At 34.4% G+C, this 57,671-nt stretch carries 57 protein-coding genes and 1 riboswitch (1 of these 58 running past the window's edge); of the genes, 47 read left to right on the top strand and 10 right to left on the bottom strand.

All coding sequences use genetic code 11. The annotated features are described in order from the left end of the window. Both DWY01_RS05780 and DWY01_RS05775 read left to right on the top strand, forming a co-directional pair. Window positions 1–344 carry the 3' portion of a macro domain-containing protein gene (locus DWY01_RS05780; RefSeq protein WP_117994710.1) on the top strand. The gene continues 184 nt to the left of window position 1, outside the view, so only the last 344 of its 528 coding nucleotides appear in the window; its start codon lies off the left edge, out of view; its stop codon occupies window positions 342–344. After that, window positions 341–868: a class I SAM-dependent methyltransferase gene (locus DWY01_RS05775; RefSeq protein ID WP_117994707.1), complete on the top strand. Its 528-nt coding sequence runs from the start codon at window positions 341–343 to the stop codon at window positions 866–868. The genes DWY01_RS05780 and DWY01_RS05775 overlap by 4 nt, the downstream gene beginning before the upstream one ends. 26 nt (window positions 869–894) lie before the next feature. On the opposite strand, the gene DWY01_RS05770 is transcribed toward DWY01_RS05775, so the two are convergent. The 3 genes from DWY01_RS05770 to def all read right to left on the bottom strand — a co-directional run bounded on the left by DWY01_RS05770 (window position 895) and on the right by def (window position 4,210). Further along, window positions 895–1,734, bottom strand: a complete 840-nt coding sequence (locus DWY01_RS05770; protein WP_117994704.1) for a metallophosphoesterase — start codon at window positions 1,732–1,734, stop codon at window positions 895–897. 37 nt (window positions 1,735–1,771) lie between these two features. Beyond that, window positions 1,772–3,583 (bottom strand): ribonuclease J, encoded by a 1,812-nt coding sequence (locus tag DWY01_RS05765; RefSeq protein ID WP_117994701.1) that lies wholly within the window; start codon window positions 3,581–3,583, stop codon window positions 1,772–1,774. A gap of 75 nt (window positions 3,584–3,658) precedes the next feature. Continuing rightward, window positions 3,659–4,210: a peptide deformylase gene (def, locus tag DWY01_RS05760; protein WP_117994697.1), complete on the bottom strand. Its 552-nt coding sequence runs from the start codon at window positions 4,208–4,210 to the stop codon at window positions 3,659–3,661. Between the two features lie 97 nt (window positions 4,211–4,307). Here def and DWY01_RS05755 point away from each other — a divergent pair, with 97 nt between their 5' ends. The 8 genes from DWY01_RS05755 (at window position 4,308) to mscL (ending at window position 13,204) form a co-directional block, all read left to right on the top strand. Beyond that, window positions 4,308–5,516, top strand: coding sequence for an FtsW/RodA/SpoVE family cell cycle protein (locus DWY01_RS05755; protein ID WP_117994693.1), 1,209 nt, complete (start codon window positions 4,308–4,310; stop codon window positions 5,514–5,516). After that, on the top strand, window positions 5,513–6,064 hold the full coding sequence (gene rsmD, locus DWY01_RS05750; protein ID WP_117994690.1) for a 16S rRNA (guanine(966)-N(2))-methyltransferase RsmD: 552 nt from the start codon (window positions 5,513–5,515) through the stop codon (window positions 6,062–6,064). Before DWY01_RS05755 ends, rsmD begins: the two co-directional genes overlap by 4 nt. Then, window positions 6,061–6,534, top strand: a complete 474-nt coding sequence (gene coaD / locus DWY01_RS05745; RefSeq protein ID WP_117994685.1) for a pantetheine-phosphate adenylyltransferase — start codon at window positions 6,061–6,063, stop codon at window positions 6,532–6,534. Before rsmD ends, coaD begins: the two co-directional genes overlap by 4 nt. Window positions 6,535–6,536: 2 nt before the next feature. Next, window positions 6,537–7,220 carry a ribonuclease III gene (gene rnc / locus DWY01_RS05740; protein WP_117994682.1) on the top strand — a complete coding sequence of 228 codons (684 nt, stop codon included), beginning with the start codon at window positions 6,537–6,539 and terminating at the stop codon, window positions 7,218–7,220. 10 nt (window positions 7,221–7,230) lie between these two features. Next, on the top strand, window positions 7,231–11,544 hold the full coding sequence (locus DWY01_RS05735) for a PolC-type DNA polymerase III (protein WP_117994677.1): 4,314 nt from the start codon (window positions 7,231–7,233) through the stop codon (window positions 11,542–11,544). Between the two features lie 63 nt (window positions 11,545–11,607). Beyond that, complete coding sequence (locus DWY01_RS05730) at window positions 11,608–12,822, top strand: dicarboxylate/amino acid:cation symporter (protein WP_117994672.1); 1,215 nt, start codon at window positions 11,608–11,610, stop codon at window positions 12,820–12,822. 2 nt (window positions 12,823–12,824) lie between these two features. Continuing rightward, entirely contained in the window at window positions 12,825–12,917 is a 93-nt protein-coding gene (locus tag DWY01_RS11980) for an MscL family protein (protein WP_371412816.1), read from the top strand. Continuing rightward, window positions 12,902–13,204: a large conductance mechanosensitive channel protein MscL gene (gene mscL, locus DWY01_RS05725; protein ID WP_371412817.1), complete on the top strand. Its 303-nt coding sequence runs from the start codon at window positions 12,902–12,904 to the stop codon at window positions 13,202–13,204. Before DWY01_RS11980 ends, mscL begins: the two co-directional genes overlap by 16 nt. On the opposite strand, the gene DWY01_RS05720 is transcribed toward mscL, so the two are convergent. Further along, window positions 13,185–14,084: a calcium/sodium antiporter gene (locus DWY01_RS05720; RefSeq protein WP_117994669.1), complete on the bottom strand. Its 900-nt coding sequence runs from the start codon at window positions 14,082–14,084 to the stop codon at window positions 13,185–13,187. The two genes, mscL and DWY01_RS05720, sit on opposite strands and share 20 nt — an antisense overlap. A 257-nt stretch (window positions 14,085–14,341) precedes the next feature. On the opposite strand from DWY01_RS05720, the gene DWY01_RS05715 reads away from it, so the two are divergent. Beyond that, complete coding sequence (locus DWY01_RS05715) at window positions 14,342–15,241, top strand: Rpn family recombination-promoting nuclease/putative transposase (protein WP_117994664.1); 900 nt, start codon at window positions 14,342–14,344, stop codon at window positions 15,239–15,241. Window positions 15,242–15,316: 75 nt separating this feature from the next. Next, the gene (locus tag DWY01_RS05710) at window positions 15,317–16,234 is read left to right on the top strand and encodes a calcium/sodium antiporter (protein WP_117994660.1); all 918 of its coding nucleotides are present in this window, start codon (window positions 15,317–15,319) and stop codon (window positions 16,232–16,234) included. Window positions 16,235–16,241: 7 nt separating this feature from the next. On the opposite strand, the gene DWY01_RS05705 is transcribed toward DWY01_RS05710, so the two are convergent. Next, window positions 16,242–16,850 carry a TetR/AcrR family transcriptional regulator gene (locus DWY01_RS05705; RefSeq protein ID WP_199519888.1) on the bottom strand — a complete coding sequence of 203 codons (609 nt, stop codon included), beginning with the start codon at window positions 16,848–16,850 and terminating at the stop codon, window positions 16,242–16,244. 185 nt (window positions 16,851–17,035) lie between these two features. Between DWY01_RS05705 and DWY01_RS05700 the strand changes: the two genes are divergently transcribed. The 7 genes from DWY01_RS05700 to DWY01_RS05670 all read left to right on the top strand — a co-directional run bounded on the left by DWY01_RS05700 (window position 17,036) and on the right by DWY01_RS05670 (window position 28,577). After that, window positions 17,036–19,117, top strand: a complete 2,082-nt coding sequence (locus DWY01_RS05700; protein ID WP_117994652.1) for an RND family transporter — start codon at window positions 17,036–17,038, stop codon at window positions 19,115–19,117. Window positions 19,118–19,119: 2 nt separating this feature from the next. Beyond that, a complete protein-coding gene (locus tag DWY01_RS05695; protein ID WP_117994648.1) occupies window positions 19,120–21,618 on the top strand; it encodes a hypothetical protein in 2,499 nt (832 codons plus the stop codon). Window positions 21,619–21,711: 93 nt separating this feature from the next. Next, the gene (gene scfA, locus DWY01_RS05690) at window positions 21,712–21,864 is read left to right on the top strand and encodes a six-cysteine ranthipeptide SCIFF (protein ID WP_003865538.1); all 153 of its coding nucleotides are present in this window, start codon (window positions 21,712–21,714) and stop codon (window positions 21,862–21,864) included. A 79-nt stretch (window positions 21,865–21,943) separates the two neighbouring features. Then, complete coding sequence (gene scfB, locus DWY01_RS05685) at window positions 21,944–23,338, top strand: thioether cross-link-forming SCIFF peptide maturase (protein ID WP_117994643.1); 1,395 nt, start codon at window positions 21,944–21,946, stop codon at window positions 23,336–23,338. After that, window positions 23,319–24,644 (top strand): aminotransferase class V-fold PLP-dependent enzyme, encoded by a 1,326-nt coding sequence (locus tag DWY01_RS05680; protein ID WP_117994640.1) that lies wholly within the window; start codon window positions 23,319–23,321, stop codon window positions 24,642–24,644. Before scfB ends, DWY01_RS05680 begins: the two co-directional genes overlap by 20 nt. Window positions 24,645–24,735: 91 nt before the next feature. Next, window positions 24,736–26,667, top strand: coding sequence for an FAD-dependent oxidoreductase (locus DWY01_RS05675; RefSeq protein WP_117994636.1), 1,932 nt, complete (start codon window positions 24,736–24,738; stop codon window positions 26,665–26,667). Window positions 26,668–26,675: 8 nt separating this feature from the next. Further along, the gene (locus DWY01_RS05670) at window positions 26,676–28,577 is read left to right on the top strand and encodes an NADH:flavin oxidoreductase (protein WP_117994633.1); all 1,902 of its coding nucleotides are present in this window, start codon (window positions 26,676–26,678) and stop codon (window positions 28,575–28,577) included. 16 nt (window positions 28,578–28,593) lie between these two features. On the opposite strand, the gene DWY01_RS05665 is transcribed toward DWY01_RS05670, so the two are convergent. Further along, entirely contained in the window at window positions 28,594–29,331 is a 738-nt protein-coding gene (locus DWY01_RS05665) for a nitroreductase family protein (RefSeq protein WP_117994630.1), read from the bottom strand. Between the two features lie 56 nt (window positions 29,332–29,387). Between DWY01_RS05665 and DWY01_RS05660 the strand changes: the two genes are divergently transcribed. The 7 genes from DWY01_RS05660 to DWY01_RS05630 all read left to right on the top strand — a co-directional run bounded on the left by DWY01_RS05660 (window position 29,388) and on the right by DWY01_RS05630 (window position 35,638). Next, window positions 29,388–31,058 carry a DUF975 family protein gene (locus tag DWY01_RS05660; RefSeq protein WP_117994625.1) on the top strand — a complete coding sequence of 557 codons (1,671 nt, stop codon included), beginning with the start codon at window positions 29,388–29,390 and terminating at the stop codon, window positions 31,056–31,058. Continuing rightward, window positions 31,055–31,765: a TraX family protein gene (locus DWY01_RS05655; protein ID WP_117994620.1), complete on the top strand. Its 711-nt coding sequence runs from the start codon at window positions 31,055–31,057 to the stop codon at window positions 31,763–31,765. Before DWY01_RS05660 ends, DWY01_RS05655 begins: the two co-directional genes overlap by 4 nt. Before the next feature lie 191 nt (window positions 31,766–31,956). Next, window positions 31,957–32,310, top strand: a complete 354-nt coding sequence (locus DWY01_RS05650) for a hypothetical protein (protein ID WP_147332161.1) — start codon at window positions 31,957–31,959, stop codon at window positions 32,308–32,310. Between the two features lie 31 nt (window positions 32,311–32,341). After that, window positions 32,342–32,428: riboswitch (TPP riboswitch) on the top strand. A gap of 43 nt (window positions 32,429–32,471) precedes the next feature. After that, window positions 32,472–33,233, top strand: coding sequence for an ABC transporter permease (locus tag DWY01_RS05645; protein ID WP_117994613.1), 762 nt, complete (start codon window positions 32,472–32,474; stop codon window positions 33,231–33,233). Then, on the top strand, window positions 33,230–34,228 hold the full coding sequence (locus DWY01_RS05640; protein WP_117994608.1) for an ABC transporter substrate-binding protein: 999 nt from the start codon (window positions 33,230–33,232) through the stop codon (window positions 34,226–34,228). The genes DWY01_RS05645 and DWY01_RS05640 overlap by 4 nt, the downstream gene beginning before the upstream one ends. Next, window positions 34,228–34,962: an ABC transporter ATP-binding protein gene (locus DWY01_RS05635; protein ID WP_117994604.1), complete on the top strand. Its 735-nt coding sequence runs from the start codon at window positions 34,228–34,230 to the stop codon at window positions 34,960–34,962. Before DWY01_RS05640 ends, DWY01_RS05635 begins: the two co-directional genes overlap by 1 nt. Next, entirely contained in the window at window positions 34,955–35,638 is a 684-nt protein-coding gene (locus DWY01_RS05630) for a TatD family hydrolase (RefSeq protein WP_117994601.1), read from the top strand. Before DWY01_RS05635 ends, DWY01_RS05630 begins: the two co-directional genes overlap by 8 nt. Before the next feature lie 14 nt (window positions 35,639–35,652). Here DWY01_RS05630 and DWY01_RS05625 read toward each other — a convergent pair whose 3' ends face one another. After that, window positions 35,653–36,783: a GTP-binding protein gene (locus DWY01_RS05625; RefSeq protein WP_117994597.1), complete on the bottom strand. Its 1,131-nt coding sequence runs from the start codon at window positions 36,781–36,783 to the stop codon at window positions 35,653–35,655. 58 nt (window positions 36,784–36,841) lie between these two features. Here DWY01_RS05625 and DWY01_RS05620 point away from each other — a divergent pair, with 58 nt between their 5' ends. The 7 genes from DWY01_RS05620 (at window position 36,842) to DWY01_RS05590 (ending at window position 40,811) form a co-directional block, all read left to right on the top strand. Further along, a complete protein-coding gene (locus tag DWY01_RS05620; RefSeq protein ID WP_117994594.1) occupies window positions 36,842–37,858 on the top strand; it encodes a hypothetical protein in 1,017 nt (338 codons plus the stop codon). Between the two features lie 79 nt (window positions 37,859–37,937). Then, entirely contained in the window at window positions 37,938–38,183 is a 246-nt protein-coding gene (locus tag DWY01_RS05615; RefSeq protein WP_117994590.1) for a hypothetical protein, read from the top strand. Window positions 38,184–38,217: 34 nt separating this feature from the next. Then, window positions 38,218–38,694, top strand: a complete 477-nt coding sequence (locus DWY01_RS05610) for an AzlC family ABC transporter permease (RefSeq protein WP_117994586.1) — start codon at window positions 38,218–38,220, stop codon at window positions 38,692–38,694. A gap of 25 nt (window positions 38,695–38,719) precedes the next feature. Further along, complete coding sequence (locus DWY01_RS05605; RefSeq protein WP_117994583.1) at window positions 38,720–38,905, top strand: hypothetical protein; 186 nt, start codon at window positions 38,720–38,722, stop codon at window positions 38,903–38,905. Then, entirely contained in the window at window positions 38,902–39,207 is a 306-nt protein-coding gene (locus tag DWY01_RS05600; RefSeq protein WP_117994578.1) for an AzlD domain-containing protein, read from the top strand. The genes DWY01_RS05605 and DWY01_RS05600 overlap by 4 nt, the downstream gene beginning before the upstream one ends. Window positions 39,208–39,418: 211 nt before the next feature. Then, entirely contained in the window at window positions 39,419–40,006 is a 588-nt protein-coding gene (locus tag DWY01_RS05595) for an HD domain-containing protein (protein WP_117994574.1), read from the top strand. 76 nt (window positions 40,007–40,082) lie between these two features. Continuing rightward, window positions 40,083–40,811, top strand: coding sequence for a DUF4097 family beta strand repeat-containing protein (locus tag DWY01_RS05590; RefSeq protein ID WP_117994571.1), 729 nt, complete (start codon window positions 40,083–40,085; stop codon window positions 40,809–40,811). A 17-nt stretch (window positions 40,812–40,828) separates the two neighbouring features. On the opposite strand, the gene DWY01_RS05585 is transcribed toward DWY01_RS05590, so the two are convergent. The 3 genes from DWY01_RS05585 to DWY01_RS05575 are packed head-to-tail and all read right to left on the bottom strand — an operon-like array spanning window position 40,829 to window position 44,246. Beyond that, on the bottom strand, window positions 40,829–41,812 hold the full coding sequence (locus DWY01_RS05585; protein ID WP_117994566.1) for an aspartate-semialdehyde dehydrogenase: 984 nt from the start codon (window positions 41,810–41,812) through the stop codon (window positions 40,829–40,831). Next, the gene (locus DWY01_RS05580; RefSeq protein ID WP_117994563.1) at window positions 41,812–43,128 is read right to left on the bottom strand and encodes an aspartate kinase; all 1,317 of its coding nucleotides are present in this window, start codon (window positions 43,126–43,128) and stop codon (window positions 41,812–41,814) included. The genes DWY01_RS05585 and DWY01_RS05580 overlap by 1 nt, the downstream gene beginning before the upstream one ends. A 5-nt stretch (window positions 43,129–43,133) precedes the next feature. Beyond that, complete coding sequence (locus DWY01_RS05575) at window positions 43,134–44,246, bottom strand: homoserine dehydrogenase (RefSeq protein ID WP_158553660.1); 1,113 nt, start codon at window positions 44,244–44,246, stop codon at window positions 43,134–43,136. Between the two features lie 91 nt (window positions 44,247–44,337). On the opposite strand from DWY01_RS05575, the gene thrC reads away from it, so the two are divergent. From thrC to agaF, 14 genes are all read left to right on the top strand, one after another. Beyond that, the gene (gene thrC / locus DWY01_RS05570) at window positions 44,338–45,810 is read left to right on the top strand and encodes a threonine synthase (RefSeq protein ID WP_117994555.1); all 1,473 of its coding nucleotides are present in this window, start codon (window positions 44,338–44,340) and stop codon (window positions 45,808–45,810) included. Then, window positions 45,803–46,675, top strand: a complete 873-nt coding sequence (gene thrB, locus DWY01_RS05565; RefSeq protein ID WP_158553659.1) for a homoserine kinase — start codon at window positions 45,803–45,805, stop codon at window positions 46,673–46,675. The genes thrC and thrB overlap by 8 nt, the downstream gene beginning before the upstream one ends. Next, on the top strand, window positions 46,668–47,102 hold the full coding sequence (locus tag DWY01_RS05560) for an ACT domain-containing protein (protein WP_117994548.1): 435 nt from the start codon (window positions 46,668–46,670) through the stop codon (window positions 47,100–47,102). Before thrB ends, DWY01_RS05560 begins: the two co-directional genes overlap by 8 nt. Next, entirely contained in the window at window positions 47,102–47,791 is a 690-nt protein-coding gene (locus tag DWY01_RS05555; protein ID WP_117994543.1) for a TIGR01906 family membrane protein, read from the top strand. The genes DWY01_RS05560 and DWY01_RS05555 overlap by 1 nt, the downstream gene beginning before the upstream one ends. Beyond that, window positions 47,788–48,336 (top strand): nucleoside triphosphate pyrophosphatase, encoded by a 549-nt coding sequence (locus DWY01_RS05550; RefSeq protein WP_117994538.1) that lies wholly within the window; start codon window positions 47,788–47,790, stop codon window positions 48,334–48,336. Before DWY01_RS05555 ends, DWY01_RS05550 begins: the two co-directional genes overlap by 4 nt. Before the next feature lie 50 nt (window positions 48,337–48,386). Then, window positions 48,387–48,671 carry an HU family DNA-binding protein gene (locus tag DWY01_RS05545; protein WP_117994535.1) on the top strand — a complete coding sequence of 95 codons (285 nt, stop codon included), beginning with the start codon at window positions 48,387–48,389 and terminating at the stop codon, window positions 48,669–48,671. Between the two features lie 79 nt (window positions 48,672–48,750). Continuing rightward, window positions 48,751–50,349 carry a putative manganese-dependent inorganic diphosphatase gene (locus DWY01_RS05540; RefSeq protein WP_117994531.1) on the top strand — a complete coding sequence of 533 codons (1,599 nt, stop codon included), beginning with the start codon at window positions 48,751–48,753 and terminating at the stop codon, window positions 50,347–50,349. Window positions 50,350–50,363: 14 nt separating this feature from the next. Then, window positions 50,364–51,560, top strand: a complete 1,197-nt coding sequence (gene pepT, locus DWY01_RS05535; RefSeq protein WP_117994528.1) for a peptidase T — start codon at window positions 50,364–50,366, stop codon at window positions 51,558–51,560. Window positions 51,561–51,569: 9 nt separating this feature from the next. Then, window positions 51,570–52,733 (top strand): NADP-dependent malic enzyme, encoded by a 1,164-nt coding sequence (locus tag DWY01_RS05530; RefSeq protein WP_117994524.1) that lies wholly within the window; start codon window positions 51,570–51,572, stop codon window positions 52,731–52,733. Next, complete coding sequence (locus tag DWY01_RS05525) at window positions 52,726–53,571, top strand: patatin family protein (RefSeq protein WP_117994521.1); 846 nt, start codon at window positions 52,726–52,728, stop codon at window positions 53,569–53,571. Before DWY01_RS05530 ends, DWY01_RS05525 begins: the two co-directional genes overlap by 8 nt. Window positions 53,572–53,777: 206 nt before the next feature. Continuing rightward, complete coding sequence (locus DWY01_RS05520; protein WP_117994518.1) at window positions 53,778–54,536, top strand: Cof-type HAD-IIB family hydrolase; 759 nt, start codon at window positions 53,778–53,780, stop codon at window positions 54,534–54,536. A gap of 28 nt (window positions 54,537–54,564) precedes the next feature. After that, a complete protein-coding gene (locus tag DWY01_RS05515; protein WP_117994514.1) occupies window positions 54,565–55,416 on the top strand; it encodes an aldose 1-epimerase family protein in 852 nt (283 codons plus the stop codon). Window positions 55,417–55,946: 530 nt separating this feature from the next. After that, the gene (locus DWY01_RS05510; protein ID WP_117994511.1) at window positions 55,947–57,125 is read left to right on the top strand and encodes an SIS domain-containing protein; all 1,179 of its coding nucleotides are present in this window, start codon (window positions 55,947–55,949) and stop codon (window positions 57,123–57,125) included. Between the two features lie 22 nt (window positions 57,126–57,147). Then, window positions 57,148–57,579 carry a PTS galactosamine/N-acetylgalactosamine transporter subunit IIA gene (gene agaF, locus DWY01_RS05505; protein WP_117994507.1) on the top strand — a complete coding sequence of 144 codons (432 nt, stop codon included), beginning with the start codon at window positions 57,148–57,150 and terminating at the stop codon, window positions 57,577–57,579. The last annotated feature ends 92 nt before the right edge of the window (window positions 57,580–57,671 follow it).

Here is a 57,671-nt window from a genome sequence, read left to right as displayed (position 1 = left end):
ATGCTTTTAATTTGCCGTGTAAAGCCGTTATTCATACGTGTGGACCACGATATATTGATGGAATGCATAATGAAGATGAATATTTAGCTGCTTGCTACTGGAATAGTATGGCATTAGCGTATGATTATATGCGCAAATGCAACATGGAATCAATCAATATCGCATTTCCTTGTATTTCTACAGGTATCAATGGATATCCCAATCATGAGGCTTGTGTTATCGCAATTGAGACAATCAAACGTTTAATGAATAAATTTCCTGAAACAAAGGTGATTCATGTATGTTTTGTATGTGATAAAACAGAAGATTATATGTTGTATAAAGAGGCATTAAAATTACGATGAAATCAATGGTCGATCAATCGCATGAATTTTTAAAGCCTGTACTTCATAAACAAGCCATTTGTATAGATGCAACATTAGGTCAAGGAAAAGATACCGATTTCTTTTTATCTATGCATGTGCATAAAGTATATGGATTTGAAATTCAAAAGGATGTGTTTGAAAATACAAGAAATAGATTTTTGAATGCAAGAACTTGTTTCTATAATGTGGGTCATGAATATATGGAAGAGTATGTTCATGAAGTTGTAGATGCGATCATATTTAATTTTGGGTATTTTCCAAGTGGAAGTCATGAAATTACAACTCAATCTTTATCAAGTGTTATGGCTGTGAAACAAGCTTTACATCTTTTAAAAGTAAAAGGAAGAATGGCTCTTGTGATGTATCCACATGAATCGGGTGTCAAAGAGGCAAAATGTATTGAGGATTTTTTGAAATCACAGACGGGAATTCAGGTTCAAAAAGTACAAAACTTACTAGTGGATTATTGTCCGTATTTATTGTTGATTGAGAAAAGGAGATAAAGAAAGAGACAACGCATTGCGTTGTCTTACTTGTTTTGAAGCATAAGATAATAAACTTCTGGTTTTGCCATAAAGCGAAGGTTCGTGTGAGTACATCCGATTCCAGTTGAAATGATGTAGGGAAAAGAAAGTCTTTTGGCGTGTGAACGATTTAATGATTTTGCGCCATCGATTGATTTATATCCTCCAAAAATTGGGAATGTGATTTGTGTACCATGTGAATGTCCACATAAAGCTAATGATATGGCTTTTGTGGATAAATCCTCATTTGTGATTGTATCAGGCATATGTGAAATCAATAGGTTATATTGTTGATTTGAAATTGAGATTTTACTAACATCTGGACTGTTTGATAGTGCGCTTAACGTAATGCCGTCTTTTTGTTCATTTGTGAGTAGAATCGTTTCATTTTCTAATATTTCAAATTGAGATTGATTTAAAATAGAGCGTATGACATCGTTATTTGCCTCGTCTTTTTCACCTAAAACACAGAATTTACCTAGAGGTGCTTGAATGCTAGAAAGCTTATTTGTGATGTAATCTATATCTTGCTGGCTCATTTGGCAAGATGTATCGAAGAGGTCTCCTCCAAAAATAACAATGTCTGGGTCTAAGTGTCGAATTGTATCAAAGAGCTTGTTGGCTCTTTTTTTGTTTTCAAACTTACCATATTGTAAGTCTGTAAAGTATACAATTGAGACATCATTCATCGATTTAGGGATTTTTTCGTCCTTTAAAGTTTTATATTGAACGTTTAATTGATTTGGCTCAATCTTTTGTGCGAAAGTTAATGATCCTAGCATACTGAGTACGATTGCAAAAAGAATGGTAATCACAATAAACATTTTCTTTTGTAGATTTGTCATGGTCTTATTTTAGCATACATGAAAAAAAAAGACATCTTTAGGATGCCTTTGTTGTTCTAGGTTTTCTAGTATAAAAACCATTCTTACGATTCTTTTGAAGCTCTTCCATTGTTTGTTTTGAATTTAAAATAACTGGAATTACAATTGGATTTCGATGCGTTTTCTTATATAAGAATGGCTCTAATGTGGAGCGAACACAGTTCTTAATTTCAGAGAAAGTTGTTTTTTCTTTCATCTTTTCTTGAAGTGAATTATTAACGATATATTCCGCTTCTTTGATCAATCCTTGTGAGTCTTTAATAAAGACAAATCCACGTGATACAATGACAGGACGCATTAAAATCTTATTCTCTTTTGAATCAATAGCTAAGATTACAGCGACCAAGCCATTATCAGCTAAGATGCGACGATCTTTTAATACAGCTGTTGAAAGTCCAGAAATATCATTTCCATCTACGTAGATATCATCACCCTGGTATCGCCAGTCACTTTGAAGCACTTTATGATTTCTTAAAATAAGAATATCACCATTAGCACATACGAAGATATTTTCTTTAGGGATACCTGTTTCAATTGCGGTTTGACGGTGTTGCATCAACATCTTATATTCACCATGTATTGGCATGAAATAAGTTGGACGAACTAGCTGAAGCATTAGCTTTTGTTCTTCTTTTGACGCATGTCCTGTTGTGTGCAAGTTATTTAAGATTGATTTTGTTAGTACGGTTGCACCCGATCTAAATAAGTTATCAATAACTTTATTTACACTGGATTGGTTTCCAGGAATGGGGTTACTTGAGAAGACAATTGTGTCACCAGGCTTTAAATGAATAAAACGGTGCGTACCTTTTGCGATTCTAGATAGGGCTGCAAGAGGTTCCCCTTGACTTCCTGTACAGATGATACAAACCTTTTCATCTGGTGTATAAGCTAATTCTTCAGGGCTTAAAAAGTCAGAATTTTTGGCTTTGATTGTACCCATTTTTCTTCCGATATCTACAACGTTTTCCATACTGCGACCAAAAACGATGACTTTTCGTCCAAATTTTGTAGCAGCCTCAATAATTTGGGCAACACGATGTACATTGGATGCGAATGTGGCAACAATTAAACGTTGTTTTGTTTTTCGCATAATGTCTTGAATTTCATTTGCGACTTTTCTTTCTGAAATTGAGAAGTCCTCAACTCCAGAGTTGGTTGAATCTGACATTAATAAATCAGGTTTTGTAACTCCGATAAATGCCATTTTTTGATAATCGGCATTTGTTCCAACAGGCGTTAAATCGAATTTAAAGTCACCTGTATGAACGATAGATCCGTTAGGACATGTAATGTGTACGCCTAATGAATCGGGGATAGAGTGGATAGTGTTGAAAAATCCTACTTTAAAGTATTTTGTTGTGACACTTGAATTTTCATCAATTTCTATAATTTTTGTTTTTTCTAGTCCTTTATGTTCACTTAACTTTTTAAGAATCAAAGCTTTAGCAAAACGAGGTGCATAAATTGCATCAATTTGGACTTGTTTTAGTAAGAAAGGAATACCTCCAATGTGATCTTCATGACCATGGGTAATGACTAAAAACTTTCTTTTTTTGTTCATGCGAATCAAATGGTGATAATCAGGAATAACATAATCAACTCCTAGCAATTCATCACCGGGGAACAAAACACCACAATCTACGATACAAATTTCATTTTCATGTTCGTAGCAGTACATATTTTTACCAACTTCACCTAAACCTCCCAAGGCATAGATTAAAGTATCACCTTTTTCAACGTGATTTTTTGCGTGATATGGTTTTTTGTTCGATGCATGCCCAAACGTTTGCTCTTGTGTTTTTGGCATATTCGACCTCTTTCTATATTTTTAATGATTCTAATTTTATTATAGCAAAGCTACGCAATTTAAAAAAGCAGAAGCTTAAATGACTTCTGCCTCATCATCACTTTTCCAAGGATTTTTGGCATCAATGTGATCGTAGAAAAGGGTACCTGATAAGTGATCGATTTCATGTTGAAGACAGATTGCAAAATAACCTTCTGCCGAAATCGTAATATTTTTGTCTTGAATTAAATCATAACCACGAACTTTGATTCGTGCATGACGGAAAACGTGACCAGGATGTTCTCCCTTTACAGATAAACAGCCTTCTCCATTATCTAAATATGCATTTTGTACAGATTCAGAAATGATTTTTGGATTGACCAAGGCAACTTCATCTACACCATCTTCATATGGAATTACAACGGCAATCATTTGTTTTAAAACACCAACCTGAACAGCGGCAATACCAACAGCGGGTTGTAGACCTTCAGCCTGTGCTATTTCATCATCTTGAGAATTACGTACATACTCTAGCATAGCCTCTAATAGTTCTCTATCTTCATTTGATAAAGGCAATGAAACTGGCTCACTATGCATGCGAATTCTTTCATCTGTATCCAATATAATGTCTTTGCTTGTTATTTTCATAGTAATCATCCTCGCAAGTATTCTATAGCATTTTCGAATTCTTGACAAATGATTTTTGAAAATATGGTAAAATAGAATTTATGATGGGGGGATTAGCATGTCCGAACAGACAAAGAAGCCGAGATTATCATTTCTGGCTTTAGATCCAAAGTGCGATAAATATATTAACTGGGCAATTGCGATTCTTTTGGTGGCAGGAACATTCATGATTGTCTCAACCAATGTAGGAAAGACTACCTATGCTCCTAATATTGTACCTAAAGTCATGGGCAAGCAATGTGTATTTGTATTGATTGGTTATATTGCCATGTTATTTATGAATAGAGCATTTCGTTTCAGTTGGTTTTCAAAATTGGAAATAGGATTTATTCCTCTTTGTTTATTCATATTGGCGCTTCCATTCGCATTTCCAGAAGTAGGAGGAAGCCATGCGTGGATTCAGATTGCTGGAATGTCTTTACAGCCGAGTGAATTTGTGAAGCCGTTTATAATTATTTTATGTGCGACATGTCTATATCGTGCAAAAAAGAAAACGTCTATGTTAAAGGAAAAGGGCAAGCTTTTCAAAAGAGCTTGGATTGTATATATCTGTATATGTATAATAATTGTTTTCCAAAAAGATTATGGAACATTAACGATTATTACTTTTATTTTTTTATCATGTATCATGATACCTAAATATCCAGTGTTACTACGCACACAACGTATTTTGAAACTTATTGTGACTGCAGGAATTGTTTTGGCTGTTGTTTTGTTTGGGGTAACAAATATTGGTACCGAGGTATTAAAACATACTCCATTAGCACATATTGCTGTGCGTATTGAAAACTTTAAAGATCCTTATACAAATGTATATGGAGATGGATATCAGCCGGCCAATTCTTTATATGGTATTGCAAGTGCCAATGTTATAGGAAAAGGCCCTGGAAATTCAGCTCGTAAATATGGATATTTAACACAGGCGGATAATGATTATATCTTAGCTGTATTAATTGAAGAATTAGGGATTGGCGGATTTTTATGTTTAGTGGCTTTATATGGCTTAATCGAATTTAGATTGTTTTACTATGCCTTTAAAACGAGTGAAGTCATGTATAAAGTAGTATTAGGAGGAACCGGTGTTTATTTATTTATGCACTTTTTCTTGAATGCAGGAGGAGTTGCATGTTTGATTCCTTTTACAGGTGTTCCACTTTTATTTATTAGTAGTGGCGGTACAAGTCTAATTTCTATTATGTTGACGATGGGGTTGGCACAAAATTGTATTTGTTCAATCCGAAGAAAGGAGATGGATCGTTTATTATGAGAATTGTTGCAGGTAAATATGGTTCTAGATCATTAAAAAGTCCTAAAAATGATGCGACGCGACCTACACAGGATAAAATAAAGGGCGCTATCTTTTCGAGCTTAGGAAATCTATTCGATGGTGGAAATTTTTTGGACTGTTACAGCGGGACAGGGAATATGGGATTAGAAGCCGTAAGTCGTGGAATGGATCATGCTACCTTAGTGGATAATAATAAGGGAGCTGTTTCTGTCATTAAAGAAAATGTAAAAAGTTTAAAGGCGGATAAGGAAACAAAAATTATTTGCGGAAATATTTTTAGTGTGTTAGAGCGTCTTACATTAAAGTATGATGTCGTTTATATTGATCCTCCTTACGCAAAACAAGAGAATGAAAAATTACTTCAAAAATTAGATGAACAGAATCTTGTAAAAGAGGATGGGATTGTTGTGATTGAAAGCTTACAGGAAGAGATATGGCCAGAGCAAATGGCTTCATTTACAAAATATAAAGAAAAAACATATGGAATTACACGTATTTCATATTATCGAAAGGAGAATATAAAATGAAAATCGCTGCTTTTTGTGGAACTTTTGACCCAGTAACCTATGGGCATTTAGATATTATTGAAAGAGCAAGTAAATTGTTTGATCAACTTGTTGTTTTTATTTCACCAAATTCAGATAAAAATAATGAGTTTAATGAAGAAACAAGATTAAAATGGTTAAATGAGGCAACGAAGAATATGCCGAATGTTACGTGTAAAATTCAATCTGGATTAGTAGTGGATGCATGTAAAAGTGTAAATGCTACTGTGCTGGTACGTGGAATTCGTAATGGGGTGGATTGTACTTACGAGCAAAATATGGCTTTTATGAACGCAAGATTGGATGATCATATTGAAACAGTTTGTTTGTTTACACGTCCTGAATATAGTTTGTATTCAAGCTCAAACGTAAGAGAACTTTTTAAATATGGACAGGATATTTCTGGTTTTGTACCGGCCTGTGTATTAGAAGATCTAGAAAAAGGAGAATAAAAATGGAGAAATTTATCGATTGGTTAGAGGCAAATGGATATAGTTATAAAGATGAAGATATTTATTTAGAAGCATGTACACACTCTTCATATGCGAATGAACATCATCGTGAAATGGGCGATAATGAGCGTCTTGAATTTATGGGAGATTCGGTTTTGCAGATTTGGAGCGCAACACAGCTTTTTTTGATGCAGCCAAAAATGCGTGAAGGACAGATGACTACGCTTCGTGCGCAAACTGTTTGTGAATCTACATTAGCAGTACTAAATAGACAATTAGGATGGTATGAATTTTTACGTCTTGGTGTTGGAGAAGAAAAAACAGGTGGACGCCACAGGGAAAGTATTTTGGCTGATCAATTCGAAGCTTGTATCGGAGCTATTTATATTGATCAGGGATATTCTGTATGTGATGATATCTTAACAAAATATATGAAGCCTGTATTTAAACAAGAAAAGAGTGAAGCGGTAACGGATTATAAGACGCATCTTCAAGAAGTAATCCAGGCAGATTCTAGAAAGACAATTCAATATAAATTGTTAGAAGAAAAAGGCCCTAGCAATGCGCCAACATTCACAATGGGTGTATATTTAGATGATATTTTATTAGGTCAAGGAACGAGTAGCACAAAGAAAAAGGCGGAACAAAAAGCGGCTAAGGATGCTTTTGAAAAAATGGCAAAATAGGACATAGAAAATGGAAGTATTTGAGAAATTATTAGATCAGGAATTATATTCATACTTTAAAACAGCTAAATTTTATGCGAACCCAGTATTTCATGCGGCTCATAAAGTAGTTGATTTTTATGTTGAATTTGAAAATGTAATTCCTTTACAAATATATGAGCAAATTATCACAAAGCTTCAGGTTGCTTTGCATGTACATGTAAGGCTTCATATTCATGTACGGAACAATAAAGTGGAAATGGATGAACTCGATCGTTATGTGAACCATTTTGTTGAAAAATATGCCGATATTAAAGATTTTCGCTTTCTTCATCCCTATATAGAAAAGGATACGATTTGTTTCTCTACGCGCGATGAAGCTCGTTTAGCTGCTTTAAATTTGGCTTTGCCGTCTTTAATGGAAAAATTAAGTGAAGTAGGTATTACACAAGAAATTGTTTGTAAGAAAGTAGAAGATGATGTCGCAATTGAAACGGCTAAGGTTGAAATTACACCAGTACCTGTCAAAACAGAGCCGGTGAAGAAGCAATATCCTTCTTCAAATAGCTATAAAAAGGAATCGGCTACAACATATAAGATAGCGGATTTGCGAGTGGGCTATTCAAATGTACAAATCGAAGGACATATCTTTGATATTGACAATCGTGTTATGAAAAGTGGAAAAACGTTGCAGATGCTTTATATTAGTGATTATGATGATGCAATCGTGGCTAAGCGTTTTGAAGGGGCAAGATGTCCAATTGAAGAAATTGATAGTGTAAAAAAAGGAATGCACGTTATTTTAACGGGTGAAGTTGTTTATGATAACTTTTCAAAGTGTGATTCTTTTATGGTGCGTAAGCTTGAAATTACAGAAGAAAAGAAAAGAATGGATCATGCACAGGTTAAAAGAACAGAATGGCATGTACACTCTAATTTTTCTGAAATGGATGGAGTTTGTGCTATCGAAGAATTTATTCAAACAGCTTATGACTGGGGTATGGACTCAATTGGGGTATGCGATCATCAGGTTGTACAGGCATTTCCAATGGCACAACATAAGATTGAAGCTTTATCAAAAAAAGATCCAAATCGTGAATTTAAAATGTTGTATGGATGTGAAATGTTAGTGGCTGATTCTAAATATCATATTGTTTACAATAATGATCATCGAAAATTAGAGGATGCAACATTTGTTGTATTTGACTTGGAAACCACAGGACTTTCTAACACGCGTGATGAAATTATTGAGTTTGGCGGTGTGAAAATTAAGAATCGTGAAGAAGTGGGTCGTTTACAGATGTTTATCAACCCAAAACGTACGATTCCGGCTCATATTTCAAATTTGACGCATATCACACAAAATGATGTGGATCGTGCTAAACCTATCGAAGATGCTTTAGAAGAGTTGTTGGATTTTATTGGTGATTCTATTTTAGTTGCACATAATGCGACATTTGATGTTGGCTTTATGAATGCTGCTTGCAGAAAAACGGGTCATGAAGAATTAATGAATCCGGTTATTGATACGTTACCATTATCATATGCCATGCTCCCAAATGATCAAAAACGTTTTAATTTAGGAAGTGTATGTCGTCATTATCGTGTAAGTTATGATGGCGAAGGGGCGCACCGTGCGGACTATGATGCGGACGTTCTTTCGCAAGTCATGTATAACATGATGAATCAGTTAGGACATGAAGCAACTTTAGATACATTGGTTGATATGGAAGGTGGATGTGAAAAATATTCTACAAAGAAGCCTTATGAAAGAAATCGTCCATATCATATGACTGTGTATGCGAAGAATAAAGATGGCTTGAAAGAATTATTTGAATTGATTACTTTATCTCATACGCAATATTTAGTGAGTATGGGAAAAGAAAATGGACAGCCTCGTATTATTAAGGAAGAAATCTCAAAAAAATGGGATCATGGAAACTTATTGATTGGTTCTTCTTGCCAAAATGGTGAGATTTTTGAATTAGCACATACGCGTAGTAAAAAAGAACTATATGAAGCGATGCAGTATTATGATTATATTGAATTGCAGCCTTTGGATTGTTATAAGAATCTATTGGATCGTGGCAGTATTACTGATGTAGATGACTTGAAATGGTATTTACAATTTATTTATGACACGGCAAAAGAAACAGGAAAAATGGTTATTGCGTCGAGTGATGCGCATTATGTGAATCCAAATGAAAAACGTCTTCGCGATGTTTATATCAATGCGAAGGCTATTGGAAACGCGAGACATCCTTTATATATCTACAATAAACAAGCACGTAAGGCTACGAGCAATCCAAATCAGCATTTGTTGACAACAGATGAAATGCTGAAGGCTTTTGAATGGATGGGTGAAGATGTAGCTTATGAAATTGTTGTGGAAAATACAAATAAATTGAAGCTTTTAACTGAGCCTATCTTTCCAATTAAAGATAAGTTGTATCCACCTGACATTGAGGGATCTGACCAAAAGTTGCGTGATATATGTTTTGAAACAGCACACGAATGGTATGGAAAAGATTTGCCAGATATTGTTGAGAAACGTTTAACACGTGAATTGGATAGTATTATTGGACATGGCTACTATGTAGTATATTATATTTCACACTTACTTGTGAAAAAGAGCAATGATGACGGATATCTTGTGGGTTCACGTGGATCTGTAGGGTCTAGCTTTGTCGCGACGATGTCAAATATTACAGAAGTAAATCCACTAACACCTCATTATGTATGTAAGAATTGTCAGCATTATGAGTTTTTAGATGGTGATGAAGCAAAATCTGGATTTGATTTGCCCGATAAGATTTGTCCGGTTTGTGGAGAAATTATGCGTGGAGATGGTCAGGATATTCCTTTTGAAACATTCTTAGGTTTTGAAGGAGATAAAGTTCCCGATATTGATTTGAACTTTTCTGGTGAATATCAACCGAATGCGCATGCCTACACAAAAGAAGTATTTGGAGATGATCACGTATTTAGAGCGGGTACTGTAGGTACGGTACAGGAAAAAACGGCATATGGTTATGTAAAGGGATATGAGGAGGAAATGGAGTGCGAGCCTTTTAATGAGGCAAAGCGTGTGGATTTGGCCAAAGGTTGTGAAGGCGTAAAAAGAACGACTGGACAGCATCCAGGAGGAATCGTTGTTGTTCCATTGGATATGGATGTTCATGATTTTACACCTGTTCAGTATCCAGCTAATAACCCGAATGCAACATGGAAAACAACGCACTTTGATTTCCATCAGATTCACGATAATATCTTGAAATTTGATATTTTAGGCCATGTGGATCCAACGGCAATGAAGATGTTGGAAAGAATAACGGGTGTAAATGTTCGTCAGATTCCAATGAATGATCAGGCTACAATGGCTATTTTTTCTACCACGGAATCATTGAAAATTGATACAACAAAATATAATGAAGTAACAGGAGCAGCGGGTATTCCAGAGTTTGGTACGCCATTTGTTCGTGGTATTCTTGAGCTTACAAAGCCGACCACATTTGCGGAATTGGTAACTATTTCAGGTCTTTCTCATGGTACGGATGTTTGGTTGGGAAATGCCAAGGATTTAATTGATAACGGTACTTGCAAGTTGAATGAAGTTATTGGATGTCGTGACGATATCATGGTTGACTTAATGGGATATGGAGTGAAACCAAAGTTATCTTTTACCATTATGGAAAGTGTTCGTAAGGGTAAGGGTTTGAAGGATGAATGGGTTACCGAAATGAAAGCCAATAATGTACCAGCGTGGTTCATTGATTCGTGTACAAAAATCAAGTACATGTTCCCTAAAGCCCATGCCGTTGCTTATGTAATGATGGCGGTACGTATTGCGTGGTTTAAGGTGCATATGCCTGTTCACTATTACTGTATGTATTTCAGTATTCGATGTGATGCGTATGATGTACAAACAATGATTCAAGGGGAAGCGGCTATTCGTCAAAGAATGGCGGATATCAAGCATATGAAGGAAGATAAAACACAAAAGCCGAGTGATAAAGAATTGGCTATTTATGATACTTTAGAGTTAGCTTTAGAAATGGTTTTGCGTGGCTTTAGATTCTCAAATATCAGCATTAATCGAAGTGCAGCTACCGAATTTATTGTAGATCCTGACGATCCAAAGGCAATCATTCCACCATTTACAAGTATTGATGGATTGGGTTCAAACGTAGGTTTGTCTGTCGTTAAGGCTAGAGAAGAAAAACCATTCCTATCTAAGGAAGATGTATTGAAGCGTACACAGCTTTCAAAGACTTTAGTTGAAAAGTTAGCGGATATGAATGCTTTAGAGGGATTGGATGAAGAGAATCAGATGACACTATTTTAAATGGTGTCATTTTTACATCTTCGTAATTGTATGCTAAGATATTTACGTTATTGGAGGAGAGTTATGAAAAAGAAGGGATTTAATATAACACTTGGTATTTTTATTGGCTTGATTGCAGGTGTTATTGTTGGAATTATTATGCCGGAATGGGCAAATACAGCATTGAGCGTTGTTGCTTCCATATATATGTCGGCATTAAAAATGATGATTTTCCCACTTGTATTTACAAGTTTAGTTATGGGAATTATTGGTATTGGGGATATTGCCAAAACGGGTAAGGTAGGTTTACATGCCTTATTATGGTATACAGGTACAACAGCTTTAGCTTCGGGTCTAGGTTTGGTTTTGCCTCGCATGTTACATTTGGGTAAAAATGCGCATATTGTTGCGACAAAAACACAAGTGGAGGCTGCGACATTTAATGGGTTATTGGATACGTTACAGAATATTATTCCATCGAATCCAGTAGAGGCTTTCGCAACGGGAAATATGCTTCAAGTTCTTGCGTTTGCCGTGATTATTGGACTTGCATGTTTGGCTATTCAGGAAAAGGCGGATCCATTTATTAATTTGTGTGATTCGATTTATCAAATTTCTATTTTTATTATAAGTAAGATCATGTATGTGACTCCATTTGGAGTATTCGCATGTATCGCTACAGTTATGTATTCAAATGGTGTGGACACAATGCTTCAATTAGGACAGGTATTATTGGCGTTGTATATTACGTTCTATTTATATGCGTTTATTATTTATGGTGGTATGGTCAAATTCTTTGGAAAATACAATCCAATTCAATTTTTTAAAGATATTGCACCAGCAGGATTGAATGCGTTTGGAACTTGTTCAAGTAGTGCTACGATCCCTATTTCATTAAAGTGTGCTTCAGAAAAGATTGGTATTCCTGAAGAAATCACTTCGTTGACTCTTCCTTTAGGAGCAACGATCAATATGGATGCCGTTTCAATTTTGATGTCATTTATGATTACATTCTTTGCGACAGCTTTAGGTATTGATTTAAGCATTGGAACAATGGTTACAGTACTTGCTTGTAACGTATTGTTAAGTATTGGTACTCCAGGCGTTCCAGGTGGTGCGATTGCTGCTTTTGCGGCTTTATGTCCAATTGCAGGGATTCCAACAAATCAAATTCTAGGGGTTTATATTTCCATTAATACATTGTGTGATATGGGAGCCACTTGTGTCAATGTCATTGGTGACTTGGCTTGTTCTACTGTTTTGAAACAAACTTTACATTTTGAAAAGAAGAGTAAATAAATATGAAGCCAAATAAACCAATCAGTGAATTTAAAGAATTTATTGCCAAAGGAAATGTCATGGATATGGCCGTGGGAAAATCGTTACTTCCTTAGTAAATGATATATTGATGCCGATTGTGGGTATTTTGATTGGTGGACTTGATTTTACAGGTTTAAAAATTCAAGTAGGCACAGCTGCAATTACGTATGGTAATTTTATTCAAAATGTTGTGGACTTTTTAATTGTTGCGGCATGCATCTTTACAATGTTGAAGTTTTTATCGCATTTTAAAAAGACAACAAATGATCAACTTAATCAGGAAGAACCTAAAAAAGATGACACTGTTGTCTTATTAGAAGAAATTCGTGATTTATTAAAGGCTAATAAAGTAGATAAATAAAGTAAATTAAATATGTAACTAACAAGAGTATGCCGGCTTTTTTGTCGAGTACTCTTGTTTTTTTAGTGCAAATATAAAGGACTAGACCAATCAAGATTGCGACAAATGAATCGATGACAAAGTGCGATTCAAAAGGTACAGGTGTAATGAGTGCACTAGATCCTACGACAAATAGGATATTAAAGATATTTGATCCAATGATGTTTCCAATTGCGATATCGGCATTGCCTTTTCTTGCGGCTGTTACAGAAGTGACAAGTTCTGGTAAAGATGTTCCTAAAGCTACAATTGTAAGTCCAATAAATCTTTGACTAACACCAAGTGAAATAGCAATATTTGTGGCTGCATCAACCGCAAGATTGCTACCAACCATTAAACAAATAAGTCCTAATGGAATAAATAAAGGGTTTGTCTTTTTGATTTCAGTTTCTTCCATTTGATTCTTAGACATTTTAAAAATGTAGTATAAGTAACCAAGAAAGAATAACCACAAGACAATACCATCGAATCGTGAAATTGTATTGTCTATGCCTTGTAGAATGAGTACAAGTGTTACGAGCATCATAAATGGCATTTCATATTTGATTGTACTGTTTTGAATATGTAATGAACGAATAAGTGCTGTGACTCCTAGAATGATACCAACATTTAAAATATTACTACCAACAACATTTCCAATTGTGATGGCTGCATTCGATTTTAGAGCAGCAGTAATAGAAACAAAGGCTTCTGGTAGACTAGTTCCCATTGCAACGATAGTAAGTCCAATAATAAGTTGGGGTATGCCAAAGCGTGAGGCAATATTGCTTGCGCCATCGACAAACCAATCGGCTCCTTTTAGTAGTAGAATAAATCCTAATACTAATAAAATGATATTCATATATTTTCCTCCTGGACCAGATAAAATAAAAAGACTCTGGTCTTATGTACCAAAGTCTTGCCATTTCATCACAGTCCGGATTTAATATCGTATTGACGAAGCTGTAAACACATATATGTGCAGGCTACTCCCTTTATGGGCTTATTATACATATTTTGTTTAATAAATTCTATATTTAATTGTAAAAATATCTTAACAAACGCAACTTTTCTATAAAAACCTCCATTTATTTCGTATTAGATATAGGGGTGAATAAATTGAAAACAAAAGACAAAACAATGAAGGAATTCCTAGAAAACAATGCCTATTTTGTCGATTTCTTTAATGCGTACTTTTTTAATGGAGAAAGAGTTCTTAAACCTGAAAACTGTATGGAACTCGATTCAGAGATGAATGATTCGCATATGAATCTAGAAAAGCATGTGGATGTGGTTCGTAAGTACAATGATGGAAATATCTATAGTGCATTCATTATTGAAAATCAAAGTCGTGTGGATATGTCCATGGTTGTAAGGACTGCAACATATGAGTTTGTAGCTTATGACCGAATGTTAAAGAAGTTAAAGAAGAATAAGGTAGAAGAAAAACTACCTATGGTACACATTCTTGTGTTCTATACAGGAGAAAGGCCTTGGAATGCTGCAAACAAGCTTTCCCAGCTTGTAGAGGTGGATGAAAGATTTGAATCCTATTTCCACGACTATAAAATGAATCTGATTGAAATCACAGGAAATACTTCATATAATTTTAATGAAGAAGACGTGTATAATCTATTCTACATATGTCGAAGTATTTATGATCAGTCTATTTATGAAGGAAAGAGTAATAGCTTTGGACTTGTGAAGAGTAGTGTGTTAAAAGTTGTCAAGACATTAACGGATGTAGAATGGTTGAATTTAGAAGAATTAGAGGAAAAGGAGGAAATTGAAATGTGTGAAGCTGAAAAGAGATGGCTTGAAGTAAAGTCAAAGGAATGGGAAGCTGAAGGAATAAGAAAAGGAATAGAACAAGGAATAGAACAAGGAATCGAACAGGGTGTAGAGCTAGGACAAGTTCTTTTGTACAAGACTATGTTAAAGAATGGAATGAGTGAAAACGAGATTTCTAAGGCTTGTTCAATATCTGTTGAAAATCTAAAACGAGTCTTAACTAATTGACAGGAGGAGATGAAAAATCTCTTCTTTTATTTCACGCTTGTGATATAATAAGGTGACTTTGAAAGGATTGAAAAAATGGTATTTCTTTTATTAGTATTAGGTATGGTCCTTTTAATGAAGGGAGCAGACTTGTTTGTGGATGGTAGTGCAAGTGTGGCTCGTAAATTAAAAGTACCTTCAGTTATTATTGGTTTGACAATTGTAGCACTTGGAACGAGTTTACCAGAAGCAAGTGTGAGTATTACAGCTGGTTTAATGGGAAGTAATGAAATTGCGATTTCAAATATTGTGGGTTCTAATATTTTCAACACTTTGGTTGTAGTTGGAACTAGTGCAGTAATCACGCCGTTTTTAATGGATAAGGATATTTTGAATCGTGATTTAAAAATCAATATCTTAGTGAGTATTTTACTTTCGATTTTTGTATTAAATGGAATGTTGAATCGCTTTGAAGGAATGATCTTCTTAGTTGGTTTAGTTTTGTTCATTTTAAACTTGATTCGTAGTGCTAAAAAGAATCGTGTTGAGGATGAGAAAGTTGAAACTTTATCGGGGATCAAATGTTTGATTTATATCGTGATCGGTGTTGCGTGTATTATTTGGGGTGGAGATATCACTGTAGATAGCGCAAAACAGATTGCAGCCATGCTTGGTATGAGTGATACGTTGATTGGTTTAACTGTCGTATCTATTGGAACTTCATTGCCTGAGCTAGTAACAAGTGTTGTTGCGGCAAGAAAAGGTGAGAGTGGTTTATCTTTGGGGAATGCGATTGGAAGTAACATAATGAATATTTTATTTATTTTGGGTGCTTCAAGTACAATTCATCCAATTGCGGCTACTTCACAGAATATTATTGATACTTTTGTCTTGATTGGTGTTTCTCTATTAATTTATGGTATTGCCAAAAAGGGAGATACGATGACAAGAAAAAAGGGGATCTTTATGATCCTCGTATATGTCATTTATATGATTTATATTATTGTACGCTAGGCTTGTCCTAGCTTTTTTTCTTTCCTTGGGAAAGAATAGCGCGTATAGAATTAAATAAAATTGGCTTATATTCTTCAATAGGAAGTGGTTGATTATGAAGAATACTGTTGTAGCAAGTACTTCCGGTTAATTCTACAATAAGGTATAGAATGACTTCAGAATTTTCAAATTCATATCCATTTGCGGTTGCGATTTCATTAAATTCTTTAATTAAGTTGAAACTATCTTGGTCAATGGCAGAATTCAACTGGTCGTGAAAAACCCCCCAAGAAAGGTTTCTTTCTACGAATTTCAAAATCAATGGATTGGATTCTAAACGAATTAAAACTTGATTGATCAAGAAGATAACAGAGTCTTCAAAATTACGAATATCGTTTTTTTCAAGTTGCTTATGGGCTTCTTCAAAAAGGCGATGTGCTTCTTTGTGAATTAAAATATCGCGTATTTGGTATTTATCCTTGAAATAAAGATAAAAAGTACCTTTTGCGACTCCAGCATCTTTTACAATATCATTAACAGAGACATTGGTAATGTCGTGTTTTGTGAATAAATTAAAGGCAGCCTGTAAGAGGTTGTTTTCTTTTATTTTCTTGTTTTCGATTATCTTACTTTTCATGCTTATCACCATCCATATTATAAACAATAATTTATAAATTTCAATTAAAAATGACCAATTGAACATATTAAAACAATTGTATATCGGTGGTTTTAAAAAAATAAAGCAAAAATATTGACTAGCGGTCAGTTTAGTACTATACTCTTCACGTAGTAAAGGAAAGGATAGAAAAAAGGTGATTCGATATGGATAAGATGTCAAAATGGATAGTTAAATATCGTAATATGATTTTGGCTATAGCCATTGTTCTTTTGATTCCAAGTGCAATTGGTTATTTCAATACAAATATTAATTACGATTTATTATCTTATTTACCTTCAACTTCAGAATCTATGAAAACACAACAGATTCTTGGAGATGATTTTAACTTATCGAGTGTAGACTTCTTGGTTGTCAACAACAAGTCTGATCAAGAGGCCGCAAAAATTAAGGAAGAGATCAATAAAATTGATGGAGTTGAAAAATGTATTTGGAGAGATGATGTATTAGATATCTCTGTTCCGAAACAGGCAATTCCAGAAAGCATTCAGGATATGTTATATTCTGGTGACAGTACAATGATGATTGTTACATTTAAAGAGCCAACATCGTCAATGCGTACAATGAATGCGATTAGTAAAATTAAGAAATATACAAAAGATGACTGTTACTTAGGTGGTATGTCAGCTATCAGTGAAGATACTAAAGATCAAACAGAACATGATACACCAATCTATGCAGGTATTGCGGTTGTATTATGCATGGTCGTATTGTTCTTAGGATTAGAGAGTACGATTGCTCCAGTTGTATTTATGTTAGGAATGATTTTCCCAATCGTTTATAACTTTGGTACAAACGTATTCTTGGGTGAAATTAGTTATATCACAAAGGCTTTGGCCGTTGTATTACAGTTAGCTGTTACATTGGACTACTCAATTTTCTTGTTACATAGATATCAAGAAGAAAAACAAAAACTTCCGAATGAAGAGGCTATGGCTAAGGCTATCAAAGCTACATTTACTTCAATTACTTCAAGTTCAATCACAACGATTGCTGGTTTCGTTGCCTTGTGTGTAATGCAGTTAACACTAGGTAGAGATATTGGTATTGTCATGGCAAAAGGTGTTGTTCTTGGTGTATTATCAACTATCTTCATTTTGCCAAGCTTGTTGATGTTCTTTGATAAGACGATTGAAAAGTACAAACATAAAACAATTTTGAATGAGTTACATAGAGTACCTCGTTTTGTGATTCATCACTATAAAAAGATTCTTGTTGCCTTCGTGTTGATCTTCATTCCATTTGGATATGGACAGTCACATACAAATATCTATTATGATTTGATTTCTGGTATGCCAGGCGATTTTGCGAGTATTATTGGTACAAATCAATTAAAAGATAAATTTGATATGACAACTACTCATTTCGTTTTAGTGGATGACAAATTAACAACGAGTGAAATTCAGGATATGTGTTCTGAAATCAAAGATTTAAAAGGTATTCATAACGTATTAGCGTATGAAGAATTTGTGGGTCCAGGACTTGCATCCAACTTTACACCTAGTGTTGTAAAAGAAATTTTCCAGAATGGCGGAAAGAAATTGATTGTTGTAAATAGTGACTATAAAGCTGCTACAACAGAGTTAAATACACAGTTAGATAAGATGGATACCATCATTCATAAATATGATAAGAAGGGTATGATTGGTGGAGAAGGAAGTATGACACGTGATTTGATCACAACAACAGATACAGACTTTGCGATGGTCAACGTATTATCAGTTATCATGATCTTTATTATTGTTGCCTTAACATTTAAGTCCTTTGCACTTCCAGTTATTTTAGTATTAACCATTGAATTTGCGATCACAATCAATATGGGTATTCCATTCTTTACAGGAAGTACACTTCCATTTATCGCAAGTATGGTTATTGGAACTATTCAATTGGGTGCCACAGTAGACTATGCCATCTTAATGACAACGCGTTTTAAAGAAGAATTATCGCATGGTAAGAAGGTTAAGGAAGCTGCTTTGATTGCGATGGAAAAATCGAGTGTTTCCATTATGACAAGTGGATTCTCGTTCTTTGCCGCATGTATCGGTGTAAGCTTTGTAGCTAAGATGGATTTAATTCGATCATTAGTTATCTTATTAGCACGTGGTGCATTAATTTCAGTCGTAAGTATCTTATTAGTATTACCTTCATTGTTGATTTTCTGCCACAAGTTCATTGAAAAAACGACAAAGAATTGGCCAGAATCAAACATGGAAGCGAAAGGAGAATAAATATGAATTTAAATCATACAGTAAAAGTAGTTGGTAGTGTATTGTTGAGTGCAGTTATGGCAGGAAGTATGATGCCTGTGACTGTATTTGCACAAAGTAATGATGAAAATCCTACAGAAAAAACAGAAACTGTTTATTCTGTATTAAACTCAGATGGTTCAATCAGTGATACAATCGTATCTAGTTGGTTACACGATGAGGATGGAATTAATAATATTAAAGAAACATTAAATCTAAAAGATGTTAAGAACATTAAATCAAATGAAAAACCATCAAAGGATGGAAATACATATACATGGAATGCGAAAGGTAATGATGTGTATTATGAAGGAACAGCAACAAAACAACTTCCTGTGTCTGTTAAGATTCGTTATGAATTAGATGGCCAAGAAATTTCTGCGAATGATATTCAAGGAAAATCAGGACATTTAAAATTAACTATTTCTTTCACAAATAATTATTCAGAAGTAAAAAATATCAATGGTAAATCCATTGTGATTCACCCTAGTTATTTAGCTGGTGGTATGTTGAATATGAGTACTGGTAAGTTCTCAAATGTTAAGTGTGAATCAGGTAAAATCGTCAATGATGGAACAAATGAAATGTTGGCATTTGCGAATATTCCAGGTTTAAATGAAACATTGAGCTCAGCTGGTCTAGATAAAGTAAATAATCAATTAGGAATCAGTGATGATGTAACTGTTGAAGCGGATGTCAATGATTTTGATCTTGGCTCTATCATGGTTGGTATGACAAATGAAATTGATTTGGCAAGTGAATTAGGTGAAATTGGTTCTGTATCTGAATTAACAGATGGAATTGATCAATTAATTGAAGCCGACAATCAATTGATCGATGGATCTAAACAATTGTATGATGGAACAACTCAATTAAAAGAACAAGCTGCTCCTTTAGTAGGTTCTTCTGATCAAGTAAGACAATTATCTGCAGGTGCTATCCAATTAAATGATGGTGTTAAAGCTTTACAAACAGGATTAACAGCTTATACAAATGGTGTAGATACTTTGGCTGCAGGAAGTCAACAATTGTATGGAATTCCTCAAGGTGTTTCACAAATTCAAAATGGAGTATCAGGTAATTTAGGTCAAGGAAAAACAAATTTATTGGATGGTGCAACCCAATTAAATGAAGGCTTAAAACAATTAGAAGCACAAGTAAATGCGATTACTCCGGATCAATTAGAGACTATGCAAAATCAAGTTTCTACATCTATTAAAACGTTAGAAGGTATGAAGACTCTTTTAGGTAGTGATGTACAAACATTGACAACTTTACAAACTACATTAAATGGAGCTGTAAAAACGTTAGATACTTTAGCTAATTCAGAAACGGGTGAATTGACACAAAAAATCGGAACCGTAATGAAGAATGTTGTTACTTTGAAAGCACAAATTGACAATGATAAAACAATTATTGATTCGCATAATCAAGATATCACAAATAAAGTAAAAGATATTAATGATCAAATTGATACAATCAATTCACAAATCAGTACAGCTGTAAATACGGCAAATGGCAATATTGATAGTGCCTATTCAAACGCAAATAGTACAATTGAAAGTGCAGCACAAAATGCTAAAGAACAGGGAGATTCAGTATTAGCAGCTAAAATTCGTGAATGTAAGTTAGGGGCTGCCCAAAAGGTTGCAGCACCAACTGTTGAAAATGGAATGCAGCTAAGTCACATTACTTTAGGTGAATTAAAGTCATTTGATGAAATTAATACAAATGATTTTGTACAGCACATTCAAGATTTGAATAATGAAATGAGCAAAATTGAAAAAACTTTAGCTGGAATGGAAAAACAGCTAAATGGTGCAAAGGCACTTATTTTAGGTGAAAACTTAGATGGAACCACTGGATTAGCTGGGGATGTTCAAAATGCCATTAATACATTAGGTCAAATGAATTCTATGTTGGATACTTATACATCTGCAAGTTCAACAATGAATTTCAAGCAATTGGTAACTAAATTGCAGGTTGCTACAAAACAATTATCTGCAGGTTCAGAAGGAATCTTAGGTGGTGTTCAACAAGTCAATGCTGGATTAACTCAACTTCAAAAGAAATCTCAAGCTGGTATTACTCAAGTTGCCCAAGGAAGCAAAACATTGTCTTCTAATAGTGCTACATTAAATGGTGGTGCTAGTGCATTATCACAAGCAACTGGAACATTAGCTGGACAGAGTGGAACATTCAATGAAATGGCTGATGGATTAGATACATTGGGTGAAGCGTTTGAAACATTGAATGATGGTGCTAAACAATTGTATGAGGGTAATGAACAATTCAAATCTGAAGGATTGGATCAATTAAAAGAAAAGGTTGATTTAGGTGTTGGAGAACTTGAAACATTACAGGATGTAATGAACGAAATCAAAGCTATGAACAAAGAATATGCTTCATACTCTGGTGCTCCAGAAGGTGCTACAGTAACTAGTCGTTATGTATTCCGTACTAAGGAAGAAAGTTCTAAATAGATTATAAAGGTATTCTTCGGAATGCCTTTTTAATTTGATATTATTTGGTTGACGTGCTAGAATAAAAGGGAATCTATATGGGGGTATATAATCATGAAACATATTAATACAGTAGATACTCGTAACTTGTGTGAAAGCGCAAAAAATGGTGGATGTGGAGAATGCCAAACTTCTTGCCAATCAGCTTGTAAAACTAGCTGCGGAATCGCTAACCAAGCTTGCGAAAATAATAAAGAAAGTAAGTAATTAAGAAATGCCGAAGTGATTCGGCATTTTTAATGCCGCCTTTAAGGCAGCATTTTTAAATTATGAGGAGGAAATATAGATGATTCATCAGTATAAGATGTTTAATCAGAATATTGTATTGGATATTTGTTCAGGAAGTATTCATGTTGTAGATGAAATCGCATATGACATGATTGCTGGATTTTTAGATAAGGATAAAAATGCTTTAGTTCAAGAAATGAAAGAAAAATATCCAGAAATAGAAACATCTGAATTAGAAGAATGTTACGACCAAATTTTAGAATTAAAAGAACAAGGTCGTTTATTTAGTGAAGATACATATGAGCCGATGGCCGGTCAATTAAAGGCAAAGACAAGTGGTGTAATTAAAGCTTTATGTCTACATATTGCCCATACTTGTAACTTGAATTGTTCATATTGTTTTGCCAGCCAAGGAAAGTATCATGGAAATCGTGCCTTGATGAGCTTTGAAACTGGTAAGCGTGCCCTTGATTTTTTGGTGGAAAATTCAGGTACTCGTAGAAACTTAGAAGTGGATTTCTTCGGTGGAGAACCACTTATGAATTTTGATGTTGTAAAACAATTGGTTGCTTATGCTCGTAGTATTGAAAAAGAAGCAGGAAAGAATTTCCGTTTTACATTAACGACAAATGGTATGTTGATTGATGATGATGTGATTGAGTTTGCGAACAAAGAAATGAGCAATGTTGTTTTAAGTTTAGATGGACGTAAAGAAGTGCATGACCGTTATCGTGTGGATTATTCTGGTAAGGGAAGTTTTGATACGATCGTTCCTAAATTCCAAAAGTTAGTAAAGGCTCGTGAAGGTAAAAATTACTATATGCGTGGTACTTTTACTCATGCCAATCCAGACTTCTTAAAAGATGTGCAACAAATGCTAGACTTAGGATTTAGAGAACTAAGTATGGAACCAGTTGTTGCCAAATCGGATGATCCAGCTGCACTAACAGAAGCAGATCGTGAAATTGTTATGAAACAATATGAGGATCTAGCTAAATTAATGTTGGAATATGATGATAAGAAAGACCCGTTTACTTTCTATCACTATATGATTGATTTAAAAGGCGGACCATGTATCTATAAACGTATTTCAGGATGTGGTTCAGGAACCGAATATATGGCAGTTACACCATGGGGAGATTTATATCCTTGTCACCAATTGGTAGGAGAAGAAGCCTTTAAATTAGGAGATATTTATACAGGTGTTACAAACAAGAAGATTCAGGATGAATTCGCATCATGCAACGTATATGCACGTAAAGAATGTGCAGACTGCTGGGCAAGATTATATTGTTCAGGAGGATGTGCAGCTAATGCATACCATGCGACAGGATCTGTCAAAGGTGTATATAAAGAGGGCTGTGAATTATTCTGTAAACGACTAGAGTGTGCCCTTGCCGTAGCTATTATTCGAGATATGAAAGAAAATAGTCATGAAGACGCCGATTGTTAGTTTTCTAAAATCGTATCAAGAAAAATCACCCGTAAGAATGCATATGCCAGGCCATAAAGGTGCTGGCATTCTTGGTTTTGAAGAAATGGATCTTACAGAAATTCATGGAGCGGATGAATTGTTTGCGGCAGAAGGAATAATTAAGGAAAGTGAACAAAATGCATCTTCTTTATTTGGATGTCCAACCTATTATTCAACGCAAGGCTCAACATTATGTATTCAAACAATGTGCACAATATTATGTCAGGATGCCAAAAGTAAAGGTAAAAATCCTAAGATTCTTGCAGGAAGAAATGCCCATCGAAGCTTTATTCATGCAGCTGCACTATTGGATTTTGACATTGAATGGCTATATGGGAACAGTGATTATTTATCTTGCAAGGTGAGTGCCAAAGATTTAGAAAAAGAAATAATTGAAAATCATCCAACGGCTGTATATCTGACAAATCCGGACTATTTAGGAAATCTTTTGGACATTAAGTCTTTAGCTTCTGTATGTAAAAAACACAATGTATTACTAGCCATCGACAATGCTCATGGTGCGTATCTTCGCTTTCTTGAAAGTTCTTTGCATCCGATTGATTTGGGAGCGGATTTATGTTGTGACTCGGCTCATAAAACACTACCGGTACTAACGGGTGGAGCTTATTTGCACTTAAGTGATTCTCTTAATAAAGAATGGAAAAGTCAGGTTAAACATTTTATGGAATACTTTTCTTCCACAAGCCCATCTTATTTGATTATGGCCTCTTTAGATGCAGCTAATGAAGTATTGGATGACACATTTAGAAAGTCTTTGTTTGAATGTATTAGATATGTGGATTCTTTGAAAAATACATTAGTTCAACATGGATATACTATTTTATCTGGTGAACCCATGAAGATTACAATTTCAACGAAAGATTATGGTTATACGGGAAACGAAATCGCAGATCTTTTAATGGATTGTGACATCTACCCCGAATTCTATGACTCTGATTATATTGTATTGATGCCATCTCCATATAATACGAAAGAAGATTTTATTCGATTAGAAATCTGTTTATGTGAAATTGAAAGAAAAAAAGCGATACTAACCTCTTTTCCTAAGTTAGAATGTGCTCAGAAAGTTATGAATGTACGACAAGCCTTATTTGCGCCTAGTATGAAAGTAGATATTTCTAAATCATTAGGACAAATATGTTCTAGTGTTATTGTATCGTGTCCTCCTGCCATTCTTCCGGTGATTCCAGGTGAAATTATTAGTGAGAGTGCAATAGAAGTCATGAAATATTATGGAATTGAATCTGTACGAGTTGTCAAATAATGACAGCTCTTTTTCTTTTGTATATGTGAAACCGCTAACATTTGAAGTATAATAAAATAAGAAGAAAACATAATATAAGGAGGACAATCATATGTTTGACAAATTATTTGATCCCATACAAATACGTGGTATGGAAATACGAAATCGCATTGTGATGTCTGCGATGGGTACACATGAAAGCGCAGAAAGCGAAGATGGGAAGAGTGTTACGGATAAGTTGATTGCGTATCATGTGGCTCGTGCAAAAGGTGGTAACGGATTAAATACTGTCGAAGTTACAAGTGTAGATGCGGCAAGTGCACCTTTTGGATTCTTGTCGATTGCCGAAGACAAGTACATTCCAGGATTTAAAAAGTTAAACGATGCCGTGCATGAAGCTGGAGGAAAAACGTGTGTACAATTATGGCAAGGAGGTTTAGCTGTAGCTTCAGATCAAACGGCTCAAATTTTAGTGCCAAATGATTTACCTTTAAGCCCACAATATACAGTGCCAGCTATCACAAACGAAAGATTGCTCGATATAATAGATAAGTTTGGACAAGCCGCAAAACGTGCAGTAGAAGCTGGTTTTGACTGTTTAGAATTCCATTGTGCACATAACTATTTACCACATTCAATGCTTTCAGGTGGAATTAACCATAGAAGTGATAAGTGGGGTGGATCTTTTGAAAACCGTAAGAAATTCCCATTGGAATGTATTAAATCGATTCGTGCTAATATGCCAGAGGATATGCCATTATTCATGCGTGTGGATTGTCATGATGACATGTTAGATGGTGGACTAACGGTTGAAGAAGTGATTGAATTTTGTAAAGATGCCAAAGAATTAGGTGTAGATGTATTAAATATTAGTCGTGGAAATATCTTAACGGCAGCTACACTATATGAAGTGGCACCGGTTGATATTGAAAATGGTTTTAACGTAGAAGATGCAGCACATATTCGAAAAGAAACGGGTATGTTGACAATGCCTTGTGGACGTATCAATACACCTGAATTTGCTGAAAAGATATTAGAAGATGACAAGGCGGATCTTGTTGTCATGGCACGTGCTCAGCTAGCCGATGCCAACTTCTGTAATAAAGCTAAAGCAGGTAAAGTCAATCAAATTCGATATTGTATTGGATGTAACCAAGGCTGCTACGATTCATTCTGTGCGTCCTTATATAATCCAGCTATTAAACACATTACTTGTATGCGAAATCCTGGCTTATTAGAAGAAGAAACATTAGGATTGAAACAATCTTCTTCACCTAAAAAAGTAGTAATTCTAGGTGGTGGAATTGCTGGTATGGAAGCGGCTCTAGATTTAAAAGAAACAGGCAATACACCAATCTTATTTGAAAAGAGTGATAGTCTTGGTGGACAGTTCTTATTAGCTGGAGCTATTTCTGCTAAAAAAGATTTTAAGAATGCCGTAGATAAAATGATTTTAGATGTTCAGGAATCTGGAATTGAAGTGCACTTAAATACTGTTGTTACTAAGGAAATGCTTGAAGAAATCAAGCCGGATGCATTGATTGTTGCGATTGGATCTAGTCCAATTGTACTTCCAATCGAGGGTAATGAAAGGACAATTATTGCACATGATGTATTAAGTGAAAAGGTAGAAGTACCAGGTGAGAACGTAGTTGTTATTGGTGGTGGACTTGTTGGTTTTGAGACAGCTGAGTTCTTAGCTGCAAGACAAAAGAAAGTCACTGTTTTAGAAATGAAAGAGAAAGCTCTACAGGATTTAGGTCCATTACGTCAAATTACAGCGCAGTTTGCGATGGCACAAATGCCTATCACAATCGAAACAAGTGCAGTTGTAGAAAGAATTGATGATAAGGTTGTAGTTGCGAGTGGCAAAGAATATCCATATGACAGTGTGATTATGGCCGTTGGATCAAAAGCCAATGATACAAGTATGTATGCCAATCTAGGTATTCCTACATACATCGTTGGTGACTGCAAGAAAGCAGGCATTGCCTTAGATGCATTTAAAGATGCTTATCATGCGGTATTAGAAATTAATAAGTAGGTAACGATATGACAACATTATTTGATGAGTTAAAAATTGGTTCGATGAAATTAAAAAACTGTACCTTTATGGCTCCTATGTCTTTAGGGTATGGAGATCAAACGGGAATTCCTACGCTACAAGAACAGGCATATTGGCTTGAAAGAGCTAAAGGAGAAGTAGGGTGTATTATTACGGATGCGACAAGCGTTGATCCTAATACGCCGTATTTAGGGAATACGTTATGTTTTAGAAGTGAAGAAAGCATTGTGGAATATAAGAAGTTTACGGATAAAATTCATGAATACGGAACAAAAATTATTCCTCAAATTACCCATCCAGGCCCAGAAAGTATTTCGTCTTTCTTTGGCGTAACGCCTATCTCAAGTAGTGGCTATTTGAATTCTATGTATCAACAGACACGAGAATTAAAGGTGGAAGAGATTCCAAATATTATTTCAATGTATGCGAATACTTCATATCAGGCAAAACAAGCTGGATTTGATGGAATTGAATTGCATTGTGCTCATGGCTATATGCTTCTTGGATCTTTCTTAAGTCCATTAAAAAATAAACGTACGGACGAATATGGCGGGGATTTAATGCATCGTGCTCGCTTGTTGTTTGAAGTAATTGAAGCGATTAAATCAAAATGTGGTGCTGAATTTCCAATTATTTTAAGAATGTCTGGTTCTGAAAAAATTGCAGGAGGAAATACAGTTGAAGACATGCTTCAATTGATTCCTGAACTTGAAAAACGTGGTGTAGATGCCTTTGAAATTTCAGGTGGATCTCAATATGAATTGCCAAATAAGATTATGCCAAGTCACGGTGAGGTGTGTGCAACCAATTTAGAAGAAGCTTTAAAAATCAAAGAAGTGAGCCATGTTCCTGTGATTTTAGTTGGAAAAATTAATGATGCGAAATTAGCTCGTTCTTTAGTAGAAGAAGAAAAAGTCGATGGAATTGTACTTGGGCGTGCATTGCTAGCGGATGCGGATTTTGTGAAGAAGGTAAAAGAAGGAAAAGATTGTCAGATTGCCCCATGTACAGGATGTCTTGTAGGATGTGTTGGTCAACAAACAAAACGTTTATGTGGTACTTGTGTTATCAATCCATTCTGTGGTCATGAAATCGAAATGAAGATAGAACCATCAACATCCAATAAAAAGATTATGGTTATTGGTGGTGGAATTGGTGGTTTAAGTGCGGCAAGAATGTGTGCTTTAAGAGGGTTGAATGTAGAAGTCTTTGAAAAAAATAATGTGATTGGTGGACAAATTAATCTTGCCAGCAAGATTGCGCCAAAAAAGGAAATGCACAAATGGATTGATTATTTAGAAAGTGAATGTCAAAGATTACATATTCCTGTTCATTTGAATCATGCAGTAAAAGTGGGTGATGTGAAGGATTTTGATGTTGTTCTAGTATGTAATGGTTCTATTCCTAAGAAGCCAAATGAAAATGCTTATACAGCACATGATATTTTAGACGATAAAGTCGATGTGCACGGAAATATCCTTGTCGTAGGTGGAGGCATGGTTGGTGTTGAAGCCAGTGAATATATTTGCGAAAAGCATCCGGATGCGCATGTTACAATTCTAGAAATGAAAAAGAATATTGATGATGGAGAATCTCCGGCAAATTTAGTTTCAACAATGACACGTATTCAAACTTTACCAATTACGGCTTTAACGGAAACAAAACTTGTATCTGTAGAAGATGGGGTTGTAGTTGAAAAAGCGGGTGAAACACAAAACTTAGGAAAATTTGACTTTATCATATATGCGACAGGTTCAAAACCAGATCCAAGTCTATATGAAGCTATTAGAGAAACCGGAAAAGAAACATACTTGTTTGGTGATGCGTCTAGTGTAGCACAAGCTTTGGAAGCTGTTCGTGATGGTGTAAATATCGCTTTAAAGTTATAAATGAATAAGCGAAGTCTTAATTGGCTTCGCTTTTAAATTGGTCAATATATTTTTGTACTGAATCTGTCATTTCTTTTGAAAAATCCGAATTGTATTTTCTGTTACAGAAAGCAGTTGTCCATTCATGTAATGTTTTATTTCCAGCTTTGTGTTCAAACATATTTTCTAATTCTTGTTGATTTTTTCTATGATATTGATCGACACAAACAATATCTTCTAATTTGCAACGCTCTGGTTTTTGCCTTTTAAAATGATCACTTGCAGGATGTCCAAGTACTAACATGCATACAGGCACTACATATTCACTTAGATTTAATAATCCTTTATGTAGATCATGCTGCTCTAAAATATCACCAATGTAACATGAGCCAATACCTAAACTTTCGGCTGCCACAACTGCATTTTGTGTGGCAATGGTCGCATCTGTTGTAGCTAATAATAAGTCACCAACACCTGGCTTTCTTGGATTACAGTTTTCATAATTAAATAAATCAAACCATTTCTGAAAATCAGCACAGAAAATTAAAACCATTTTAGCTTGATTAATAAAAGGTTGATTGTCACACGTTTTAGATAGTGTTTCTTGAAGCTTTTGATCTTGTACATCAATAATAGTATACATCTGTTGGTTTCCTGCACTCGGTGCCTGCATACAAGCTTCTAATATTAATTGTCTTTCTTTTTGTGAAATTTCTTTATCTTCAAAAATACGACAAGACTTGCGGTCATATAAACTTTGAATAATTGGATTCATCATAAATCCCCTTTCTTTTTGGAAATATTTTACTACAGATATGCTATTATTTAAGTATGAAACTTAAGGAAATTAAGAAAAATGCACATAAAAATATAAAAACACATTATGCGACTTATTTAGTATTATGTCTTGCGGCAGTACTTATGGGAAGTGAATTTAGTTCGACTTTATCCCTTTTAAAACAAGATAATGCCAAAAGTGTTTCAGGCTTATTAATGCACTCTTCTTTTGTGAAGTCGATGACATCTTTATTTCCTAAAGACGTCTTTGGTACGACAAATGGTGTATTTGCCACGGTTGTGAATGGTGTTACATCAGGTTCTTTTGTGAAGACACTATTTTTAGGTTTATCAACCATTGTTCATTCAAAAGATATAGCGAGTATTTGTTTTGTCGTGATGGGTTTATGCATATCTGTGTTCTATAGAGTATATATTGTGAATGTATTACCAGTGATTAATCGCAGACTATTTTTGGAAGGAAGAGTTTATGCCAAACTGCCATTCGATCGATTGGTTTATTTAATGCGTATTCGCAAACAGATGCATGTTGCATTTGTGAAGTTAGTGAAATCTATTATTTTGACAGTTATGAATTTTACAATTGTTGGAGGAATATATTTTTACTACGCATATTTCTTAGTGGATTATATTTTAGCTGAAAATCCGACGATATCTTTAAAAGATGCACTCTCTTTATCTCGAAATATGATGAAGGGACATAAGGTTGAATGTTTTAAATGGCAACTATCTATGGCGGGATGGTACATTCTAGATGTTTGTACATTTGGGATTAGTGCTGTATTCTATTCAAATATGTATCGTATGGCTGTGATGAGTGAATTTTATACACTAAGAAGGAAAGAATTTCAGAGTGCTATTTTAAATGATACGTATTTATTTGAAAAACCAAGCAGTGCATTAATGAAAAATACATATTCAGATGTGATTGCGGCATTGAACGCAAAGAATCCAATAGAAAATGCGTATACGGGTGTTAAAAAGTTCTTGTGTGATAATTTTGGAATTATCTTTCATTTGAGTTCTAAAGAAAAACAATATGAAAGATATACCTATAATAAAATGGAAGCTGAAACTATGATTACTGAAGTGTATTTATTATGTTATCCAGTAAGGCTATCTCCAATTGAAGAGGCGTATAAGAAGTCAAATCTTCGTGTTTTACATCCAAATCGAAATTATACAGTAACATCTATTTTAGTCTGTTTCTTCTTTATGTGTTTTTTTGGATGGATTTGGGAAGTGAGTCTTTCAATGATTAGCTATGGAAAATTTGTGAATCGCGGTGTTTTACATGGTCCATGGATTCCTATTTATGGTTTTGGCTGTGTTTTAATTTTACTTTTATTAAAACGATTTAGAATGCGACCAAAAGTTGAATTTAGTATGGCTGTACTTTTGTGTGGATGCATTGAATATTTTACGGGTTTCTTCTTAGAGCTTACGCACAATGGCCAAAAATGGTGGGATTATACAGGCTACTTTTTAAATCTTGATGGAAGAATTTGTGCAGAAGGATTATTAGTATTTGGTGTTGGTGGTATGGCCTTTGTCTATGTGATTGCACCATTGATTGATAATTGGGTAAAGGAACACTTAAACAAAAAATTATCGACTGCATGTTTAGTTTTACTTCTTTTATTTGGTGCAGATGTTGTATATTCGCACTTTGAACCAAATGTAGGAGAGGGTGTGACAAGATGATGAAAAAGTTAAATGGAAATCAAATCAAGATGATTGCGATCATTGCCATGTTTATGGATCATTTCGCAACTACATTTTATCCAAATTATGAAAAGTATGGGTGGCTTTTATTGATTCATTTAATTGGAAGAGTAGCGGCTCCTATTATGTGGTTTATGGTTGTGGAAGGTTATATGCATACGCATAGTTTAAAGAAATATTTAGAAAGATTATTGATTTTTTCAATTATTGCTCACTTTGCGTATAACTTCTGTTTTGGCATATCTTTTATTCCATTTAAAGAATCATTCTTAAATCAGACAAGTATTATATGGCCATTATTCTTGTCTGTGATTGGCTTATGGGTGGAAGATCAAGAATGGAAAGACGCAAAGAAGATTATTTGTATTCTAATTCTTTGTTTGTTGGCATTTCCAAGTGATTGGTCATGTTTTCCCGTTCTTTGTACAAACTACATTTATAAAAACCAAGGTAATTTAAAAAAACAAGTATTAGGCATGTCTTTATTTATTTCTATGTATGTTCTTGTCTATTGTTTATGCATAGATGTAGTTTATGGTTTATTGCAGTTTGGAATTGTTCTAGTATATCCAATTATGTCTTTATATGATGGAACTAGAGGAAAGAGTACATTTATGAAATGGTTCTTTTATTGGTTCTATGTGGGGCATTTAATTTTGTGTGGATTGATTCGTGTAATGATATAGAGGTGTAAAATGAAAATATTAATTTTTGGGATGGGTAACATTGGAAAGACAACGGTTGGTGAGTTGTTGGCGTAAAGATAGGTTACGATTTTATCGATATGGATGCGAAAATCAAAGAAAAGTATGGTACCATGCTTGGCTTTCAAGATGAATATAATGATTAATATGAACGTGATGAATTGCGTGCAGAAATGATTTCATCTTGGATTCAAGAAAAGGAAAATGTAGTGATTGCGTTAAGTCCTATTGCGTATTTGGATGCGTATGAAGATTTCTTTGAAGATTCAGACATCATTTGTTTCGACTTAACAGATCGAGTAGAAAATATTTTTAAACGCTTGGAATTTACCGATGATAATGATAATCTTTTGCACATTCCTCAATCGTATTTAAATAAGCATAAGGCGTATTATATACGTGAAACACAGGCGGATTTTGATTATTTCCATACTTTGTATGCGTCAAAAATGGATTCGATTTCAATGGATGGTAAAAGCTTAGATAAAATTATTGAGGATATATGCAAGAAATATAAATTAGTCTAAGATTGTGATATAATCAATGGGCAAGTAAAAACATACATGACAGGGGTGCAATTGCTGAGAAAAACCCTTATTACCTGATCTGGTTAATACTAGCGTAGGGAGTCATATCGATTGATAGTGGCACTCTAGGGTGCCTTTTTTATTTTGGAAAGGAGGCAATAATGAAGAAAAATCGTAGAATTGTCATGCCGTTGCTTGTGTTTATTCTAGTGATTGGTGGCTGGGAATTATATGTTCGTGCATTTGATATATCACTTTATATATTGCCAAGTCCATCAAAAATCATCAGTGCACTGATTGAAAATTTTGATATTCTGATGCAACATTCACTTGTTACATTAGAAGAATCTGTATTAGGTTTGTTGATTAGTACTTTCTTTGCGATTGTGATTTCCATTGGCATGGATTTATCGAAAACATTTAAGACAAGTATTTATCCATACTTAATTGTGACACAAACTGTACCTATCATGGTTTTAGGACCTTTATTTTCGATTTGGTTTGGATTTGACTTATTGCCCAAAGTTTTGATTGTCATATTTATGTGCTTTTTTCCGATAGCGATATCTTTTACAGATGCCTTATCGCAAGTGAGTGAAAAGGAAATCAATTTATTAAAAAGCTTTGGAGCTAATCTGTTTCAAATATATAAAATTGTTAAGATTCCATCTGGCGCCATTGGCTTATTTTCCGGATTAAAGGTAGCGGCTACCTATTGTGTGGGTGGAGCTATTGTAGGAGAGTGGCTTTCAAGTAGAGCGGGGCTAGGCTACTACATGCTTCGAGTTAAGAATGGATATATGTTAGATAAAGTCTTTGCGTGTGTATTGATGATTATATTTTGGAGCATCCTTTTAAATTTAGGGGTGACTCTATTGGAAAAATTATTATTTCCACATTTACGAAAAGGAGAAAGAAAATGAAAATTTTAAAAGTTATGTGTGCAGCTGCTGTTGCGTTAAGTTTAGTGGGTTGTGCTCAAACATCGAGTTCAGATGAAGATTTGACTAAGGTTACATTAATGTTGGATTATACGCCAAACACAAACCACACAGGTTTCTATGTAGCTAAAAATAAAGGATATTATAAAGAGGCTGGTTTAGATGTGGATATCATTGAACCAGGTGATAATGCGACGACTTCAATGGTTGCAGCAGGAAAAGCTGATTTTGGTGTTTCTTACCAGGAAGATGTTACATATGCTCTAACAAGTGAAGATCCACTTCCAATTAAAACAATTGCGACAATTATCCAACATAATACGTCAGGCTTTGTTTCTTTGAAGAGTGCAAATATTAATTCTGTAAAGGATTTTGAAGGAAAAACATATGCAGGATGGGGAGCACCAAGTGAAGAGGCTGTAATTAAAGCTGTTATGAATGAAGCGGGTGCCGATTTTAATAAGTTAACGATTGTAGGATCTGACGGATCTGGTATTGCTGGTTTATCCGATGAAGTTGGAAAAAATAAAGTAAACCTTGGATGGGAGTTCTACGGATGGGCTATTATTAAAGCCATGCAGGATGGATATGATGTAAATTATATGCCATTAGCTGATTTAGACAGTCGTTTGGATTACTATACTCCAGTTATCATTACAAACAATAAGATGATTAAAAAGAATTCGGATACAGTTAAGAAATTTATGGAAGCAACTAAAAAAGGTTATGAATATGCCGTTGATCATCCAAATAAAGCCGCTGAAATCTTACATGAGGATGCTTTGAAAGATACAGATATGAAATTCCTTAAAGAAAGTCAAAAATATTTAAGTAGTCAATATGCGAAGGATGCAGATTCTTGGGGTGTTATGAAAGATTCTGTATGGAACAATTATACAGATTTCATGTATGAAACAGGATTGATCAATAAAAAAATTGATGCGAAAGATCAATACACAAATGAGTTCGTAAAATAATGAAGCTAAAGGTTGAAAAGCTAAATCTTGAATTTTCTGGAAAAGAAATATTGCATGATATTTCTTTTTCAATTCAAGAAAGAGAATTTGTTTCGATTTTAGGACCGAGTGGTTGTGGTAAATCCACTATTTTAAATGTGTTAGCTGGACTGCTTGAAGATTATTCTGGTCATGTTTTTGTGGATGAAGACCCTGTTAATGGCGTTAGCTCTCATTTTGCGTATATGCCACAAAATGATTTATTACTTGAATGGAGAACTATTTTAGACAATGTTTGTTTATATGGAGAAATCAATCATGATAAATCTATCAAACAAAGAGCGTTAAAGGAATTTAAAACCTTTGGCCTTTCTGGCTATGAAAATGCGTATCCTTCAAGTCTTTCAGGAGGTATGCGACAAAGAGCAGCGTTCTTAAGAACTTCTTTGTGCAAGGCAGATATTCTTTTGTTAGATGAACCATTTGGAGCTTTGGATGTCATTACACGTAATGATATGCAGGATTGGCTTCTTGAATTAAGAAAGAATTATAATCGCACGACTTTATTGGTTACGCATGATATAGATGAGGCTTTATATTTATCGGATCGCATTTTAATTTTATCCAATAAGCCAAGTCATATATTGCGGGAAATTGATTTATCTAAAGAAAAGAAATCAAGAGATTGGTTGTTTTCACAAAGTGATTTAAAGAAACAAATCTATGAACTATTGAAGGGTGAAAATCATGCATGATGCACATTATCATTATTCAAAAGAAATAAATCAGTTACAGAACGAATATGGAATTTATGGTATCTGTAATGTCGCAAACAAAGAAGAATATGAAATAGTAAATCGACATAACTTATTTTATTCTTGTGGCGTACATCCTTGGAATGCAAACTTAGATACATTAGAATCGATGCTTCCACTATTAAAACAAGCATCGATTATTGGTGAAATTGGCATGGATAGTGTCTGGTGTGATGTGAATTTAGAAATTCAAAAAGAAGTGTTTGAAAAACAGCTTCAGCTTGCGAAAGAGTGGGATAAGCCTGTCATTTTACATACAAAAGGACAGGAAAAAACAATACTGGATTTGATTCGTAAATATCCAAATACATATGTTGTACATTGGTATGGATGTATGGATTATGTCAAAGAATATGATGAAGTGGTATCTTATTTTACGATTGGTCCTTCCATTGGAAAAGAAGAGGAAGTAACTCATTTGGTAAAACAAGTCTCTATTGATAAATTATTAATGGAATCCGATGGTATTGAAGCTGTAAAGTGGGCTATTGATAGTGATAATTATATAGCGGCTTTAAAAAATGAAATTACTCAGGTTGCTCAGTTAAAGAATAAAACACATTCAGAAGTAGAGAGTATTTTAGATCAAAACTTTTCAAAGTTAATAAAAAAATAGGAGAATTTCTTCTCCTAAGCAAGACAGTCATTGAACTGTCTTTTTATTTGTTCTTCATCCATATTCTTTCCAATAAAGACTAATTGATTGATTCGATCTCCATACTCTTCATCCCAGTTTTGAGCTAATTGTGGATTGGCTTTTAATAAATCAATTTGATCTTGTTTTGGAGCTGATGCGATCCATAATGAGTCTTCTGAAAGTGAATTTAATTTACCAGCTTGTTCAAATAAATAAGCAGAATCAGGCTGGTTATCAAACCATACATAGCCTTTGGTACGAATAACATTTGGATAGTTGTTTAATAGATTTGTGAATTTCTTTAAATCCAATGGTTTTCTTGTTTGCCATACAAAAGTAGAAATGCCGTATTCTAAGGCCTCTCCTTCATGCTCATGATCATGGTGGTGTTCATGTTCTTCAATTTCGTGAATCCATCCAATGTTGTTTTGGGCTTTTTCATAATCAAAGTTATGTGTGTTTAAAAGCTCTTCTAGATTGACCTGGCCAAAGCTAGCTTCAATAATTCCAGCTTCTTTACATAGCTTGTGAATGACGGCTTTAATCTCGTTTTTTTCTTCTTCATTGACTGTTTCAGACTTATTTAAAATCACGGTATTACAGAATTCCAATTGTTGCATCAATAAAGAATCTAAAGAATCTTCATCTTCAACTGGTTCTAATAAATGTTTTCCGCAATTGAATTCATTGGATAATCTGGCTGCATCGGCTACACAGATGATGTTATCTAAGTGAAATAATTCAGGTAATCCTCTTGAATAAAGTGTTTCATTGGCAGCTGTAATGGTTTGGGCAATGGGGATGGGTTCGCAAATGCCACTAGCTTCGATAATGATATAATCAAATTTGTTGGATGAAGCTAAAGCAGATAGCTGCTGCAAAAGATCTAGTTTGAGTGTGCAACAAATACATCCGTTTGTAAGTCCAACTACATCTGTATCTTCTTTTTGGATTTGTGCATTTTTGTCAATTAGTTTTTGATCTACATTGATTTCTCCAATATCATTGACAATAATTGCGACTTTGTATCCTTCTTGATTTTTAAGAATGTGATTCAATAAAGTGGTTTTACCAGCTCCTAAATAGCCAGTTAATAATAAAATAGGTATCGATTTTCTTTTCATTTTCAAAACCTCCTTTACTTATTGTATAATATTTGCGAATAAAAAGGAGCAAATTTTTATGACAATTTTATATACATCCTTCCATATTTTGGATTTAGATAATGATACGGTGCAAAGAAAAGAGATGCCAGAAGAATTTCAGGTCTTTGTGAAAGAATATATTGAGTATGCGAACGCAAATGAAAAAAATAAAATATATACGATTCATGATGAGCAGACACAGGTGGTTTCGTGTATTCGTCAGATGGCATTAAATCAAGATAAATGTGAAGTACTTACGGATAGTATTGCGGATAAGTTATTAACAAGTGAGAAACTAGCGCAGGCAAAAATTTATCGTATGGGCTCTAATGTAAAAAAGGGAAGCTTGATTCAGGTTTTAGTCCAAAATAGCAGTGATGAGCTTTTATATGTGGTTGCTAAAGTAGAGCATTCTAAATGGTATGATGGAAATGATCTGTCGAAAAAGTATGGCTTTTCAGGTGATAAGAAATCATTGTGGAAATCAGCTGTATTTTCTATGTATGAAATTAACTCACATATAGTATTCAAAGATATTAAGGTATATTCGGATACGATGGCTAAATATTGGACGGTTTCTTTTTTGGAATTGGAAGAAGCTAGGGATGATGCAAAGAATACATACTCTGCATTTAAGGCAATTGATAATGAATTGAAAAGTGCAGTAGAACCTGTGTCTAAAAAGGATTATGTGAAGCTATCGAGTGAACTACAGAATGTCATGAATACGCCTCAACAATTGAACTATAGTCAGTGTATTGATAATTTGATTGATTCGTATTCCTTTAGTGAAGAAGAAATCGAGAAGGATGTGATCAAAGATTGCTTGATGGCTCTTCCTGAACGTAAAAATTTTGATACAGAGTTTAAGGTGATTCCCGAAAGCTTGAATAATAAACGAACAAAGAAATTCCAACTTTCGCAAGGGATTGAATTGACGATTCGTTCGGATGCGTTAGAATATCCAAATAAAATTGTGTCAACAGTAGTAGATGGAAAGCGTGTAATTCAAATTGTTTGTGAAGATGATGATACGTATGAGGCATTTGCTTAAAATAGTCTGAAAGAATTCAATTTGTATAAATCTTAAAATAGTGGTTTAATTATGTCATTATTTAAAGGGGGTATTTCAAATGAAGAATAAAAATGCATTAACAATTCTATTATATGTCTTTGCCGTTTTATCATTGGCTTATACATGTTATGCGGCTTTGCAGGCATATAATACATTTGTTTCATATTACAGTACAAATTTAAATGTATTGAACTTGATTATGTATATGATCACAACTTGTTATCAATCAATATGTTTTAGTGTGCTTTTTTATGCGCTTGGCGTATTTAGTGAAATGTTTAAGAAGAAGAAAGAAGAGAAATAGTTTATACTGTTTCTTTTTTCTTTAGGTAAAGGTTATGAAGAAAGATTTTGTAGAAGGAGCCAAGGCAGCAACCCCGATTATTTTAGGATACATTCCTGTTGGAATTGCTTATGGTATGATGGCAAAAGCGACGGGATTGACATTTTTTAAGGCATTAAGCTTTTCATTATTTGTGTATACTGGGGCAGGACAAATGGCTGCTGTGACGATGTTAGCTCAAAATACGGCTTATATTACGATTGTATTAACCGTTTTTATTTTAAATTTACGTCATATTATTATGAGTACATGTATTATGGAAAAAATGGAGAAGACAAGCTTACCAATACGTTTGCTTTTATCTTTTGGGATTACAGATGAAGTATTTGCGATGGGGATGACAGATAAAAAGATCAATAAACTGATGCCTGCTTTTTATTGCAGGACTCGCACTGTTTTCATACTTATCATGGAATGTAGGTTCTGCATTAGGTATCTTATTTTCAAGTATATTACCAAGTATTGTATCTAAAAGTTTAGGTGTTTCTTTATATGCAATGTTTATTGGCTTGTTAGTGCCAAATATGAAGAAATCCATTCGCTTGTTTTATGTAGTTGTTCTGACTATGGTTGTGAATTGGGGATTAAATCAATTCTTGTCGAGTTCTCTATCTATATTGATATCCACACTTGGTTGTGCATTAATTGGAATGTTTATCATTTCAAAGGAGGACTTACAATGAAGTTTGTAATGCTGATTCTATTTTTATGTTTATCAACATATATACCTAGAATGTTACCGGCATTATTTATGGATAAAATTCAGGTGTCAGGAAGATTTGCCACTTTCTTACAGCTGATTCCTTATACGGCGATGGCATCCTTGATTTTTCCGGCCATATTATATGTAGATGACAATATGTGTATTGGCATTATTGCTGGTATTGTTGCGAGTGTGACAGCCTTAAAAAAGGTTCCCGTAATTGGCGTGGTTTTATCGAGTGTAGTGGCCTGTTTATTGGTATATTCATTTAAACTTTCATGAAAATGTAAAATATTTACAATTATATTGAAAGCACTTGTAAATGATGATATAATTTGATTGGCTTCGAAAGGAAGTTTTAAGAAATTTTGCGTCAATAGAAATCCAATTTTGCTCCTTCCTCAAGTTCACTGATGATTTCGAAGTTGACGTAATAGATTAGGCCTGAGTGAATCCGGGCCTTTTTGTATGTTACAATGTTTTGGGTGATATTATGGAACGAATTGAACAACAGATGCAATTTATTTTGGAAATTGATAAAGAGAAACAGATTAAAAGAAAAACACTTCAAAGCAATGGAAAAGATTTTGAGGATGACGCACAACATGCCTGGCATATGGCTATTATGACTTTGTTGTTGAGTGAATATGCGAATGAAAAAATTGATGTGTTAAAAACCATTTCGATGCTGTTGATTCATGATCTTGTGGAAATTGATGCAGGAGATACGTACGCATATGATGATCAAGGGTTAAAAACACAAAGTGAAAGAGAGAATTTAGCGGCGAATCGCATTTTTAATTTATTGCCAGAAGATCAGGCTAAGAAAGTGTTTGACTTGTGGAATGAATTTGAAGAAAGAAAAACACCTGAAGCTAAATTTGCCAGGGTGATGGACAATTTTCAACCGGTTATGTTGAATGCGGCAACCGATGGAAGAATGTGGGTTGAAAATGATGTGCATCTAGATAAGATATTGAAGCGTAATGAAAGGACACATGAGGGTAGTGAAGTGTTATGGAAGTATATGTATGAACATTTTATTTTGCCAAATGTTGAGAAGAGAAGAATCAAAAAGTGATTCTTCTTATTTTTTGAGCATACTACTATACAAAACACAGTAGTGGTGATAAACTAGTAGTGAAAGAGGTGATCTGATGAAAAAGGGATTCATTTTATTGTTTATTTTTATTCTTGTTTGTATTGTAGGAGGTAGTTTTCTAGCAATTCATTTAATTACTAATGTGAATATTGAAGAAACGTCAATTGTGAAAGAACCTTTAAATTCTGAGAAAATAGACAATTTTACTTCAATAAATCTAGATTTGACAAGTATGGATGTTAAAATTGAAAAAGCTAGTGAGAATGCGATTTCTTATCGTTTGCAGGATTCGAAGAAACAAAAGCTGGATTATTCTGTTGAGGATGGTGTTTTAACTGTAAAAGAAATAATATCGGATAAACATTTTGTAGGTCATGATGATAATGAAGTGATTATTTATACAACAAATGATTCTTTAGTTGTGAATGGTAATCTTGTTGCGGGTGATGTTGAAATTCAAAATGTGACATTAAAGGATTCTAGAGTGACTAGTGTATCTGGTGATATTTCAATTGAAAATTCAAGTTTAAATAACTGCAACTTCATCAGCACCAGTGGAGATGTAGAATTTGATGGTCAATTGACAGGGGATAATATCTTGGAAACGACTTCAGGAGATTTGAGTGTAGAACATATTAATAATGTATCAATTAGTGCTTCTACTACATCTGGAGATATTGAAATTGGTGAAGAAGAATTTACAGGTTCTGTTAATAGAGTGTTAGGAACAAGCAATGCAACGTTGAAATTGAATACGACAAGTGGTGATATCGAGGTAAATTAAAAAAACAGGCAAGCGAATTAATCGTTTGCCTTTAATAATTCTTCAAGAATTTGAACTGCATTTGTAGCGGCACCCTTACGAATTTGGTCTCCACAACAGAATAAGGATAATGTGTGGTTGGTTTCATCTGTGATATCCTTACGGATTCTTCCAACATAGACTAAATCTTGATTTGTCGTATCCTTTGGCATTGGATAGATTTGGTTTTTTGGATCATCCTTTAATAATACGCCATCAGCATGACTTAATAATTTTCTTGCTTCATTCACATCAACTTCATTCTTACATTCGATTGTGATGCTTTCTGAATGGGAACGCCAAATAGGTACACGTACGCATGTACAATTTACTTTCAATTCCTCGTCATGCCACATTTTTCTAGCTTCATTTTGCATCTTCCATTCTTCTTTTGAAATACCTAAATCATCAAAATCTCCAATTTGAGGAATTAAATTAAATGCGATTTGATAAGGAAATGCTTTAGATGGGATTTTTTCGTCTTCGATTTGATTTTTAAGATCTTCAATACCTTGAACACCAGCTCCGGAAACAGCTTGGAAAGTAGTAACAATCATGCGTTTGATGTGGTATTTTTTGTGTAAAGCATTTAATGCGACTAGGGCAATGATTGTTGCACAGTTTGGGTTGGCAATTAGGCCTTGATGATTATTGATATCTTCTTTATTGACTTCAGGAATTACAAGTGGAACATCCTTGTCTAAACGGAATGCACTTGAATTATCGACAACGACACATCCAGCTTCTTTGGCCCATGGCATCCACATTTTTGTGATGTCATTTCCTGTGGCACCTAAAACATAATCAACATCTTGAAAACTTTCTTTCGTTAGTTCTTCAACAATGTGTCCATCTATTTCTTTTCCTTTAGAGCGTGCACTTGCCAATAATTTAAGATTGGCCTGAATGTTTCTTTCTTTTAAGCATTCTAACATTTGTTGTCCTACAGCACCAGTAGCACCTGCAATTGCGATTGTTGTCATTATTCGTTTCCTCCTACAAAAGTATCATAAATTACTTGAACGGTTTTAGTGAAATCCTTTTTCTTTACACCTACAGTAATGTTGATTTCATCACTACCTTGGGCAATCATAACAATGTTGATATTGTTTTTACCTAAGGCACCAAATAATTTTCCACTTGTACCTGGTTTATCTGTCATGTTTTTACCAACGGTAGAAATTAAAGCTAAGTCATCTTGAACACTAAGTTTGTCTGGTTTAAGTTCATCTTTGAAATGAGCTAAGATTTCATATAGACTTTCTTCAATTTCTTTTTTCTCTACAACAATGTTAAAGGAATCGATACCACTAGGAATGTGTTCGATACTGATATGGTATTTTTCTAAAATGGATAGGGCTTTACGTATGTAACCTACTTCATTGGACATGTGCTTTTTATAGATGTAAATTGACATGAAATCTTTTTTACCGGCAATACCTGTAATTGGGTATCCACTCTTGATTTTTGAATGTTCTTGAATGATGGTTCCGGCATCTTGAGGACGATTTGTATTTAAAATGTGGATTGGAATATTGGCTTCTTTAACTGGGAAGATTGCCTCTTCATGAAGAACACTGGCACCCATATAAGAAAGCTCTCTTAGCTCTGAATACGTGATGTGTGTGATTCCTTTTGGATTTTTTACGATTGTTGGATCGGCCATTAAGAATCCAGAGACATCGGTCCAGTTTTCATAGACATCCGCATGAAGACATTTCGCAAGAATGGCTCCTGTGATATCGCCTCCACCACGTGGGAAGACTTGAATATGTCCGTTAGCACTTGTTCCATAGAATCCTGGGAAAACAAAGTGTTCATATTGTGCATGTTTTGCTTGAAGCTTTGCCGTAGTTGCTTCCCAGTCAATGGTTTTGTCTAGTTTAAAGCGAATGATATCTTTGGCATCTACGAAAGCGTAGCCTAGATATTCGGCCATCAATTTTGCACAGAAGTATTCACCACGACTAACGATTACAGCTTGCGACATTTGGTTTAGATTGGTGTAAAATGCATCAAGCTCTTTTTCGATTGGTTGTTTTAAGCCAAGTTCATTTTTGATTTCGACAAATCGATTTTTAATGAGTTTGAATACGCCGGATGCGTCTACATGGTATTTTCTGTGCGCATCTAATAAATAAAGTAGATCAGTGATTTTGTTGTCGGCCGCAAAACGTTTTCCAGGAGCTGATACTACAATATATCTACGTGTAGGGTCTTGTTCGATGATATTTTTGATTTTTTTAAATTGTTCTGCGTTGGCAACGCTAGAACCACCAAACTTTGTGATTTTTAACATGTGATTTACCTCCATAATGCGATAAAGCTATGTTGATCCAATTCTTTTACTTTTTTAATGATTGACATATCTTGGTTTTCAATCCAGTAATAATTTGCTTCTTTTTTTAGGATTGGATAGTAGTCTTCCAAAGAAACATCGGTTCGTACGATCCAGGTTTCTTTTAATAAACTTGTATCGAATTCTTTTGGCGTTGAATATATAATTTTTCTTTCTTTATTCTCAAGTGTATCCAATGCATTTTGCATCATGGCTTGTGCCGTAGGTAATTGACCAGCGCCCTGACCATAATAGCCTAATGTATCAAAGCTGTTTGAAAGAATCTTTTGCGCATTGTAGTTGCTTGGAACATTCGCAAGAAAATCGCTTTCATTCATACAGCAAGGGGCAATGATAGAAATGATTTTGTCGCCAATTTGTCTTGAAATGGATAGGTGGCGTATTACTTTATTGTTCATTTTGATGAATTTTATATCTAGCATTTTGATTGTTCGAATTCCTGCATAATATGGGATTTCAACAATTGGTGTGTTGAAGGCTAAACTGTTTGAAATTTTTGTTTTATAGTAAACATCCACACCATCAATATCGTTTGATGGATCTTTTTCGGCATAGCCCTTTGCCTGCGCATCCTTTAAAACATCTTCAAAATCAAGATTGTTTTTTTGCATAGAATCTAGAATATAGTTGCTTGTGCCATTAAAGATACCTTCAAAGCCCTGTAAAGGTTCAAGTCTTTTTAGTTTTAATAAAGCATCAATAAATGGAATACCACCCGCAACACAAGCTTCTACTTGAATGGATCCGCCATATTCTTTTTCTAATTCTAAATAAGTGTCTAGGTAAGTGGCGATGACAGCTTTATTTGAACTGATGACATGTTTGCCTTTCTTTAAAGCTTTTTGGATGAGTGTATTGGCTGGTTCTAGACCGTTTAAGCATTCAAATACAATATCTACATCGTCTTGAACGACAATGTTTTCATTGTTTGTAAAGTAAGGTAAATCCTCTTTTTCCTTACGTACATATACATACTTAATGTTGATTGTATCGAGTGATTTTGAAAGGATTTCGATTCCTTTTCCTACGACTCCGTAACCTAAGATAACTGCATTCATAAAGTTCCTCCTGTTTCTTTTTAGAAAACACTTGTTTTTAAAGCGTGAACATTGTATCATATGGAATATAGATTTTCAAGGAGGATTATACATGAACGATTATATTTCTACTCGAGATGCTCACCAAAGCGTTTCAAGCAAACAAGCTATATTAAATGGAATCAGTCCAGATGGTGGTTTATACGTATTGCCTGGTCTTGATCAAATTCATTTAGATCTATCTTTGATATGTTCAAAGTCGTATAAAGAAAATGCTGTATATATTCTTTCTCATTTATTGACAGATTATAGTATAGACGAATTGAGAATGTGTGTTGAAAATGCATATTCAAATTCTTTTTCTAAAGAAGAAATTACACCCGTTAAAAAAGTAGATGATGTGTATGTTCTTGAACTTTTCCATGGTCCTACATGTGCATTTAAAGATGTTGCATTAACTTTATTACCACAGTTGATGTCATGTGCATTAAAGAGTACAAATCAAAAAGCTTTAATTTTAACGGCAACAAGTGGAGACACTGGGAAAGCAGCCCTATCTGGATTTTGTGATGTAGATAATATTGGTATAAACGTTTTTTATCCATATAAGAAGGTAAGTGCCATTCAATATCGTCAGATGGTAACACAAAAAGGTAAGAACGTGAAGGTGTTTGGCATTCAGGGGAATTTTGATGATGCTCAAAGCCAAGTAAAACGTTTGTTCTTGGATGAAGAATTAAATGCATATTGCGCAAAACAAAACGTAATGCTGACAAGTGCCAATTCAATTAACGTGGGTCGTTTAGTTCCTCAAATCGTTTATTATTTTGATAGCTATAAACAATTGGTTCAACAAGGTGTTATTCAGGTTGGGGATAAGGTTTCATTTACTGTTCCAACTGGAAACTTTGGTGATGTTCTAGCTGGATATTATGCATATTTAATGGGTCTTCCTGTAGAGAAATTCTATGTTGCGAGCAATGCCAATCGTGTGTTGACAGACTTCTTAACATCTGGAATTTATGATCGTAATCGTGATTTTATCCAGACAATTTCGCCTAGTATGGATATTTTAATTAGTTCAAATCTTGAAAGATTATTATACTATGCATCAAATAAGGACACTCAAAAGGTAGCGGGATGGATGCAGGAATTAAATGAAAAGGGTCGTTATCAAGTGGATGAACAGACGTTTGAAACAATCAAGAATTTATTTGCGTGTGCAAGTGTAGATGATAATGGTACACGACAAGAAATTCATGATGTATATGAAAAGACTAAGTATTTATTGGATCCTCACTCAGCCATTGCCTATAAGGTCGCAAAAGATAATGCAGGTCGTCCGGTTGTTTCTTTGGCTACAGCTTCTCCTTATAAATTTAGTCAGGATGTTTTAAAAGCACTAAATATAAATGAAGAGAATGAATGGGTTGCGATGGATGAGCTATCAAAATATTGTCAGGATGTGATTCCAGCTCAATTAAAAGAATTGAGAGATCTTGCGATTCTACATAATCAAGTTATTGATGTAGATTCAATGAAGGATGTTGTTTGCCAAAGTACACAGGAGGTATTCCATGATTGAGGTCTATGTCCCGGCGACAAGTGCAAATTGTTGTGTGGGATTTGATTGTCTTGGAATGGCAGTAGATTGGTGGGCACATTTTACGTTTGAAGAAAGCGATACGTTAGAGGTTGATGGTTGTCCGGATAAATTTAAAGGAAAAGATAATCTTGTAGTACAGGCCTTTTATACGGCATGTGATTATTTAAAGGTTGAATATCCTACATTCAAATTAACTATTGATACAGATATTCCGTTTGCGCGAGGCTTAGGCTCAAGTTCAACCTGTGTTGTGGCAGGAATTATGGCTTGTGATGCTTGGTTTAAAAAGGGTTTGAGCAAATCAGAATTATTAAAAATAGCTACAAGTATGGAGGGACATCCCGATAATGTGGCTCCAGCTATTTTTGGTCAGGCGACAGCTTGTTTTATGGAAGCAGAAGATGTGAGAATGAGTCATGTGCCATGTTCTGATTATCATTGTTTGGTAATGGTGCCGCATTATGAAGTGAAAACGCAGCAGGCCCGCAAAGTTCTTCCTAAAACGATGGATTTTAAAGATTGTGTGTCACAGGTATCTCATGCATTAGTGTTTTTACAAGCTTTACAGCAGGGGGATGAAGCTTTATTGGCCCAATCATGTGAGGATTTACTTCATGAGCCGTATCGTAAGCAATTTATTAAAGAATATGATACGATAAAGAAGTATTGCGAAAATAAAAAAATTCCTATGTGGATTTCGGGAAGTGGTTCAACGATGATGGTTGTCTCGCTTGAACAGAGTCGTTTGATTGCGTTGTCAAAATTTGTTGAAGAAAATTTTAAGGAATTGGATTTTAGATTTTTGACGATAGCCAAAAAGGGAGCGTTTATAAAATATGAGTAAGTTTTATGTTGTTAGTGGCGACATTTTACCGGATGTACTAGAACAAGTGATGCAGGCGCGTATTCTGTTGCAGTCTGGTAAAGCAAAAAGAATTAGTGAAGCTGTTAAAATGGTAGGTATTTCTAGGGGTACTTATTATAAATATAAGGATGCGGTTTTTGCGTTTAATGCAGAACAATCGAATCGTAAAGCTATTATTTCAATGATTTTAAGAAATGAGAAGGGTACTCTTTCCAAAGTGTTATCTTTAGTTTCGGTTAAACAGGTTAATGTTTTGGCAATCAACCAGACAATACCTATCAATGGGATTGCTAACGTTGCATTAACTTTAGATATTAGTGATTTGGAAATTAGCATTCAATCTTTGGTCAGTTTGATTGAATCCATGCCAATGGTAGAAAAAGCTGATTTGGTGGCTGTTGAATAATGAGGCGTATCTTAAGTTTTTTGTTTGGCTGGTGTTTCATTATTGCTTGTGTTGTTTTCAGTATTAAAAGTACGGCGTTAAATCCTAATTTTTATATACCAAAATATGAAGAAATGCATTTAGCACAGGATATTGGTGTATCTAAAAAGGATTTGAATCAAAGTATTCGCTTATTGCTAGATTATCTAGATGATAAAAGAGATGATATCAAGGGTACAATTACATGGTATGGAAATCATCAGGAAACATTTAATGAGCGAGAAACAAGTCATATGGGAGATGTAAAAGCGTTATATCAAAATGCAGTAAAGGTCGCAAAGATATCTCTTGTGATTTTGGCTTTGATTCTTTTATATTTTTATTGGAATGAAAAAGAAAAGATGTTCGCATATTTAAGTAAAGGCTTTTTAGGTGCCTTATTGACTTTGATTATTATGCTTGTATTTTTTGGATTCTGGATCTTGACCGATTTTACAAGTTTTTGGACATGGTTTCACACAATCTTTTTTTCGAATCAATTATGGCTTTTGGATCCCAATACCGATTTTATGATTTGTATGCTTCCTGAAACGATATTTTATCAGCTTGTTTTGTCTTGTGTGATCAAAGTGATTTGTTTGATGGTTCCAGTCAGTTTATTATCAATATATTATATGGTGAAAAAGGCACCGATTGGGTTTGAAAGATGATTGTATTAGCTTCAAAATCTCCTAGAAGAAAAGAAATATTAAAATCGTTGGGTTATGAGTTTATAATTTGTCCAGCTAAAAAGGATGAAGTGTTTGATTTGTGTCTTACATTAGATGAAGCACTAGAGAAGGTAGCTTTGTCGAAGGGAAAAGAGGTGCAGGAACAATATCCGGATGCGATTATTTTATCTGCAGATACAATTGTATGTTTAGATCATACGATTTTGGGAAAGCCAAAATCAAAAGATGAGGCTTTTCAGACGCTATTTTCATTATCGAATCGTAAGCATCAGGTGAAAACGGGTGTGTGTTTAATTTATAAAAATCAAGTGTATTCACATGTAGAAACTACGGATGTATATTTTAGAGAGCTGTCCGAAAAAGATATTCAAACATATGTAGATAGTGGGAAATGCATGGATAAAGCAGGCTCCTATGGCATTCAGGAATGTGATTTTGTTGACCATATTGAGGGTGATTATACGAATGTGGTAGGTTTACCAAAGCATGTTGTTGAATCGATGATGAAATGCGTTGCACTATAGAAAGAGAAATGATAAAATAACCGGGTAATTATTAGAGGAGGAACATATAAATGTCTAATATTATTAATAAAAAAGATTTAGCTGAAAAATTAGCTGAAGAATTTGGTTGTTCAAAAAAAGACGCAACTGCTTATGTTCAGTTCGTATTCGATACAGTAGCTGACACTTTGAAAAATGATGGTACTGTTGATGTATTCGGATTCGGTAAATTCTCAATTAGCGAAAGAGCTGCTCGTACAGGTATCAATCCTGCAACAAAAGAAAAGATTGAAATTGCTGCAAGCAAATCAGTAAAATTTAAAGCAAGCAAATCTTTGAAAGACGCTGTTAAGTAAGAAGATTCTATAATGAATCTTCTTTTTTTTCGTGTTATAATATTGAGTACAAAATTAGGTTAATTGAGAGGAGAATTTGATGAGTTTACCAATTTATGTTATTGGACATAAAAACCCAGATACAGATTCCATTTGTGCAGCCCTTGCACTTGCAGAATTGAAGAGACAAATGGGTGTGAATGCGATGGCAGCACGTTTGGGTACATTAAATCCAGAAACTAAATTTATATTAGATAAATTACATGTAGATATGCCTACTTTATTGACGACTGCTCGTTCTACTTTGGAAGAAATCGAAATTGACAATGCAGTGACAATTGAAGAGGGTGAAACCATTCGTCATGCATGGGATTTATGCTTAGAGAATCATGTAAAAACATTGTATGTAGTCGATAAAAATAATGAATACAAAGGTATGGTTACTTTGGGTGATGTTTCAAAAATTCAAATGCAGGATTTGAACATTACTAGTGAATTATTGAAGGAAACACCATTGGAAAATTTAGTGGCCAGTGTTAAGGGTTCTTTTATATTAAAGGGAAAACTTGAAAGAAGTGGTTTTGTTCGTATCGCGGATAAGCGATTGATGGAACGTGATCTTGAAGGGGCTATCATGGTTTTAAATGATCATGAGGATAGCATGATCAAGAGTATGGCTAAGGGTTGTGCGGTTATTGTTGTTGCAGAAAATTTTGTTCCTAACAGCTATATTATTGAAATGGCTAAACAGATGGGGGTTACTTTAATTAGTACACCTTATAATATTATGAAAATTATTCAAATGATTTATCGTTCTATTCCTGTTGAATTGATTATGACACCGGCAAATAAAGTCATTCGCTTTAATAAGAGTGAGTATGTGGAAGATGTTGAGCGGGAAATGTTAAAGACGCGTCACTCTTCATATCCGGTTGTTTTCCAAAAGAAAATCTTGGGGGCTGTTGCTCGATATAACTTATTGAAGGCGGAAAAGAAACAATTTATTTTGGTTGATCATAATGAGAAAAAACAAAGTATTAGTGATATTGAAACAGCGGAAATTGTGGAGATTGTGGATCATCATCGTATAGGGGATATTGAAACAGATCGTCCTATTGTATTTAGAAATATGATTGTTGGAAGTTCTTGTACGATTGTAGGCTTGATGTATGCAGAATATGGCGTTAAAATGCCAGAAACGATTGCTAAATTGATTGCGTATGGAATGATTAGTGATACTATGAATTTCAATTCACCTACATGTACGCCAATCGATCATAACTTAGCTAAGCGTCTATCAAGTGAATATAATCTTGATTTTGATACGATGGCAAAGGAATTATTTGAAAACACAGCCACAATTCGTGGAAAAGAATTTAAGAATATTCTGTATAACGATGTAAAGGAATATATGTTGAGTGGATATCATATTGCGGTAAGTCAGGTGTTTACTTTTGATTTAAGTATCGTAGATGAAATTAAACAGGATTTCTTAAAATATATGGAAGAACAGAATAAAGTTCATGAATTTGATTTAATGTTGATGGTAATTACGAATGTAGAAGGTCGTGGATCACGATTCTTGTATGTTGGTAAATTATCTCAATTTGTACGTGATGTTGTTGAGGAATTTAAGGATCAGGGATTTGTTTCTCGTAAAAAACAAATTGTGCCTCGTTTGGCACAAGAACTGGCATAAAAGGGGGATAAAATATGGCAGTAGAAAAAAGATTAATGCATTATGCATCATTTGACACGCAGTCAAGCGAAGAAAGTACAAGTGCACCAAGTACAGAAAAGCAATTGGTTTTAGCTCGTGAATTAAAAAAGGAATGTGAAGCTTTGGGCTTTGATTCTGTGGAATTGACAGATACGGGGATTGTTTATGCGAGTTTAAATGCGAATACAGATAAGAAGATGGATCGCATTGGATTTATTGCGCATATGGATACAGCTAGTGAAATTACAGGAGCAAACGTGAAGTGCAAAGTCATTTCTAACTATGATGGAAATACAATTCATTTAAATGAGGAATACTCAATGTCAAAAGAGGAATTTCCGGCTTTGGCAAATTGTGTTGGAGATGATTTGATTGTGACAGATGGTACAACACTTTTAGGTGCTGATGATAAAGCGGGTATCGCAATTATTTTAGAGGCCATGGAACAATTGATTCAGTCTAAAAAGGAACATGGCTTTATTGCGGTAGCCTTTACACCAGATGAAGAAGTGGGGCGTGGTGTAGAAAACTTTGAATTAGATAAGTTTTCAGTTGATTATGCATTTACAATTGATGGAGATCGTATTGATTCTGTTGATTATGAAACATTTAATGCAGCTCAAGCCGTTGTTACATTTGAAGGTACTAGTATTCATCCTGGAGATGCTAAAGATCGCATGGTTAACGCAAGTCTATTAGCTATGGAATACGCTTCCAGTCTTCCAAAGAAACAAACACCTTCACATACACAAGGTCGCCAGGGCTTCTATCATTTAGTAGGTATGGAAGGTATTTGTGAAGATGCAAAATTGACTTATATTATTCGTAATCACAGCAAACAAAGTTTTATTTCACAAAAACAAAAGATGCAGGCGGTTGCGGATAAGATGAATGAAAAGTATGGAAATCGTGTTCATGTAGTTATTCGTGATCAATATGAAAATATGCGTCAATATATGCATGGAGATATGCGTAGTGTGAATAAGGCAAAATATGCCTTACGCCAATGTAATGTAACACCAATTAGTACGCCAATTCGTGGTGGAACAGATGGTGCAATGTTAACGGCTAGAGGACTTATTTGTCCAAATTTAGGTACGGGTTCATTTAATCATCATGGACGTTTTGAATTTGCTAGTATTCAAAAGATGGAAAAGATGGTAGAAATTGTATTGAAAATTGTAGAATAGGAGGATTTCATGGATTACGCAAAGGAAGCTTTAAGATTACATGCTCAGTGGAATGGTAAGTTGGAAACTGTTCCAAAAATGAAAATTGAAAACAGAGATGACTTGTCGATTGCTTATACACCAGGTGTTGCAGCACCTTGTCTAGAAATCGAAAAAGATAAGAAAAATAGCTATGTCTATACAGGTAGAGCACATACAGTTGCTGTTATTAGCGATGGAAGTGCTGTGTTGGGTTTAGGTAATATTGGCCCTGAAGCAGGTATGCCTGTAATGGAAGGTAAGTGTGTATTGTTTAAGGCATTAGGAAATGTAGATGCCGTTCCTTTATGTTTGAATACGCAGGATACAGATGAATTGGTTCAGATTATTTCAAGTTTAGAACCAAGCTTTGGTGGTATCAATTTAGAGGATATTGCAGCTCCTCGTTGTTTTGAAGTTGAAAAAAGATTACAGGAAAAGATGAATATTCCAGTTTTCCATGATGATCAGCATGGTACAGCTATTGTCGTATGTGCGGCTTTAGTCAATGCCTTAAAATTGGCAGAAAAACAAAATCCAACAATCGTCATCAATGGTGCGGGTAGTGCTGGTGTTGCGATTGCGACGTTGATTTTAAAGATTGGTTTAGGAAATGTAATATTAGTGGATAAGCAAGGTATTTTAACTGCGGATATGGATTTAACAAGTGGTCAAAGAGGCTTGATTGATAAACTAAACAAAGAAGGTAAAACAGGAACATTAAAAGATGCATTAGTTGGTGCAGATGTATTTATTGGTGTAAGTGCAGGTCATATTGTATCTAAAGATATGATTGCTTCAATGAATGAAAAGGCGATTGTATTCCCTATGGCAAATCCGGTTCCTGAAATTGAGCCAGAAGATGCAAAAGAAGCAGGTGCTTATATTGTTGGTACGGGTCGTAGTGATCATCCTAACCAGATCAATAACGTTTTGGCATTCCCTGGTATTTTTAAAGGGGCATTAAAAGCTGGAGCAACTTGCATTAATGATGCGATGAAAGAAGCAGCTGTTTATGCGATCAGTTCAATGGTTACAGAAGATATGTTAGATAGTGAACATATTATTGTTTCCGCATTAGATCCTAGAGTTGCAGATGTGGTGGCCCAAGCTGTTGCGGATGCTGCAAAAGAAAGTGGTGTAGTGCGTGAGTAGAGTAGGTATTGTTGCAGAGGGTGGAGGAACAAAGGCTGCTTATTCTGCAGGAGTATTGAAATGCTTACTTGAACATGATATCGTACTTCCTTATTGTGTAGGAATCAGTGCGGGTACAGAAATATTATTAAGCTATGTTTCAAAGCAAGTAGATCGTTTAGAGGTCACAGGTATTGATGCACCTTGTCAAAAGGGTGTAGTTGGTTTAAGACCATTCTTTAAGGAAGGATCTATTTTTGGGATTGAAGCAACTTATGATTTTATTGAGTCTAGAGTTCCGTTAGATCTTGACAAGTTTCAAAAGAGTGAAACGCAGATGGAAGTAGGACTCTATAATTTAAAAACGCATAAAGTTGAATATTTTGATAAGAGTTATATTGATAAAGAAGAAACTTTGATCAAGGCAAGCTGTGCTTTATTGTTGTTGGCAAAGCCTTATAAATTCAATGGGGAAATGTGGATGGATGCCGGTCTTGTAGATATGATTAGTATCGAACAAAGTATTCGTGCTGGAAATGATAAACATCTTATTATTTCTACAAAAGAAGAGGGTTATGTGCGTAAACCAGCTCCAAAATGGCAATTATGGCTTTCCAATCTTGTATATAAAGATAAACAAATTACGGATGATTTAAAAAATCGTCATATCCGTTATAAAGAGCAATGGGATAAAATTGCTGAATTAGAAAAACAAGGAAATGCCTTGGTTTTACGTCCTCATAAAGATCTTGGTGTTACTCGATATACAACAGATCCAGAGAAATTAGGTCCTTGGTTTCAATTAGGATATGATGAAACTTTAGAGCGTTTAGATCAAATTAAAGAATTTATTAAATAAACAAACCTGGAAGAAAATTTCCAGGTTTTCTTTAACCACAACAATTTAGGGAGGGGTACTTGTGACTGTATCTGTGTAAGTTCTATATGTTTAAATACTAGAAAGCTTACTGTAGTCACATTGATAATTATAATGAGTTTATGTGAATTTGTTATTAAAAAGCGAAAATTCTTTTAAAAAGATTAGGAAGAGGATATTATAAAGTTATGAATGGTTATTTTTTTGATATGGATGGAACACTATATAATAATAAGTTTCATGAAGTGAGTGAGAAAACATTTGAAATGTTAAATGAGCTACAAAGGCAAGGACACTTTGTTGCATTGTCGACAAGTCGATGTCAGATGGAGTTGAAGAATCTTCCTTCTTGTATGCGAAACTTTCAATTTGATTGTATGATCAGTGATGGTGGGGCTTTGGTTTTGAATAAGCAAAAAGAGGTTCTTGAAATGAATTGTATTTCAAAAGAGATACTAAACCGTATTGATTCGTTTTGTAAAGAACATGGCTTAGTATATCGCTATAGTACAAGAGATGGAAATTACTTTGGAACACCTTGCTCAAAGTATGCACATGATATTTATTTTCATATGTACTTGAATTTTCCTATATATAAACCATATGTCAATGATGATGTATTAAACATACTTGTTTTTTGTACGGATGGTATGAAGGAACAATTTAAACTTGCTTTTAAAGAATTACAGTTAGTTGAATATATTGATAGTATTGAAGTTCGCGCAAGTGCTGTGGATAAAGCAACATCTGTAAAGAAGCTTATGGGCTCTCACGAATTTGAAACAACGTATTGTTTTGGTGATGGTGTAAATGATGTGGATATGTTGAAAATGGCGGATGTTGGTGTTGCGATGGGTAATGCGTGTGATGCTTTAAAACAAGTAAGTGATGTTGTGATTGGTAGAGTGGATGAGGATGGCATCTATTATTATTTAAAAAAGCAATAAAAGCTATAGTGAATAGGAGGAAGATAATATGGCTTATATTTTAGAAAATAATGTATTGAAATTAGAATGTACTGAAAAGGGTGGTGAAATGCTTCACCTAGTTAAGAAGAGTACGGATCGAGAAACTTTGTATCAGGGTGATCAAGGGTGGTCTGGACGAAATCCTTCTTTATTTCCAATGGTAGGTAATACGTATACAAAGGATTATGAAATTGATGGTAAAAAATATGCAATGAAAAACCATGGCTTGATTCGTTATACAACTTTAAAGGGTGAAACTCGTAAAGATGAGCTTGTATTTACTTTGGATGCAAATGATGAAACTTTGACTCAATATCCTTTTCATTTTCATTTTGAGATTGGATATAAATTGGATGGAAATAAAGTTTTGATTAATTATCATATTAAGAATAACGGTGAAAAGGATATGCCTTTTGGATTTGGATTGCATCCTGGTTTTAAATTGGATGATGAATTTTCAACATATACTTTAGCTTTTGAAAAAGAAGAAAACGCAAAACAATTGTTGTTTGATCCTAGCTACGAAAAGAATGTAGAATATCAGAATGTTGCATTTAAAGAATGGAAATTGTCTAGAGAAGATGTAAAAAAATATGCAACAATCATTTATAAAGAGTTGAAATCAAGATATGTTACTTTAAAACATGGAGATGAAGATATTGTTCGTGTATCAGTTGAGGGATATCCATATTTAGCGTTGTGGACACATGATAGTGAGTCTGATTTCTTGTGTATTGAACCATGGTATTCTCATGGTGATTTTGAAAAGGAAACACCAGATTTCTATCATAGAGAAGGAACAATGATTTTAAAGCCAAATGAAGAGTGGACTTGTTCATATTGGATTGAGGTTCTATAAGAAGGAGAAATCCTTCTTTTTTATATATTAAGATTTTGGTTTCGGAACAGGGAAATACTACATGTGAAATAGTGTTACAATATCACAAGATATGAATTGTCAGGAACGACAAAAAAGACTATCGTAATAGCCAACATTTTGTATTCGTCTTTAATTGTTGAATTATTTTTTTACAATCATTTTATGATCACATTCAGGGCAATGCATCATATAGTTTTCTTCAGGTTCATTTGGAAATAATTCATTGATCAACCATCACATACAATAAAAACTCCATCGATAATGACTGAATGAATCGGGATACTGAATGATTCAGAAAGATGGAGTGGATGTTTAAATGTTACCGGACGACTGGAAACGAGCCGGACACGCTGTTTAGGTGTGTGACTTTTTCGCAGAAAAAGTCTTTTCTTGATTAAAATTTGTATTTTACAACAACAAATTTGCACTTTTTAGTTTACTTTCGTCCAAAATCTTTTATTTTAGTTAAAAATAGTTATAATGAAATTAGTTCAAAAGGAGAAAGAAAAATGTTCGGAAAAGAAAAATCAACTTGGGAAGAATTAGGTGGTATTTTTACTGCACAGGAAATTTACCAACAACCTGCTACTTGGGCTAAAACAATCGCTCAAATCAAAAATGAAAAGGAAGCTCTTAAAAAATTCATGGAACCTGTATTAAGTGATCCAGATTGCGATATCGTATTTACAGGTGCTGGAACTAGTGAATATGTAGGTAATGCTTTATATTCATATGTTAACCGTTACACTGGTTATCATGCAAAATCATATGCTTCTACAGACTTGGTAGAGACTCCAGAAAACTATTTATCAAGAAACAAAAAGACTTTATTAGTGAGCTTTGGTCGTTCAGGAAACTCTCCTGAAAGTGTTGGTTCAGTACAAGTTGCTGATGAAGTATGTAAGGAAAATGTTTATCATTTATTCATCACATGTAACAAGGATGGAGCTTTAGCAAAAGCTGCTGCTACTCGTGACAATGCTTATGATATTAATATCACACCAGAAACTCACGACAAATCATTCGCAATGACTTCTAGTTTCTCTAATATGATGTTGGCTGCATTATTATGTTTCCGTTTAGATGATATTGATGAAGCTGCAAAAGAAATGGAAAGTGTTATTGCTCAAGGTCAAAAATTCTTAGATGAAGGTTACAAAGCTTGTGAAGAATTAGTAGCTGACTTTGATCCATTCACTCGTATCGTATACTTAGGTGGAAATACATTAAAGGGTATTGCACAAGAAAGTCAATTAAAAATGTTAGAGTTAACACAAGGTGGTGTTACTACAACATTTGATAGTCCAATGGGATTCCGTCATGGACCTAAATCTGTAGTAAATGATGAAACATTAACAGTTGTTTATTTATCAGATGATGAATATCAAAGACAATATGAATATGACATCATTAAAGAAATGAGTGGACAACGTAAAAAGAATCGTTTAGTAGCTGTTTCTAGTCATGCAGATGCTGAAATCGAAGGAATGGTTGATACATTCATTAACTTTGATTTAGATGCACCAAAAGATAATATTTTCTTAGGATTTGATTTCATTATGGTTGCTCAAGTGATCGCATTATTCAAATCAATTAAAACTGGTATTTCTCCAGACGATCCATGTCCAAGTGGAGAAGTAAACCGTGTTGTTAAAGGTGTAACTATTTACCCATATACTGCAAAGTAAAAATTTGAAGGAGAAAAAGAAGATGATAGGATTAATTGTTACTGGTCATGGTCACTTTGCCTCTGGTTTAACTACAAGCTTAAATTTGATTGCTGGAGATGCAAAAGATTATGTTGCTGTAGATTTTGAAGCTACAGATTCAACAGATGATTTAGCAAAAAAATTAACAGACGCTATGGATTCATTAAAAGACTGCGAAGGCATCATTGTATTAAGTGATTTAGCTGGTGGTTCTCCATTTAAGACAGCTGTTGAAATTGGTTTCCCAAGAGGAAATGTAGAAGTTGTAGCAGGTACAAACTTAGGTATGTTAGTTGAAATCAACTTAACTCGTACTTTCTCTGAAGATGTACATGCTTTGGCTGAATCTGCATGCAATGTTGGAAAAGACCAAGTTATGCGTTATGTATTCCAACATATCGAACAAAATGACGATTTTTCAGATGGTATTTAATATTTAAGCTAGGCTTTGCCTGGCTTTTTCTTTTGGGGTAACCAAAATCATTTAGGGTTTTAGCGTAAACAATTGGGGCCTAGTTTGGGGTC

Source organism: Eubacterium sp. AF22-8LB (genome assembly GCF_003458715.1).
Lineage (GTDB): Bacteria > Bacillota_I > Bacilli_A > Erysipelotrichales > Erysipelotrichaceae > Holdemanella.
The sequence above is the reverse complement of the archived record's forward strand: the minus strand, read 5'-3'. Positions and strand labels throughout refer to the sequence as shown.

What these genes read in the sequence shown, in the direction of transcription:
- DWY01_RS05775 (WP_117994707.1), top strand. Translation starts at nt 341, where the DNA reads ATGAAATCAATGGTCGATCAATCGCATGAATTTTTAAAGCCTGTACTT.
- DWY01_RS05770 (WP_117994704.1), bottom strand. Translation starts at nt 1,734, where the DNA reads ATGACAAATCTACAAAAGAAAATGTTTATTGTGATTACCATTCTTTTT.
- DWY01_RS05765 (WP_117994701.1), bottom strand. Translation starts at nt 3,583, where the DNA reads ATGCCAAAAACACAAGAGCAAACGTTTGGGCATGCATCGAACAAAAAA.
- def (WP_117994697.1), bottom strand. Translation starts at nt 4,210, where the DNA reads ATGAAAATAACAAGCAAAGACATTATATTGGATACAGATGAAAGAATT.
- DWY01_RS05755 (WP_117994693.1), top strand. Translation starts at nt 4,308, where the DNA reads ATGTCCGAACAGACAAAGAAGCCGAGATTATCATTTCTGGCTTTAGAT.
- rsmD (WP_117994690.1), top strand. Translation starts at nt 5,513, where the DNA reads ATGAGAATTGTTGCAGGTAAATATGGTTCTAGATCATTAAAAAGTCCT.
- coaD (WP_117994685.1), top strand. Translation starts at nt 6,061, where the DNA reads ATGAAAATCGCTGCTTTTTGTGGAACTTTTGACCCAGTAACCTATGGG.
- rnc (WP_117994682.1), top strand. Translation starts at nt 6,537, where the DNA reads ATGGAGAAATTTATCGATTGGTTAGAGGCAAATGGATATAGTTATAAA.
- DWY01_RS05735 (WP_117994677.1), top strand. Translation starts at nt 7,231, where the DNA reads ATGGAAGTATTTGAGAAATTATTAGATCAGGAATTATATTCATACTTT.
- DWY01_RS05730 (WP_117994672.1), top strand. Translation starts at nt 11,608, where the DNA reads ATGAAAAAGAAGGGATTTAATATAACACTTGGTATTTTTATTGGCTTG.
- DWY01_RS11980 (WP_371412816.1), top strand. Translation starts at nt 12,825, where the DNA reads ATGAAGCCAAATAAACCAATCAGTGAATTTAAAGAATTTATTGCCAAA.
- DWY01_RS05720 (WP_117994669.1), bottom strand. Translation starts at nt 14,084, where the DNA reads ATGAATATCATTTTATTAGTATTAGGATTTATTCTACTACTAAAAGGA.
- DWY01_RS05710 (WP_117994660.1), top strand. Translation starts at nt 15,317, where the DNA reads ATGGTATTTCTTTTATTAGTATTAGGTATGGTCCTTTTAATGAAGGGA.
- DWY01_RS05705 (WP_199519888.1), bottom strand. Translation starts at nt 16,850, where the DNA reads ATGAAAAGTAAGATAATCGAAAACAAGAAAATAAAAGAAAACAACCTC.
- DWY01_RS05700 (WP_117994652.1), top strand. Translation starts at nt 17,036, where the DNA reads ATGGATAAGATGTCAAAATGGATAGTTAAATATCGTAATATGATTTTG.
- DWY01_RS05695 (WP_117994648.1), top strand. Translation starts at nt 19,120, where the DNA reads ATGAATTTAAATCATACAGTAAAAGTAGTTGGTAGTGTATTGTTGAGT.
- scfA (WP_003865538.1), top strand. Translation starts at nt 21,712, where the DNA reads ATGAAACATATTAATACAGTAGATACTCGTAACTTGTGTGAAAGCGCA.
- scfB (WP_117994643.1), top strand. Translation starts at nt 21,944, where the DNA reads ATGATTCATCAGTATAAGATGTTTAATCAGAATATTGTATTGGATATT.
- DWY01_RS05680 (WP_117994640.1), top strand. Translation starts at nt 23,319, where the DNA reads ATGAAGACGCCGATTGTTAGTTTTCTAAAATCGTATCAAGAAAAATCA.
- DWY01_RS05675 (WP_117994636.1), top strand. Translation starts at nt 24,736, where the DNA reads ATGTTTGACAAATTATTTGATCCCATACAAATACGTGGTATGGAAATA.
- DWY01_RS05670 (WP_117994633.1), top strand. Translation starts at nt 26,676, where the DNA reads ATGACAACATTATTTGATGAGTTAAAAATTGGTTCGATGAAATTAAAA.
- DWY01_RS05665 (WP_117994630.1), bottom strand. Translation starts at nt 29,331, where the DNA reads ATGAATCCAATTATTCAAAGTTTATATGACCGCAAGTCTTGTCGTATT.
- DWY01_RS05660 (WP_117994625.1), top strand. Translation starts at nt 29,388, where the DNA reads ATGAAACTTAAGGAAATTAAGAAAAATGCACATAAAAATATAAAAACA.
- DWY01_RS05655 (WP_117994620.1), top strand. Translation starts at nt 31,055, where the DNA reads ATGATGAAAAAGTTAAATGGAAATCAAATCAAGATGATTGCGATCATT.
- DWY01_RS05650 (WP_147332161.1), top strand. Translation starts at nt 31,957, where the DNA reads ATGATTTCATCTTGGATTCAAGAAAAGGAAAATGTAGTGATTGCGTTA.
- DWY01_RS05645 (WP_117994613.1), top strand. Translation starts at nt 32,472, where the DNA reads ATGAAGAAAAATCGTAGAATTGTCATGCCGTTGCTTGTGTTTATTCTA.
- DWY01_RS05640 (WP_117994608.1), top strand. Translation starts at nt 33,230, where the DNA reads ATGAAAATTTTAAAAGTTATGTGTGCAGCTGCTGTTGCGTTAAGTTTA.
- DWY01_RS05635 (WP_117994604.1), top strand. Translation starts at nt 34,228, where the DNA reads ATGAAGCTAAAGGTTGAAAAGCTAAATCTTGAATTTTCTGGAAAAGAA.
- DWY01_RS05630 (WP_117994601.1), top strand. Translation starts at nt 34,955, where the DNA reads ATGCATGATGCACATTATCATTATTCAAAAGAAATAAATCAGTTACAG.
- DWY01_RS05625 (WP_117994597.1), bottom strand. Translation starts at nt 36,783, where the DNA reads ATGAAAAGAAAATCGATACCTATTTTATTATTAACTGGCTATTTAGGA.
- DWY01_RS05620 (WP_117994594.1), top strand. Translation starts at nt 36,842, where the DNA reads ATGACAATTTTATATACATCCTTCCATATTTTGGATTTAGATAATGAT.
- DWY01_RS05615 (WP_117994590.1), top strand. Translation starts at nt 37,938, where the DNA reads ATGAAGAATAAAAATGCATTAACAATTCTATTATATGTCTTTGCCGTT.
- DWY01_RS05610 (WP_117994586.1), top strand. Translation starts at nt 38,218, where the DNA reads ATGAAGAAAGATTTTGTAGAAGGAGCCAAGGCAGCAACCCCGATTATT.
- DWY01_RS05605 (WP_117994583.1), top strand. Translation starts at nt 38,720, where the DNA reads ATGTTTATTGGCTTGTTAGTGCCAAATATGAAGAAATCCATTCGCTTG.
- DWY01_RS05600 (WP_117994578.1), top strand. Translation starts at nt 38,902, where the DNA reads ATGAAGTTTGTAATGCTGATTCTATTTTTATGTTTATCAACATATATA.
- DWY01_RS05595 (WP_117994574.1), top strand. Translation starts at nt 39,419, where the DNA reads ATGGAACGAATTGAACAACAGATGCAATTTATTTTGGAAATTGATAAA.
- DWY01_RS05590 (WP_117994571.1), top strand. Translation starts at nt 40,083, where the DNA reads ATGAAAAAGGGATTCATTTTATTGTTTATTTTTATTCTTGTTTGTATT.
- DWY01_RS05585 (WP_117994566.1), bottom strand. Translation starts at nt 41,812, where the DNA reads ATGACAACAATCGCAATTGCAGGTGCTACTGGTGCTGTAGGACAACAA.
- DWY01_RS05580 (WP_117994563.1), bottom strand. Translation starts at nt 43,128, where the DNA reads ATGTTAAAAATCACAAAGTTTGGTGGTTCTAGCGTTGCCAACGCAGAA.
- DWY01_RS05575 (WP_158553660.1), bottom strand. Translation starts at nt 44,246, where the DNA reads ATGAATGCAGTTATCTTAGGTTACGGAGTCGTAGGAAAAGGAATCGAA.
- thrC (WP_117994555.1), top strand. Translation starts at nt 44,338, where the DNA reads ATGAACGATTATATTTCTACTCGAGATGCTCACCAAAGCGTTTCAAGC.
- thrB (WP_158553659.1), top strand. Translation starts at nt 45,803, where the DNA reads ATGATTGAGGTCTATGTCCCGGCGACAAGTGCAAATTGTTGTGTGGGA.
- DWY01_RS05560 (WP_117994548.1), top strand. Translation starts at nt 46,668, where the DNA reads ATGAGTAAGTTTTATGTTGTTAGTGGCGACATTTTACCGGATGTACTA.
- DWY01_RS05555 (WP_117994543.1), top strand. Translation starts at nt 47,102, where the DNA reads ATGAGGCGTATCTTAAGTTTTTTGTTTGGCTGGTGTTTCATTATTGCT.
- DWY01_RS05550 (WP_117994538.1), top strand. Translation starts at nt 47,788, where the DNA reads ATGATTGTATTAGCTTCAAAATCTCCTAGAAGAAAAGAAATATTAAAA.
- DWY01_RS05545 (WP_117994535.1), top strand. Translation starts at nt 48,387, where the DNA reads ATGTCTAATATTATTAATAAAAAAGATTTAGCTGAAAAATTAGCTGAA.
- DWY01_RS05540 (WP_117994531.1), top strand. Translation starts at nt 48,751, where the DNA reads ATGAGTTTACCAATTTATGTTATTGGACATAAAAACCCAGATACAGAT.
- pepT (WP_117994528.1), top strand. Translation starts at nt 50,364, where the DNA reads ATGGCAGTAGAAAAAAGATTAATGCATTATGCATCATTTGACACGCAG.
- DWY01_RS05530 (WP_117994524.1), top strand. Translation starts at nt 51,570, where the DNA reads ATGGATTACGCAAAGGAAGCTTTAAGATTACATGCTCAGTGGAATGGT.
- DWY01_RS05520 (WP_117994518.1), top strand. Translation starts at nt 53,778, where the DNA reads ATGAATGGTTATTTTTTTGATATGGATGGAACACTATATAATAATAAG.
- DWY01_RS05515 (WP_117994514.1), top strand. Translation starts at nt 54,565, where the DNA reads ATGGCTTATATTTTAGAAAATAATGTATTGAAATTAGAATGTACTGAA.
- DWY01_RS05510 (WP_117994511.1), top strand. Translation starts at nt 55,947, where the DNA reads ATGTTCGGAAAAGAAAAATCAACTTGGGAAGAATTAGGTGGTATTTTT.
- agaF (WP_117994507.1), top strand. Translation starts at nt 57,148, where the DNA reads ATGATAGGATTAATTGTTACTGGTCATGGTCACTTTGCCTCTGGTTTA.